A 55,055-nucleotide genomic window follows, 5' to 3' on the forward strand; every position below is an offset into this window, starting at 1 on the left:
GACCAGCTGGGCCGCCGTTCGTTGTCTAGATCACCGGGCGGTGCTTGCATCGAAGTATGTTCACCGAGGCCCAGCTGTACTCGCCGGTCACGAAGGGGGCCGACGGCGATGTGACGGTGCATTTGAGCGACGAGCATCCGGGCGTGCACGATCCGGCGTACCGGACCCGCCGCAATGCCATCGCGGCCATGGCCCTCGAGTACCGCCCGGGCGATCCGGTGCCGCACGTCGAGTACACCGCCGAAGAGCAGGAAGTGTGGCGGATCGCGTCCGCCGAGCTGGCCCGCAAGCGGGCGAAGTACGCGTGCGCGGAGGTCATCGAGGCGGCCGAGCGGCTGGCGCTGCCCTCGGATCACATTCCGCAACTGGACGAGGTGACCGCGAAACTGGTGCCGCTCACCGGATTCCGGTACGCGCCCGCCGCCGGACTGGTGCCGTTGCGGCAGTTCTTCGGGTCCTTCGCGGATCGGACTTTCCACTCCACCCAGTACATTCGCCATCACTCGGCGCCGCTGTACACGCCCGAGCCGGACGCCATCCACGAAATCCTCGGCCACGCCAATCAATTGGCGAGCCCGCGCTTCGCGGCCCTGTACGAGACGGTCGGCGCGGCGGTGGCCCGGCTGGAGACCGAGCGGGCGCTGAAGTTCCTGGCCGACGTGTTCTGGTTCTCGCTCGAGTTCGGGGTGCTGCGCGAACACGGCGAAGTGCGTTGCTACGGTGCGGGATTGCTGTCCTCGTACGGGGAGATCGAGGAGTTCCGCGACGCCGATCTGCGGCCGCTGGACATCCACGCCATGGGCACCATCGTCTACGACATCACGCACTATCAGCCGGTGCTGTACTGCGCCGAGTCGGTCACCGAGATCGAGGACGTGGTGGGCGGGTTCTTCGAGACGATGACCGACGACACGGTGGCGCGGCTGGTGGGCGTGAAACCGGTCTAGAGCGAGGACATCCCCGCCTCCAGGAAGTCGATGACCCTGACGATCCGCTCCGGTGAGAACGGATCACGGTCGATGAAGGCCATCATGGAGCCGGTCAGCGCGCCCGCGAAGGCCAGCACCTCGAAATCGTCGGCCGGGCGTCCGGTCCAGCGCGCCGCGATGTCGGCGACCATCCACATATTGCGCTGCACTTCCTGGGCGACCGCGCCACGCAGCTCGGGCACCGAATACAGCAGCTGGACGCGTTCCTTCTCGAACGCGAATTCCTCGGCGCTCAGCGAGTCGAAGGCTTCGATGGTGGCCTTCTTGAACGCGGCCAGCAGCGACAGGTCCCGGGGCTGTCGCTCGATGGCCGCGATCATCAGCGGGTCCAGATCGTCGGCCAGCGCCACCTGCTCCTTGGATGGGAAGTACCGGAAGAAGGTGCTCGGCGAGATGTCGGCGGCGGCCGCGATCTGCTCGACCGTGGTCTCGGTGTAGCCCTGCTCCCGGAAGAGCCGGAACGCCTCGGTGCGGATGGTCCGACGGGTGCGTTCCTTCTTCCGTTCACGCAGGCCACCCCCGGCCGCGGCTTTCGCCGGGGCCGGGGGCCTCGCGGAGGCAGTCTCAGCCGACATGGACCGATTGTCCCGCATCGAGTTCGTCGAGCACGACCGGATCCTTCCGGCGGATCACCAGAGCGGCCAGCACCGCGGCCGCCGCGCAGATGGCGGTGCACACCCACAGCATCGCGCTCATGCCGTCGACGAAGGCGCTCTGCACGTGGGCCAGCAGCGCCGGGTCGCCGAGTTTGCGGGCCACGCCGACTCCGGCGTTGACGCCGTCGGAGATCGGGGCGCGGTCGAATTCCCCCAGGCCCGAACGGTATTGGGTGGAGAGCACGGTGCCCAGGATGGCGACGCCGACAGTACCGCCCGCCTGCCGGAGGGCTTGCAGCAGGGCCGAGCCGGAGCCGGCCCGCTCGGGGGTGAGGTCGTCGGTGGCCGCGCCCATCGCGGCGGGCATCACGAAGCCCATGCCGATGCCCAGCAGCACCAGGCCGATGGCCGCGAATCCGTATCCGGTGTGCACGGTGATCATCGCCGCCAGTCCGAGACCCGCTGCGAGCAGGACGAATCCGGCCACCAGCACCGCTCGCACCCCGGCCTTGGGCAGCAGCCGGTCCACCAGCCGGGACCCGACCGCCAGGCCGCCGATGAGCGGCAGCAGGCGCACTCCGCTGCCCAGGGTGTTCGCGCCCAGCACCGCCTGGAAGTACTGCGGCATGGTGAAGAACAGGCCGAACATCGCGAAGTTGACCAGGATCATGAATACGGTGCCCCAGCGGAATCCGGGTTCCCGGAAGAGGTCGAGGTCGACCAGCGGGTGCGGGGTGCGACGCTGCCACAGCACGAAGGCCGCGCCGACCGCCAGGCCCGCGGCGATCGCGGTCCAGGCCACCGGATCGCCCCAGCCTTCCTGCCCGCAGCGAATGAAACCGTAAGTGACGCCGAGCATTCCGGCCGCGGACAGCAGCGCGCCGGGCAGGTCGATGCGGAAGGAGCGCTCGCTGCTGGATTCGGGCACCAGCAGGGCCACGGCGATGGCGCCGATGATCACCATGGGCACGTTGAGCAGGAAGGCCGAGCCCCACCAGTAGTGCTGCAGCAGCCAGCCGCCCACAATCGGGCCCAGCGGCAGGCCGATGGCGGTGGAGGTGATCCAGATGGTGATGGCCCGCTGCCGCTCCCCCGGTTCGGGGAACAGGGTGGGAAGTACGGCCATGGACAGCGGCATGGTGACGGCCGCGGCCAGCCCGAGCACCACGCGCCCGGCGATGAGCTGCCCGGAGCTGGTGGCGAAGGCGCAGGCGACGGCGGCCACGCCGAACACCAGCAGTGCGCCGAGCAGGAACTTCTTGCGGCCGTACCGGTCGCCGAGGGCGCCGGCCGGGAGCATGAACGCGGCCAGGGCCAGGGTGTACGCGCTGCTGAACCACTGCAGCGCGGAGGTGTCGGCGTGCAGGTCGGTGGCCAGGGTGGGCAGGGCGACGGTGAGGACGGTGACATCGAGCCCGATGGTCAGCATGGCGATGGCCAGGGCGCCCAGCGCCAGCCAGCGGCGCACTCCCTCAGCTTTCATGACAGTTCCAATCATTTGAGTGTTTCTCGATAATGAGAGAGTCTCTCATTTTGGAGAGACTGTCAATTCTTGTCGTGTCATGGGCTCCGAGAGGCCGCAATGGGGTGTGTCACCATTCCGCCCTTTGGTACTGATGTCTCAAATGCTCGTCGCGACAAGGCATCTCACTGCTGTTACCGTCATGCGGTCCGTTTTCGAGATCGACGACCCCACAAAGGGCCTGGACACGTGAGGCACGAAATGACCGACCAAGCAACCGAATCCGTCGAGACCCCCCTGCACCTGCAGGGCCGCGACGCCGTAATCGCCGCCGCCGCACCGGAAGACTGGCGTGAGGGCGCGCCCGACTACCACCTCAGCAAGGAAGTCATCCCGGTCGAGCGCACCACCCAGCACGCGCCGGATTCGTTGGAGCACATCGTCGAAGAGCTCGTGAAGGTCTTCGAGATGGAGGTCTCGCACAAGAAGGACCCCGCCAAGTGGGTCTCCCTGGTGGCCGAGCACTACCGCGGCCGCGTCAACGGCGGCCAGTGGCAGGACGCCGAGGAGTTCGCGCGCATCGGGTCCTACAACATCCTGATCGGCGAGAACCCCTTCTACGACGTCGCCGGTGAGGACTTCGAGTCCTCGCACAAGATCTTCCACACCGCCTTCCCCGGCGGCTTCTTCTGGGAGGTCCTCGAGGTGCTGTCCGGCCCGCCGACCGTCACCTTCAAGTGGCGTCACTGGGGTCGCTACGAGGGCGAGTACAAGGGCCACCAGCCCACCGGCGAGCTCATCGAGATGACCGGCGTGACCATCGCCAAGGTCTCCGAGGACCTGCGCATCGTCGAACTCGAGCACTTCTACGACAACAACAAGCTGCTCGGCCCACTCGCCCACGGCTGCCCTGTCAACCACTCCGCCAACTAGGCGATAAAGTCGGGCGCGATGAGTAACCGCAGGTATTCGCGCCTTCTCGCCGCCGCGACGCTCGCGACGGGCCTCACCGCGTTCTCGGGCACCACCTTCGGGCCGGCGCTACCGGGAACCGCGGGAGCCGAGCCGACCACCACCACGACGCCGTTCACCACCCCCAATACCGACGACTGCCCGAACAAGACCACGCCGCCGTCCCCCATCGACTCCTCCGAGGTGCCCGAACCCGGGCAGAAGGCGCCGGCGGCCCTGCCGATCCCGGATCCGCCCATCGGGGGCAAGCGGCTGGGCGGGTGCGGGGTGATCCTGCCCGCGGGGGCCGCGCCGCTGCCGGAAGGGATTTCGGCGACGGCGTGGGAGGTGGCGGACCTGGACTCCGGCGCGGTCCTCGCGGCCAAGGATCCACACGGCCGGTATCGCCCCGCCTCCACCATCAAGGTGTTGCTGGCGGCGGTGGCGATCCCGGCCCTGGGACTGGACACCGTCGTGACCGGGACCCAGGACGACGCGAACGCCGACGGCACCCGGGTCGGCATCGGCCCGGGCGGCAAGTACACCAACAAGCAGCTGTTCCAGGCACTCATCATGGCGTCGGGAAACGATGCGGCGCATGCCATCTCGACCCAGCTGGGCGGGGACGACGCCACCGTCGCGAAGATGAACGCGATGGCGAAACAGTTGCAGGCGTTCGACACTCGCGCCGCCACCCCGTCCGGACTGGACGGGCCGGGCATGAGCACCTCGGCCCACGACCTGGCCATGCTGTTCCGGCATTCCATGACGCTGCCGCTGTTCGCGGAACTGATCCACACCGAGCAGGTGGACTTCCCCGGCTTCCCCGCCGACCCGAAGATCCCCGGCGACAAGGATCATCCCGGCTTCCCCATCGCCAACGACAACCATCTGCTCTTCGAGTACGACGGCGCGATCGGCGGCAAGACCGGCTACACCGACGACGCCCGGCAGACCTTCGTGGCGGCCGCCGAACGCAATGGCCGCCGCTATGTGGTGAGCCTGCTCAAGGCGGACGTGCGGCCGTTCCGGCCGTGGGAACAGGCGGCCAAACTGCTCGACTGGGCCCACACGCTCCCGGCCGGGGCGAGTATCGGCACCATGCCCGACGGGTCCGCCGCGGCGAATCCCTCGGTGGCACTGGCCAGTCCGCCCGCGCCGCAGTCGGAGGCCGCCCCGGAGTCGGACACCGGTGCGGGTGACCATCAGAATCTGCGGACCGTACTCATCGTCGGCGGCGTCTTCCTGGTCGTGGCGCTGCTGCTGGCGGCGCGGAGGCTGAGCCGCCGCCGCTGATCGCGGCCGTTGGTCCGTCATTGGTACCCCGTTGGTGGGTCCTCGCACAGTGGTCACACGCCGGAATCCCGGTCACGACTCTGGAGGGGACCCCACCATGAAAACCACCCGCAGCTCCCGCCTGCGCCGCCTGGCCCCGCTGGCCGCCGCGGTGCTCGCCCTCGGCGTCTTCGGCGCCACCACCTCCGCCGGGCCCGCGTCCGCGGCCGCCCAGAAGTGGTACTCCTGGGACCACGACCTGCACAGCGGCGACTGCACCCTGTTCGGCGGCGCCAAGTGGACCATCGACTCCGACGGGCACGCCTGGTTCGACGGCACCGTCACCTCGTCGAGCAACAATGACGCCTGGCTGATGTGGGCGGAACTGCGCGACAGCAGGGGCGCGGTGCTGACCGCGCTGCGCAATGTGCACTTCTACGATGCGCAGGACCAGGCGAAGTTCGCCCAGAACCTGCCCGACAAGCACAAGCAGTATCGCTGGTTCGCGGAGGGCTCGTTCGACAAGAACTTCTACCCGCTCGTCGCCAAGATGAACCTGCGCAGCCACTGCTAGTCAGCGACGGCGCAGCATCGAAAGCAGCACTCCCGCAAACGCTCCCGCCCCGAACCACGCCGCACCCGCTCCCGCCGGAAACCCCGCCGCCGTCACCCGCGGCCGGATGACCGCCGGGGCGGGCGCCGGAATATCCTCGGCCACTTCGTTGTCCGAGGCGGTGGCGGCCCAGGCGGTGGCGAACAGGATGATCCGGGCGGTGAAGTAGCTGAACACCATGAGCCCGATGATCGGACCGAACACCACACCCGCCGGGCCGTTCACCACCGATCGCAGGATGATCGTGGCCAGCTGCTTGAACGCCTCGAACACCACCGCGGCCATCAGGGCCGCGCGGGCCGCGCTGCGGAAGGTGACCGGGTGCAGCGGCAGCCGCGCGATCATCCACGCGAAGACCGCCCAGTTGGCGAGGACCGCGAGCAGCAGCGACACCAGTGTGAGCAGCGCTGTCATCCATGCCGTCTGATGGATGTGCATCCGATCCAGCAGGCTCCTGATCAGCCCGCTCGACGCCAGCACCGACAGGCCCAGCGAGACGAGGATGGCCAGGAACAACCCGATCAGCGCCAGCAGGTCGGACGCCTTGGATACGAACCAGTTTCGCTTCTTGCTGGGCTGGTCCCACTGCTCGGTGAGCGCGGCCCGCAGGTTGGCGATCCAGCCGAGACCGGCGTACGCGCCGGCCAGCAGACCGATGGTGCCCACGCTCGCCCGCGAATTCACGGCCTGGTGGATCAGATCGTTGATCGAGCTGCCCGCCTCGCCCGGAATGTTCTCGACGATCTTGTGCTGGATATCGGTGAGCCACTGCGGATTCCGTGACAGCACGAAGCCCGCCACCGCGAATCCCACCATCAGCAGCGGGAACAGCGACAGCACCGTGAAATAGGTGATGCCCGCGGCGTAGTAGTCGCCGCGCTGCCGCTGATACCGGCCGCCGGCCCGGACCATATGGTCGAGCCAGGGCCGTCGCCGGATCTGCGTCCTGATCCACGTCTCGACGTCGTCGACGAGATTCCCGAACACCGCCACCTCCGCACACCTGGGCGCGCGGCGGCCGGGTCAGCGGGCGAGGAACCCCACCCGGTCGTACACCTGCGCGAGAGTCCGCCCGGCGACCTCCCGTGCCCGCTCGGCTCCGGCGGCGAGGACACGATCGAGTTCACCCTGGTCAGACATGTATTCTTGCACCTTCGCGCGCAGCGGTGTCACGAACTCGATGAGCGCGTCGGCGGTATCCGATTTCAGGTCACCGTAGCCCTTGCCGGCGTAGTCCTGTTCGAGCGTGACGATCGGAGTGTCGGTGAGCGAGCTGAGGATGACCAGCAGATTGCTCACGCCCGCCTTGGTCTCCGGGTCGTAGCGGATCTCGCGCTCGGTGTCGGTGACCGCGGAGCGGATCTTCTTGGCCGAGACCTTCGGGTCGTCGAGCAGGCTCAGCAGGCCCGAGTCCGAGGCCGCCGACTTGCTCATCTTCGAGGTCGGGTCCTGCAGGTCGTAGATCTTGGCGGTGCCGGTCACGATGTGCGGCTCGGGCACCACGAAGGTCTTCTTGTAGCGAGTGTTGAAGCGGTGCGCCAGGTTTCGGGTCAGCTCCAAATGCTGGCGCTGATCCTCGCCGACCGGCACCAGCTGGGCCCGGTAGAGCAGGATGTCGGCGGCCATCAGCACCGGGTAGGTGAACAGGCCGACCGTGGCGTTGTCGGCTCCCTGCTTGACCGACTTGTCCTTGAACTGGGTCATCCGGCTCGCCTCACCGAAGCCGGTGATGCAGTTCAGCACCCAGGTCAGCTCGGCGTGCTCGGGCACCTGTGACTGCACGAACAGCGTCGACTTCTTGGGGTCGACGCCCAGCGCCAGCAGCTGCGCCGCCGACACCTTGGTCCGGCGGCGCAACTCCTTGGGATCCTGCGGCACGGTGATCGCGTGCAGGTCCGGGATGAAGTAGAAGGCGTCGTAATCGTCCTGCAGCCGCACCCAATACTGCAGCGCGCCAAGATAGTTGCCGAGGTGGAAGGAATCGCTGGTGGGCTGGATTCCGGACAGTACCCGCTGCTTACGCTCAGCGGTCGCTTCAGGACTCGACATGCACCCGAGCTTAATTTGCCCCTCCGCCGCGCTCCGGGGCGGGTTCGCGGCCCCTGGTCCCGATTCTTCCCTCCTCCGCTTCGCTCCCCCGCTCCAAGGCGGAGGTCTCTCGAGCCGCAGTCCAGAATCGGGACGGCCGCGAACCTCGGGGTCTTCTCCTACGGGCCGGTCACGCACCGATTCTGTCCGAGTACGACCGCGGATCCACCCCCGGCATGCTGGCCCGGCCCGAGCCGATCAGGCGCTGTTCGCGTCGGGTGACCAGCTTGTACAGGGGGTAGCTGGGGCCGGTCATGGGGGCGTTGAGGGGGTTGCCGAGCAGGGGTGGGGTGATGTGGGCGGTGCGGACGGCTCGGGCCAGGGCGCGGAAGGCGACTTCTTCGCGGAGGCCCCAGGGGAGGTCGTACATGTCGCGGATGCGGGCGGGGAGGCTGCCCTGGACGAGGAGGGAGAAGCCCGAGAGGGCCTGTTGGGCGGGCATCGGGAGGGGGTGGGGGACGCGCTGGCCCATCAGGTAGGAGCCGACCAGCTTGGCCTCGTCGGTGAGGTGGGGTTCGGCGGAGGCCAGGTAGCCGTCGAAGTAGTCGCGGAATTCGCGGTAGGTGTAGGGGGCGGCGATGCGCGGCATGCCGAACAGTTCGCCCCAGCGGACGTAGTCCTGGTAGAGGCTCTCGCGCTCGGTCGGGGTGAGGCGGCGGACCAGCAGATCGTGCATGGCCTCGGCGGAGTCGAAGGTGAAGGCCATGGTCATGAACATCAGGTGCGGGTCGTTGGCGGAGTAGCGGGTGCCCGCCGGGTTGGCCGTGCCCGCGGACTCGGGCAGCGCGCCCTCGACCGGGGCGTGGCGCTTGCGGGTGAACTCCCGTGCGCGGTCGGCTTCTTCGCGGGTGCCCAGGGAGACGGCCTCGAACAGGCGGCCGGTGAGGGCCAGGCGAGTGTACGGGGTGGTCCGGTGCTGGGTGTTCTCGGCGGTCCCGACGTAGAGCAGCGGATGCACCGCGCCGATGACCAGCGCCCGCTGGCCGTAGGTGACTCCGACCGCGCGTTTGCGCATGACCCGCCGGATCATCGAGTCGTCGGAGAAGTAGCCACTCTGTGCAGGCATCGTCGCCTCCCGGTCCGGTGTGATGGCCGCCACCACATCTGGAAACAGAGTCCCCCAGATGACAGATTCTGGCAAGGCCTTCTGCCAGAATCGCTCCCGTGCCAGAATCGGTTCGTGACCGGGCAACGGACCTACGGCGGCGTCTCCGCCGACGAGCGGCGCACCCAGCGCCGCGCCGCCCTGATCGGCGCGGCCCTCGACATCCTCGGCACCCAGGGCCTCGACAAACTCACCGTCTCCGCGCTGTGCACCGGCGCGGGCCTCAACGAGCGCTACTACTACGAGAACTTCGACGGCCGCGACGCCGTGCTGTCGGCCCTGTTCGACACCATCGCCGAGGAACTGGCCGCCGCCCTGATCGCGGGCCTGCACGCCGCCCCCGACGACACCCGCGCCAAGGCGCACGCCGCCATCACCGCCGGCATCGGCGTCCTCACCGACGACCCCCGCAAGGCCCGGGTGGCCTTGGCCGTCAGCACCGCCACCCCCGAATTGCGCACCCGCACAACCCACACCATCAAGGCGTTCGCGAATCTGGTGGCCGCCGAGGGCATCGACTTCTACGGCATCGCCGAGGCCGAGCCCGACGCCCTGATCGGCTTCCGCGCCAACTACCTGGTCGGCGGCCTGGTCCACACCCTCTCCGCCTGGCTCCAGGGCGATCTCCCCATGACCCGCGAAGACCTGGTCGACGCCACCACCGACATCTTCGTCCTGCTCGGCGAGGACCTGGCCCGCGGACTGCGGCGCTGATCAGCGCGCGATGGCGGTGACCGTCGCGGAATCGGCGGCGGATTCCACGTAGCAGTGGGTATCGCCGACGGCGAAGTGGACCTCCTGGCCCGGCTTGTCCGGAATCGACTGCATCCAGCGGATTTTGCTGGTGCGGGCGTCGATGGCGCGCAGAGAGCGGGCGGCCAGCAGGTAGAAGGAGCCCGCGGAACCGTAACCGGCGGCGTCGACGGCGTCGCCCTTGTCGGAGACGGTGAGGCTCCACAGCGGGGAGGTGTCGCCGCCGGGGCTCATGGCGTGCAGTTTCGAACCGTCGCAGAGGAAGTAGGCGTCGCCGGAGCCGAAGACCGCGCCGGCCGCGTAGGGCAGGGCGGGTGTGGTCCACAGCGCCGCACCGGTTCTCGGGTCGAGGCCGGACACGGTGTGCGCGCCGTCGCTGGCCAGTACCGCGCCCTTGACCAGGCCGGAAGCGATGGTGCTCGCCGAGACCGCACTGTCGCCCGCCCGCGACCAGGCCGTCTCGCCGGTCTCGCGGTCGAGCGCGACGATATCGCCGCCGCTGCCCGGCTTCCGGTTGTACAGCAGCGAACCGCTCTCGGGCACCGTCAGCCCGTCACTCTCGCAGGACACCCGCCAGCGGACCGTCTTGCTCGCCATGTCCACGGCCCACGCTTCGCGCCCCTTGCCGCCGTGTTCGGTCGCGATCAGGTACAGCACCTGGTCCCGAACCCCGTACGCTCCGGCGACCGTCACGCCCTCGGGCGCGTCGAAGGCCCATTTCCGTTGCCCGGACGCCAGATCCACGGCCACCACCCGGTCCCCGGCCGCGTCGGGTTCGGCTCCGGGCACCACCAGCGCCCCGTTCCACAGGCAGGACCGCTGCCCGATACCGGGCGTCGTGATCGGCAGCCGCCACAACTCCCGCCCGGCCTTGGCGTCGATCCCCGTCAGCGTCGAGTCGGATTCGGCCACGACCGTCCCGGCCCCGTACCGCACCCCTTTGACCGCGCTGTCGACCTTGTATTCCCAGGCCACGCTGCCCGACGCCGCGGTCGCGCGCTCCCGCCGCGGCGTCCCGCACGCGGCCAGCACCCCCGCGGTCGCCAGAATCACCCCGCCCCGCAACACATTCCGACGCTCGATCACACCTGTTCCCTACTCGCTCGACACACTGTCAGCGACTATAGGTCCAACCGGCCCCGCCCGAATACGAAACCGCCCGGCCTTGTCGAAGCGAACGGGCCGGGCGGTCGGGATTCACGAAGCGGCGGGTTCCGGATCCAGGGACAGGGGGATCACCGGGAGGCCGGGCGGGGTGGCGTCCTGGAGGACGACGCGGAACGGGATGCCGCGGCCGGCCCAGATGGCGGCGCAGTCGGTCATGGCCTCGGCGAACCAGTCGCGTTCGTCCGGCTGCCGGTCGAGCATGAGGGCCGCATTGCGGATGACCACCACGTATCCCGGTGCGGCGCCGACGAAATCGTCGAGGTCGCGCAGGCATTCGTCGAAGGCGTCCTTGTTCTCCCCGAAGTAGTACGGGAACTGGAAGGCCGCGGCGAACTCGTCGAAGACCTCGGCGACCGTGCGCATCTTGCGGCCGCGCAGTTCCCGGCACAGGTAGCCGTCCGGCATCCGGTAGCGGACGCCCGAGAACTCGGCCGCGCCGACGGGCAGCACGCCCAGGACGGGAACGTGGGCGGCCGAGCGCGCGGCGCTATCGGAGATCTCGGTGGCGGTGGGGGCGGAGAGGAACTGCGATAACGGCGTGGGCTCGGACATTCAGCGCATCCTCGTGAAGGTCTTGTAGTGGTCCCCCGTGTAATAGGCCGAACCGTCGCTGCCGGTGATGATGCGTTCGGCATCGCGGGTCTGGCCGCGCTGCTTGGGATTCACATCCCATTCCTGATAGGTGATGGCCTTCCCGGCGGCGTCCTTGCGGGCCAGGCTGCCGTCCCGGTTCTGCCAGGTGTCACCGCCTTTGGTGCCGGGCGAATCGGCCGAGTCGGGCCAGCGTCCGGCATCGATCTCCACCAGGGTCGCGTAGGCCCGGTCGGGCACGCCCGCGACCTTGGACGGCGACGCGGCCTGGTCGGCCGGAGCCGGGGTCGCGCCGCCCGGCTTGGCGGTGGTCCGGACCGTTGAGGTGGCGACGGGCTTGGCGCTGCTCGTGTCCCCCGGATGATCGTTGTTGGCGCGATTGGCGAGGAAGGCCACCAGCAAGAGCAGGATCGCGACGCCCAGCGTCAGCCAGGCGCTCGACTTCTTCGACAGCTTCTTCATCGGTACTGCACCGTCACCGGCGCGTGGTCGGACCGGACATTCCGGTAATCGACAGTCGGTCGAATTGACTCTGTCTTACAATCCGATTGGCCCCGTAAGCAGGGAGGAACTCCGGTGAAGGAACCAACACCCCGAGCGCTGCTGGTCGCGCGGCTAAGCGTCATGACAGACGAATCTACGTCACCAGAGCGACAGCTCGAGCACGGCCGAGCCGTGGTTCAGGCCCGACGCTGGACCGAAGCAGGGGTAGCGACGGACCTGGACGTGTCCGCCACCAAGTACTCACCATTCGACCGGCCAGAGCTTGGCAACTGGTTGAAGAACCGATCACACGAGTTCGATGCGATCGTTGTGTGGAGACTCGACCGGCTGGTGCGGTCCTCGAACGATCTCGCGAACCTGATCGACTGGTGCGAGCACCAGCAGCCCCCGAAGACCTTGATCTCTGCCACTGAGGGTTTCGACCTTGCGACTCCGTTCGGCAAGGCCATGGCAACGATCATTGCCGCGCTCGGCGAGCTGGAGGCCGGCACGCTATCTACCCGCGTCAAAGACTCACATACCGCACTACGGAAGATGGACCGGTGGCCTGGAGGCCAGCCCCCGTATGGATACCGGATCGTTGACCATCCCAGAGGCGGCAAGACTTTGGAGATTGACCCTGTGACCTCCGAGGCGGTGAAGATCATGGGAAACATGACTATCGCAGGAAAGTCACAGTGGGAGATAGCCGCACGACTTACCGCTGACGGGTTCCCGACACCTGCCCGGTACTACTTCAAGCCCGGCACCAGCAGGAAGACCGAGGTGTCCGACACCTGGAACCAATCCAGTGTCGGTAAGATTCTGAAATCTCCTGCTACACAAGGGTTCAAGCTCGTTGGCCGCTCTGTCAAAGAGCGCAGGCTTGCCCGTGGCGCAGACGGAAGTCCTATCCGGTACACGCCTAAGGGCATCTTCACCGATGAGGAGTGGGCACAGATCCAAGACGGGTTGAAGACCCGCTCACGCACCCGTGAGCGGTCGCACGGTGCGGCACCGTTACTGGGAATCGTGTTCTGCGGCAACTGTGAAGACCGGTTGTATCGAGTTGCCACCGTGAACCAGAACAGCAAGACCTACTCGTACTACAGGTGCGTGCCGAAGACCGGCAAGCCCAGGTGCATCGGGTATACGTTCCTGGAGTCGGCTACCCATGAGCTCTTGGATGAACTCGTGTGCTCCGAGCTCGCAGACTTGCCGGTGACCGAACGGAAGTTCGTCCCCGGCGAAGACTATGCGGACGAACTCGATGCAGTTGCCCGGGCCATGACCTCGGTCCGGGACGAGTTCGACATAGGGCTCTACGACTACGACGGGGGCCAAGGGGATTACCAGGATCGACTGAGCTCCCTGGTGGACAAGCGCAAGCGGCTTCAGTCTCTGCCCCGTCGTGAAGCCCGGTATGTGCACGAACCTACCGGTGAAACCTACGCCGACGCGTACCTGCGTATGAACCGTGGCGAGGGCAGAGCCTTGCTCTTGAAGGCTGGCATCCGGTTGTACATGCACTCACTGCAGCCGGTGAACGCCAGGCTGTTTGTCCCTGCTGAGATACTCGAGGCACTAAACGTCAGCTGACGGGAAGTTGAGCGTGTAAAGAATCCTCACCCTCCATGTCCGCAAAACCCCTAGCGAGCGTCCAGGGCCTTACGGATCAGTACCCGCGCAGCGTCGCCAGTGGCAGACTGGTCGGCGAGAGTCTCGAACGTACGGGCGTACAGCGCAATCTCCCTAGGCTGGGTGATGGTCAACTCGGCCGGAACGATCCCGAGTAACACCCGGGCAACCCCACGGCTAACAGCCGATCGAGCTGCCCGTTCATTACCTCGCGAGTACCGACTGTCGCTCGGAGCGCCTACTCCCCGATCAGGATATGGAACCGCCGGTTACCTCGATACAGAAACTGTTGCCGCTCAATACGTTTGGAAACGGCAGAGTCAACATCATCCGAGCGCTCAGCGAGACTCCACAGCCTTACTGATCAAGGTACGAGCGGCTTCACCGGTTACGGACTGGTTCGCCAGGACATCAAAGGTTCGGTGATAGACCTTGATCTCTCGAGGCTGGGTGATGCTCAGTTCTGCCGTGATTCCCTCAACCAAGACCTTTGTTGAATCGAACATCACGAACCCAGTGATTGCCGTTTCGAACGGCGCGGTACGCGGAACGATGCCCAAGGTCACCCGGGGCATCCCCTGGACAGCCAGAAGCCGGTCCATCTGCCCCGCCATGGTCTGATCGTCGCCAACAGTGGTGTACAACGCTTGTTCGGCAATCACGAAGTGGAACAGGTGATCTCGCTGATACAGCACCTGTTGGCGCTCCATCCGCTTCGATACACCCTGATCCAGATCGTCGGGAATCTGCTGGAACTCGATCACTTTCCGCAGGATTCCAGCGGCATAGTCCGCAGTCTGGAGTAACCCCGGAATCAGCACCGGCTCATACCAGCGGAGTATCCGAGCCTCTGACTCCCACGTGATCGAAGCTTGCTGCCGCCGCCGGGTTCCAGTGCTCAACACCTTCCGCCACTCCAGATAGGCGGTATCGATGTTCTGCCGGGTGGCTATCAGGTCGGCTAACTGGTCTTCAGCGCCGCAGTCTCTGCAGTACGCTTCGAGGTCTTCACGAGACGGCTTGATCTTGCCGTACTCGATCTTGGACACCTTGCTAGCGTCCCAACGGTTCCGGCGCGCAAGCTCAGCGCCGCTCAGCCCAGCATGAAAACGAATCTCCCGGAGCCGTGCCCCGAGAGATTCGCGCTGTTGATGAAGAGATTCCGTCACCGACTGATGTACTCCGCGTACGGGACGCCGAGCGACCAGAACCGTTGCTTGAGTTGATTGCAGTACGCTGCAATGTGTGGGTCGGTGGTGACCGCGCCCGACCAGCCTCCGGGTTCCCCGAACGCCGAGAAGATCACTAGCTCATCGTCGAAAAGCCAGAAGTCATCCGGTGGTACTTCCCCGGCGAGATGCCGGGGCAGGTACCGGATGTCCTCCCCCGCTTGGGTATTCAGCTCTGCAACCTTCAGAGCGAACCGGGTGTAGTCGGCGTGAGGCTCAGTGACAATCCGAACCCGGGTGACCGCTACGCCGCGGCCGGCGGTTTCCTGTACAAGCTGTGCCCAGGACTGGAACCAGGCGTAATCGTCTTGCTCGCCCACAAGGAACCGCCTCAGCGGTTCGTGCTCGTACGGTTCGGCGTACGAGTCGAGTACCTCGAGGTGGAACGCTTCCCGCTTGCAGGTCCGAAGCAAATCCGGGAAACCCTCATCGGGGACTAGCCGCACCGTAGAACGTCCTCTCTCGCTTCGGCACCAGGATCACGGTCTCGTCCTCGGCAATCGTCAACTGGCTCAACGTCTCGTCATCGGTAACCGGTCGGCCGGTGAGCTTGAACGTCCCCCGGCCGGTGTCGGTCAGTGTGGCACCGATGAAGGTGTCCGGCTCCAAGAAGCCGAGCAACAGGTGAGGCAGCTCGACAGTATCGGCCCGGTCGGTCTTCCACGCCTGGACTACGTACCGGTCCTGGTCGTCTGCCAGCAAGGTAGGGCATCCGTTGTTGGTGCTTCCGCCTTTGCCCAGAAAACGTAACGACATCGGTCGTTCCTCCCTGTGAACCGTGCTCGTTGTTGCACGCGGTAAATCGATTGTGGCTCAACCCTGCTAGCTGTGGCCTGGATAAATCTGAAATGTGCACGATTGAGCAAGATCGTGGACCTGCGGATATGCCGCTTCGTAGCGTCGGTCTATGGCGTTCGGGGACCAGTTCAGTTGACCCGGTCCCGGGTGCCTCAGTAGCGACCCAGGGAGGCAGCCGTGACTGAGCAAGACGAACCAGACCCCGGAAGACGCACACGGCTGATCCAGTTCCCCGGCGGTGTGCTCGAACTCCAGTCGTACGGAGACGAAGCAGACGACTACTGCGGGTTCTATCTCGAGATCAACGGGCACAAAGCCCTAGACGGGCATCAAGACCAAGGGACTGTAATGCGTTGGAAACCAACATGTTTGGGATACCTGCGAACCGACGTGTCCGGCGTCGCTCAGCTGTGGGACCAGAGCCAAATCCGGAAGCTCGCAACACGCCTCGGCTACGACTTCGCGGACATGGTTGTGTTTGACCCCAAGTTCGGACGACCGCCCTTGGCCCGGCTCCGGGCACAAGCAACCCGGTTGGACGCCGAAGCAGTTATCGTGCCCAGCCCGGAGCACTTCGAGGGTGGCGAAGTACCAGGGACGCTGGTTCAGCAACTCGACGTGATCACCGTGAACCCGGAAGAGACCTACGCCCGGCGAGTGATGCCGCCGCTGCGTGACCTGCCACCCGCACGTGCGGACGGTGCCTAGGCGGTGGGCACGGCAGGCAGGTGGATGTTCCGGTTTGGGTACGTCGGCGAAACGGTCGCTTCGATAGTCGGTGCCTTCATGCTCGGTGCGCTGACGCTTGCGGCTGGCTGGCGCGGTTTCGGGCACACGTACCTGGACTGCGGGAAGAGCTTCGAGACATCGCTAACGCCTAAGACCACTCTGATGCTCAGGAACCCCAGGGAGGAGGTGAACCGGTAGACAGCTGAACGCACCTCGCGGAAGACCCGGCCCCTAACGCAACCGTGCTGAGGTCTTCAACCTCCAGGGGGAGCCCCTGAACACCGGAGATATTCAGGGGTTCTTCGCGTTTGGCTCCGCAGCCACGCACTTGGAGCGCTAGCCTGTCAACAGCCCCATCTGCGGAGACTTGCAACCTGGCAAGGCTCGTCCAAGTCGGTCGGCATGCCGACTCGGTGAGCCTTGCCATGAGCAAGGAGAGTCGAACCCGATGCATCCTGTGGGGATTCTTGTCGCGGTAGCAATGGCTTCTGTCCCAAACGCAATGGCCAAGGTGATCATCGCTGTGTACGCCTTGAAGGGCGTACCGCCGGAACAGAGGCCCGCCGTCATCCGTGCACTGACGCCGCTTCTCGCTCCACGGCGACGCTGCGGCCAGCCGTGAGACTGAATCCGAGTCGGGGCACCCGGGAACACCTGGTACCCCGGTTCGCTACACAGCTCCGGTGAGCACCATCTCTTGCTCGGCATGGCTCCTGGTCAAACTGTGATCAAACTCCACCGTCACCGGCGCGTGGTCGGACCAGCGTTCGGCGTAGGTAGCTGCACGCTCCACACGTGCAGACAACGCCTGTGACCTGCTACTCTTCTTCTGTAAAACCCAATCGATCCGCCACCCGGCGTCGTTGTCGAACGCGCGGCCGCGGTAGGAGTGCCAGCTGTACGGTCCCGGCACGCCCGGGTGCAGGTCGCGCACCACGTCGGCGTATCCGGCGGCCAGCATGGACGACACCCACGCGCGTTCCTGCGGCAGGAAGCCCGCGTTCTTGACGTTGCCCTTCCAATTCTTGATATCGAGTTCGGTGTGCGCCACGTTCCAGTCGCCCATGATCACGAACTCGCCGGGGTGGGCCAGCATGCGCGTGCCGATGGCGTCGAGGAAGCGGTACTTCTCGTCCTGCATCGGGGTGTCGGCCTCGCCGGTGTGGACGTAGACGCTGGCGATGGTGAGGTCCCCGAAATCGGCCTCGACATAGCGACCCAGGGTGGCGAATTCCTCGACGGGCGACCAGGTTCCGTCGGTGAGCAGGCCGACCCCGATCCGCACCGCGTCCGGCTGATGCCGGGACAGGATGGCCACGCCCGCCCGGCCCTTCAGACCGGGCTCGGCATGGCTGAGGAACCATCCGGCGTCCAGCGCGGGCGCTAGTGCGCTACGCGTTTGCTCATCGGTTGCCCGGGTCTCCTGCAGACAGACGATATCGGCCTCGGTAGCGGCCAGCCACTCGAGCAGTCCCTTGCCCGAGGCGGCACGCACTCCGTTCACGTTGCACGTACTGATGATTTTCGCCACTTCACGACCGTACAATGCGCCTTACCGACTCTCTTCACGGACATCGAGGTCCAGGAAGGGGTGACGACGATGACGTCAGGCACCGCCAAGCCCTCCACCCCGCGCGCGCCCGTTCGGGCCCTTCACACCGGCTCCGGTGAACCACTGCTCCTCCTGCACGGATTCATGATGTCCCCGCATTGCTGGGAGCAGGTCGCGCAACGTATGGCCGGCCATTGCGAAGTGTTCGCTCCCGCCTTCACCGGACATTGGGGCGGACCCGAACTCGACGGCTGGTTCATCGATATCAGCGCCCTTGCCGACAATATCGAGGACCAGCTCGACGAGATGGGCTGGCGCACCTGCCATATCGCGGGCAATTCGCTCGGCGGCTGGGTCGGCTTCGAACTCGCCCGCCGCGGCCGGGCCCGCACCCTCACGGCGATCGCGCCCGCAGGCGGCTGGCAATCCTCGTCGCTGCTGCAACTGCGGGTGGGGCTGAAATTCGCGTCGATGGTGCCGTTCGTCGAGATCGGCAAGCGTCTGCCCGACGCGATCACCTACAGCGGCCTCATCCGGCAGGCGGTGGCCATGCTGCTCACCAAGAACACCGAGGCGGCCTCGCGGGCCGGGCTCGAGGCGGTCATCACCTCGGCCCTCAACTGCCGGGCCATGCTGCCGATGCTGGTGAGCGGCTTGCGTTTCCCCGCCCTCGAGCAGTTGTCCGCGCTGAGCACGCCGGTGCGGCTGCTGCTGTGCGAGAAGGACCGGATCATCCCGAATCGCGTGTACGCGAAGCGTTTTCTCGAGGAACTCCCCGAATCCACGGACCGCATCCTGGTCCACAATGTCGGGCATGTCCCGATGCTGGAGGCCCCGGACCGGATCGCGACACTCATCGCGGAACACGTGTACGCCAGCCGCACCCGCCTGCGCGCGGTCTGAGACCGGGGAACCCCGCGCCGGAAATCGTTCTCTTACATAGGATTGCTACCACAACGGCGTCCCTCGGAACGGGGTAAGAGGATGATGGAACAACCGCAGATCGATCAGTCCAAGCCCAGCATCGCCCGGGTGTACGACTACCTGCTGGGCGGCAAGGACAATTACGCCGCCGATCGAGAGATCGGGGACTTCTTCATCAAGGATCTGCCGGGGTCGGTGGATATCGCGTACGCCAATCGCCATTGCCTGGTGCGCGCGATCGGCGAGATCTCCCGCGCGGGCATCACCCAGTTCATCGACATCGGCAGCGGGCTGCCCACCGCGGACAATGTGCACCAGGTGGCGCAGCGGCACCAGACCGATCCGCACGTGGTCTACGTCGACAACGACCCGATCGTGCTGGCGCACGGCCGCGCGCTGCTGGAGACCGACGAGTACACCACCGTGCTGCACGCGGACCTGCGCGACTCCGAGGAGATCCGCCACTACTCGGAAGTGGAGCGGCTCATCGACTTCGACCGTCCGGTGGCGGTGATCTTCAGCGCGATCCTGCACCACCTCAACAATGACGAGAAGCCGGACCAGATCGTCCGCTACTGGGCGGACCAGATCCCGTCCGGCAGCATGCTCTACATCTCCCACTTCCGTTCCGGCTTCAACGAGGAGACCCACCTCGCCGAGCAGAAGCTGCAGGCCAGTTTCGGCCGCGGCCGCTGGCGTTCCGACGAGGAGATCCTCGCCCTCTTCGGCAATCTCGAGATCCTCGAACCCGGCCTGGTCCCCTGCCCCCTGTGGCGCCCCGAACCCACCGCCGAGGGCGTCTCCCGCATCGGCGGTGACCACCACGACCTGAGCGTCTGGGAGCAACTGATCTCCGCCGCCCTGGCCCGCAAGCCCTGACCCCGCCCGGATCCTTCCTGGAAACCCGATCTGAAAGGAGTTCTAGCCGAAAGGGTCCCATTCTGGACGATTGACCAGTAGAGTCTGGGCGGCCAGCCCAGCGGCGACATGCCGCGCCCACACCAGTTCTGGGAGATTCCGTCGCGATGAGAGCTACGCGCGTCCTGTGTTCGATCCTGTCGGCCGTGGCCATCGTGGCGGGTGGGTCCGCCGTGGCCGGATCGGCGCCGGACACCGGCAGCGCCGGGACGGGGTCCGCCGGGTCGGGTAGTTCCAGCGGATCGGCGTCGGGGAGCGCCAGCGGGTCGGGGACCGGTAGTTCCGGCGCACCGACCACCGTCAATCCGTTCGGACCCGACTTCATGTGGGGCGTCGCCATTTCCGGCTTCCAGTCCGAGGGGCACGCCCCCGACAGCAACTGGAGCCGGTACGCGAACTCCGGGAAGGCGCACGACCCCTACCTGAACTCGGTCAACTTCTACGACCGGTACGCCGAGGACATCGACCTCGCCGCGGGCATGGGTCTGAAGGTCTACCGGCTCAGCATCGAATGGGCGCGGGTGCAGCCCAAGGCCGGGGTGTGGGACGACCGGGACTTCCAGTTCTACGACTCGGTCGTGCAGAAGATCCGGTCGGCGGGCATGCGGCCCATGCTGACCCTCGACCACTGGGTGATTCCCGGCTGGGCCGCGGACCGCGGTGGGTGGAAGAAGCAGGACATGGTCACCGACTGGCTGGCGAACATGCGCCGCGTGGTCGACCGGTACTCGAGCTACGACCCGATGTGGGTCACCATCAACGAGCCGATGGGCTACGTCGCGCAATCCATCAAGATCGGTGACATCGGGGTGCTCGACGCGCCGGCAATGTTCGACCGGATGGTGCAGGCGCACAACAGCATCTACGACTACATCCACACCCGCCAGCCCGGCGCGAAGGTGACCAGCAATATCGCGCAGTACCCGATCGTGCAGGACCTGACCGACCTGCTGTTCGCCGACCGCATCAAGGGCAAGATGGACTTCATCGGCGTCGACTTCTATTACGGCGCTTCGCTGACCCACCTGCCCAGCCCCGCGCTGCTCGGCGACGAATTGTGGAAGAACGCCATCGAACCCGAGGGCATCTACTACAACCTGCGCAACTACACAGAGAAGTTCCCCGGCCTGCCGATCTACGTGGTGGAGAACGGCCTGCCCACCGAGAACGCCGCCCCGCGCGCCGACGGCTACGACCGCGCCGACCACCTGCGCGACACCGTCTACTGGCTGCAGCGCGCCAAGGCCGACGGCATGAACGTCATCGGCTACAACTACTGGAGCCTCACCGACAACTACGAATGGGGCAGCTTCTCACCGCGTTTCGGCCTCTACACCGTCGACGCCAAGAACGACCCCACCCTGACCCGCCGCCCCACCGACGCCGTGGCCGCGTTCAAGGACATCACCGCGCGCGGCGGCGTCACCCCCGACTACCGCCCCACCCGCAAGCCGTCCTTCTGCTCGGTCGCCATCCCGATCGGCGACTGCCTGCGGCCCGTCTCCGTGCCGTAAACCCTTGTCACACAGAGCGGTCCGTCCGGCGCCTGCCGGGCGGACCGCTCTCGTCCTCGGATCACCGGCCGAGCAGGCCCTTCGCGACGTGGGTCACCTGGATCTCGTTGGAGCCGGCGTAGATCATCAGCGACTTGGCGTCGCGGGCCAGTTGTTCGACATGGTATTCGGCCATGTAGCCGTTGCCGCCGAACAGCTGGACCGCGTCCATGGCCACGTCGGTGGCGACCTCCGCGCAGTACAGCTTCATGGCCGACGCCTCGGCCAGGCTCGGAGGCTTGCCGGCGCGGTTGCGTTCCAGCGCCATGAAGACCATGTTCTGCACATTGATCCGCGCCACCTCCATCTTGGCCAGCTTGAGCTGCACCAGCTGGAAACGGCCGATCTCCTGACCCCACAGCTTGCGGGTCTTCGCGTAATCCACACAGAGCCGGTGGCATTCGTTGACGATGCCCAGCGCCATGAACGCCACGCCGATCCGCTCGGCGGTGAAACTGGACCGCGCGCTCTCGCGGCCGTCGCCGCCCTTGTGCTCCTCGGTCTCGCCGAGCAGCCGATCCCGGCCCAATCGGACATTGTCGAAGAACAATTCGCCGGTGGGTGAGGCGTGCAGGCCCATCTTCTTGAACGGCTTGCCCTGGGTGAAGCCCTCCATGCCCTTGTCCAGCACGAAGGTCAGCACCTTGCGGTCCCGCTTGTCACGAGGGGTTACAGTCGCGCCGTCGCCCTCGTCGAGCTTGGCGTAGACGACCACGGTGTCGGCGTAGGGACCGTTGGTGATGAAGGTCTTCTGGCCGTTGAGGATGTAGTCCTCACCGTCGCGGCGGACGTAGGTCTTCATGCCGCCGAACGCGTCGGACCCGGAGTCCGGCTCCGTGATCGCCCACGCCGCAACCTTTTTCATGGTCACCAGATCGGGCAGCCAGCGTTCCTTCTGCGCGAGGGTGCCGCGCGCGAGGATGGTGGTCGCGCCCAGGCCGATGCTCACGCCCATGGCGCTCACCAGCCCCATGCACACCCCGGACAGCTCGCTGACCAGCACCGCCATCATCGATTCCTGCCCGGAGAAGGGGCTGCCGTCGCCGGAGCGTTCCTTCTGCTCCGGCAGCGGCTCTCCGGCCGCCAGGGCTTCCTCCCGCTTGCGCTGCCGGGCCAGCAGTGTGGTGATCGCCTCCTCGCCGAGGACGTCGATCCCGAACTCGCCGAACAGCTTCCGGATGATCGGGTACGGCAGCATCTCGCCGCTGTCGAGGGCGTCGAGGTGCGGCCGCACCTCCTTGGCGATGAAGCCGCGCACCGCGTCGCGGATCAGCTCATCGGTCTCGGACCATTCGAACATCGTTGTCCGCCTTCCTGATTACGGCAGTCGCCCGGCGATATCGTCGATGGCCCACGGGCCCTCGGTCTCGATGGTCTTCACGTCGTGCCAGCCCGCCAGCTCCGAGATGGCGCCGCCCTGCACCGCGAACACCTTGCCGGTGATCGGGCACTTCTCGGTGGCCAGATACGCCACCAGCGGGGAGATATTGGCCGGGCTGAAGGCGTCGAACTCGCCCTCTTCCAGGCTCGCCTGCTGCGCGGCCATCAGGTCGCCCATGCCGGGGGTGGCCAGGGTGAGCCGGGTCCGGGCGATCGGCGCGATGGCGTTCACGCGCACGCCGTAGCGGGCCAGCTCATCGGCCGCCACCAGGGTGAGCGCCGCGATCCCCGCCTTGGCCGCGCCGTAATTCGCCTGCCCCGCATTGGGAACGGTGGTACCCGACGCCGACGCGGTATTGATGACCGCGGCCGCGGGCTGATTACCCGCCTTGGACTGTTCCTTCCAGTACCCGGCCGCGTGCCGCAGCACTGCTGCGTGCCCCTTGAGGTGCACGGCCAGCACCGAATCCCACTGCGACTCCTCCATCCCCGCGATGAAGGCGTCGCGCAGGATGCCCGCGTTGTTCACCACGACATCGAGCCGCCCGAACTCCGACACCGCCTGATCCACCAGGTTCTTCGCGCCCTGCCAGTCGGCCACGCTGTCGGTGTTGGCGATCGCGCGCCCCCCTGCGGCGATGATCTCCTCGGCCACCTGCTGCGCCGGGCCGGCATCGGAGCCCTCACCGGCATTGCTGCCGCCGAGGTCGTTCACCACGACCGCCGCGCCCTCCCGGGCGAACAACAGCGCGTGTTCACGGCCGATACCGCGCCCCGCACCGGTGATGATGGCAACCCGTCCCTCGAGTGCACCCATGGATGTCTCCTCAGTTCTCGATCAGTCGGCGATCTCGGCGAGTCCGTCGCTCAGGACGGTGTCGTCGCCGCGCACGGCGCGAAAGGCGTAAGTGGTGATGCCGTCGGCGGAACCGACCTTCCAGATCTGCGTCTCCAGGTCGTCGTTCGGGAAGACCATCTTGGAGAACCGCACCGCGTACCGGCGCAGCCTCGCCACATCCGAACCCGCCACCTGCGACAGCACCCCCCACGACGACATCGCCATGGTGCACAGACCGTGCGCGATGATGCCGGGCAGACCGGCGTCCTTGGCCACCTGGTCATCCAGGTGCAGCGGCACCGGATCGCCCGAAGCCGGTGCGTAGCGGTAGGTCTGGTCCGCGTCCACGTGCGCGGCGACCGTCGCCAGCGGCGGCTGCTCCGCCAACGCGGCATCGAAGCGGTGCGCCGGAGCGGCCGCGCCGACCTGCCTGCCCGCGTCGACATTCCGGAAGAACGCGGTCAGATACTGCTCGTTGACCAGTTCCCCGGCATCGGAACGGGTTTCGATGTGGATGGTGATGGTGGACCCGTTGTCCTTGCCCTCGAAACCGATGGCGCGGGCCCGGGCGACCAGCCGATCGCCGGGCCGGATCGGGCGATGGAAGTGGAAGTCCTGCTCCCCGTGCACCACCCGCCCGAAGATGTTCATCGGGGCCACGTCGATGACCGGGGCCATCATGGCGTCGAATACCGGGACGATGGCGAAGACCGGCGGGGCCACATCGCCTTTCCGGTGCGCGGCGATGGGATCGTTGGTGGCGGCCGCGTATTCGGCGACCCGCTCCCGGGTGACTTCGAAGGACTCCTCGTCCGACCAGGTGTTCAGGCCGGACTCGTCGAATTCGACTGTCGTCGAAGCCATCTCGCCTCGTCCTCTCACCGGCTTGCCGCCGTGGCCAGCGCATCGAGGGCGGTCAGCGTCTTGTCCAGCTGGTTCAGGCCGTCCTTCTCGACCGCCTTGCCCAGCGCGCCCTTGATCAGCGCGCCCTCGAAGTCGCCGGCGACGGAGAACTTGCTGCCGCTGCCCTCGGGGGTGATGTCGAAGGAGAACTGCACCTTCACCCCGGCCATGCCGGTTCCGCTGAGCACCAGCTTGTTCGGGGTCTCGACGCTCTCGACCACCCACTCGATCTTGTTGGCCATGCCGAGCATGAGGATCTTGGCGGTCAGCTTCGCGCCGGGCGCCAGCACGGCGGGCGGCTCCTCCATCCAGCGCTCGTGGATGGAGAACCACTTGTCCCAGGTCTGCGGGTCGGAGACCACCGCCCACAGGGCATCCGGGGTCGCGCTGAGGTTCTTGCCGGCTTCGATGTGTCCCATTGGATTACCTCTTGTAGTTCCCGTGGAAGAAAGGGGTAGCTATCAGCGCTCGGCGCGCTGGTAGGCGGTGACGACGGCCGCGCCGCCGAGCCCGATGTTGTGCTGCAGGGCGGCGGTCACGTTGTCGACCTGACGTTTGTCGGCGGTGCCGCGCAGCTGCCAGGTGAGCTCGCTGCACTGCGCCAGACCGGTCGCGCCCAGCGGGTGCCCCTTGGAGATCAGGCCGCCGGACGGGTTCACCACCCACTTGCCGCCGTAGGTGGTCGCGCCGGAGTCGATGAGGTGCCCGGCCTCGCCCTCCTTGGCCAGCCCCAGCGCCTCGTAGAGCAGCAGCTCATTGGCGGAGAAGCAGTCGTGCAGCTCGATGACCTGGAAGTCCTCGGGACCGAGACCGGCTTGCGCGTAGACCTTCTCGGCCGCCTGAACGTTCATGTCGTAGCCGATGAGGTTCTTGGCGCTGCCGTCGAAGGTGGAGCCGAAGTCGGTGGTCATGGCCTGGCCGACGATCTCCACCGCCTGCCGCGACAGGTCGTGGCGGTCCACGAAGTCCTCGCCGGCGAGGATCACCGCGCCGGAACCGTCGGAGGTCGGCGAGCACTGCAGCTTGGTGAGCGGGTCGTAGATCATCCGCGAACCCAGGATGTCGTCGAGCGAATACTCGTCCTGGAACTGCGAATACGGGTTGTTCACCGAGTGCTTGTGGTTCTTGTAGCCGATCTTGGCGAAGTGCTCGGCGGTGGTGCCGTACTTGGCCATGTGCTCGCGTCCGGCCGCGCCGAACATCCACGGGGCCACCGGGAACAGCACCTCGGAGATCTCCGCCAGCGCCATGATGTGGCGTGCCATGGGCTGTTCGCGGTCGTCCCACACCGAACCCAGCGAGCCCGGCTGCATCTTCTCGAAGCCCAAGGCCAGGGTGCACTCGGCCAGGCCGCCCCGAATCGCCTGCGCCGCAAGGTAGAGCGCGGTCGAGCCGGTGGAGCAGTTGTTGTTGACGTTCACGACCGGGATTCCGGTCATGCCCAGCTCGTAGACGGCGCGCTGGCCGGAGGTGGACTCACCGAAGACGTAACCGACGTAGGCCTGTTCGACCTCCCGGTAGTCGATTCCCGCGTCCGCGAGCGCCTTGGTGCCGGACTCCCGGGCCATGTCCGGGTAGTCCCAGGCGCTGTCGTCCTCGTTCTTGCGCCGCCCCGGCTTTTCGAACTTCGTCATGCCGACGCCGACGACGTAGACCTTGTTCGTCATCGAACTCCTCACCTAGGGGGAATGAAAACAAACATACAAAGCTGTATGTAAAGCCGCAAGAGGGTACGGCGAATCCACCGGGGCACGGCAAGATCAGAAGGTCAGATCGATGCGGCCGCACATACAGCGGCGTCGGTAAGGGTGGCGGTTATCGGTCGCCGAGATGGAAGTCCGGCATGACCGCCGCGGCCGCCAGCCGCAGCTGCGCCGAGGCCCGCAGCCAGCGCCGGTGCGCCCGCTCCGGATCCGGGGAGATGAAGTTGGTGACCAGGATTCCGCGCAGCGTGTCCATGGCCGTGTAGGCGAAGTCGCGGACGTTCTTGCGGTCCAACTCGTTCGGCACCAGCTGGGCCACCGCCATCAGCACCGCGTTGTTCACGAACGGCTCGACCTTCTCCATCTCCACCGCGAGCACCCGATCGGTGCGGCTGGCCACCCACAATTCGATGGCCGCGATGAACAGCGGACCCTGATGCAGCTCCCACATGGCCTCGAGGGTCGCGGCGATCGGATCGTCCGTGCTGCGGACCCGCCCGATCTCCTTCATGGCCGCCTCGGTGCGCCGCTGCGCGAGATGGCTGATCGCGGCGACGACGAGCTCGCTCTTGGAACCGAAGTGATGCACCTGCGCGCCCCGGGTGACCCCCGCACGCTCGGCCACCCTCGGCGTGGTGGTTCCGGCGTAGCCGTACTCGACCAGGCACTCGATGGTGGCGTCCAGCAATCGCGTCCGGGTCTCGGTGCTGCGTTGTTCCTGGGTGCGGCGCGGCGGCTTCGAGACGGCGGAGCTGGTCATGCCGGAATCTTACACTTACATACACCCGTGTATGTTCGCGCTAGGTTCGCCGGCCGACGGACGGCGTGGGCGCGGTGATGTCACCCACTTCGGTTCCGCGCGACAGCCCGATCTGGTTACCCTGAGCGATGCGGCGGTGGGGCTCGCCGCTCCGGACACCGGAACAACCGCGGCGACATCGCCGCCAACAGTCCCTACCCCACGAAGACACCGAACGTGTGCGCGCTGGAGTAGGAGACCCGTGTGACCCGAGAGCTGGACGCGACCGCCCAGGCGGCCGAACCCATCGACCCCGACATCGATCTGCATCAGCCCGACCAGCGGCGGGAACTGCTGCACTCCCAGGGCGCGATCCTGACCGTCATCTCGATCGGCGGCGCCATCGGCGCACTCGCCCGCTACGGCCTCGCCCAGGTGTGGCCGACTCCCGCGCACGGATTCCCGTGGGCCACCTTCGCCACGAATGTGCTGGGCTGCTTCCTGATCGGCGTGCTCATGGTGATCGTCACCGAACTGCGCACCGCCCACCCACTCGTGCGGCCGTTCCTCGGGGTCGGCATCCTCGGCGGGTTCACCACGTTCTCCACCTACGCCAACGAGACCCGCGCGCTGCTCGAACCCGGCACTGTCGCAACGGCATTCAGCTATCTGGCCGCCACGCTGGTCGGCGCGCTCCTGGCCACCCTGCTCGCGGTGCGGCTCACCCGCGCGGCGGGCGGCTACCGGAAGGCGGCGGCATGACCGGACTGCTGGTGATCCTCGGCGCGATGGTCGGCGCACCCGTGCGGTACCTCACCGACCGCGCCATCCAGACCCGCCACGACAGCGTGTTCCCGTGGGGCACCCTCACCGTCAATCTGGCGGGCTGCCTGATCCTGGGCGCGCTCACCGGCGCGGCCGCCTCCTCCCCCACCTTCGCCCTGCTCGGCACGGGCTTCTGCGGCGCGCTCACCACCTACAGCACCTTCGGCTACGAGACCGTCCGCCTCGCCGAGGAACGGTCGTACCTGTACGCCGCCCTCAATGTGACGGTCAGCCTCGTCGCCGGTCTGGGCGCGGCGCTGCTGGGTTTCACCACGGCACACGCCCTGGTCTGACCCGGCCGCTACCGGGTCGTCCCAGATCCGCCGGGCGATCAGGTGTGCGAGTTGTACATGCAGGCGGCACAGGTCCAGCCCGCTTCGGTCACCACACAGTCGGTGAGGCGGATGTAGGAATTGCCGATCCGATCCCGGCACGCCGAGGCGCAGCCGTTGAGGTCCTGGCCGCAACTGATGGCGTCGGCGGAGGCGATGGCGGGCACAGCGAGAGCGGGCACGATCAGCCCGGCTAGCAAACTCGCGGCGAGGACGGCGGTTCTGACTGCGCGCATGACGGGAAGTCCCTTCTCGGAAGAACGATGTCAGCTCGGCGAAACGCATGCTCCCGCTCCCTACTGGACACTCGAGCGGGTTGCCAGCACTGTTTCAGCAAACAACATTCGCGCCGGTCACCGCAAGACCGGCGCGCCCCCGATCGGGGCGGTGCGTCCAGCCCGCAGGCCGCACCACACCGCCCGGACAGCGGACGAATCAGGTCGACGCCGACTGCGCCGCCGGAATGACACCGAGCTGCTGCAGCATGCCGAGCATGTCCGAGCTCGTCCAGCCTTCGCTGATCTTGCCGTCGTCCCGGAAGCGGGCGACCGTCATTCCCTGGATGACGACCGGTTTTCCGGTCGCGGGCATCCCCATCAGTGGCCCGTCATTGGTCCCCGTGGCCGTCCACCGAGTGAGGACGAACTCGCCTTCCGCAATCTGTTCGTTGACCAGCATTCTCGTATCGGAGAACGCGGCGACGTACATCTCCGCCTGCCGCCGCAGGGCGGCCGGGCCGTGTACCTCCGCGTACGGATTCTGTGGATCGTGATCGATGGCGTCAGCCGCGATCACTTCATCGAAGACATCGAAATCCCTGGTGTTCCAGGCATCGAACATGCGCTTGGCCGTGGCTTTGTTCTGCTCTGACATGTCGTTCCCGTCCTTTCGCGCAGGAAACGGACTTCCACTGGTAATTCGGCGCCATATTCATGATCCACCCGCAGCGCCAGTGGGCGAAGAGGCCGAACCGGAAATACCCGGCTACCGGCGCTCCGGCCGTCACGCGACGGAAACGGTCCCCACGAAGACCAGCACACCCAGCACCGCCAACCCCGCGACCACCACCGCCGGGGCGGCACAGCCTGTACCCGCCGCGATCAACAGGCCGCCCGGCCACGCACCCCGCCGCATTCGCGATATCGAGGGCCGCGTGATTCAGTGCAGCGGCGAGGGTTTGGTCAAGGTGTCAGGTTCCGCGCTCTTGAAGCGGGTGTTGCAGGTTCGAATCCTGCCGAGGGCACAACTTGACCTGCACATTTGCACACCTGGTGCGCTTCAACACCAGATGACGGACATTCGCGGGTCTGCAGCAACGCCCAGCCATCACCCGACGTCAGCCCGGGCCGAGTCCCGGCTGATACACGTGCGCACCGCACCGGCCGCAGATGTGGATGAGATGACCGCGGTGCCGTGGCGCTGCTCGGATTGCGGGCACCGGCGCTCTGAATCGCGGAGGCCCTGCTGGCGGTCATCTTGCCTCCGCTGGCGTGGCTGCCGCTGTTGCCACTGGATTCGACATCGCTGTACCTGCTTCGAATTCCGTGAGTCAGTGGCTGTGTGCAAGGCTGCTGCGCGATACAGACGATCAAGATTCGAGGGGTTCGGAATGAGCACGAAGGCCAGCGGAACGTTCGACCTCACATCATTCGAACCGGAGGTGCTCGACGAAGGCCTGGGCGCCGCGCTTGGCCGCGTGCGGATCACCAAGACCTTTCAGGGCTGCCTGGTTGGCACCAGCACCGTGCACATGCTGTCGGTGGCCGACAGCGAGGGCAGTCCCGCCGCCTATGTCGCCGTGGAGCGATTCACAGGTGAACTCCACGGCCGCAAGGGCTCCTTCGTCCTCCAGCACAGCGCGCCCGGTAGCCGTGGTGAGCAGCAGATCGCGATCCGCGTGGTCCAGGGAACAGGTTCCGGTGACCTCGCGGGGATCACGGGTGCCTTCGAGATTCAGTCCGAGGAGGGCAGCCATTCCTACGTTTTGGAGTACACGCTGGGCTGACACATGCCCGCCTCGCCGTCTGGCAAATCAGGGGGTGTCCTTGACATACTGGTCAACGACACCCCCTGACTGGGCGAGCTACGGCTGTCAATGCTTGAAGGATCCCGACTTGTCGGTGTAGCCGATGTTGTGGAAGTTTTCGCGCCGGTCAGGTGACTTGGCCATGCTCATCGGCATTATGGTGCGTTCGGTCGGCCTCGGATCGGCACGGCCAGTCGATCTTCCGATGCCGCGCTCGCTGGTTCGGTCAGCGCGGTATGCGGCAGAAGAGGGCGTTCCGCCGATGCCACCACAGAATGTTGTTCTCTACGATTCGGCTGTGCGAAACCTGTTCGACCCCAGCGTGCTCAGATGGCCCCAGTTGCGCGATTCACTGCACGTCTACATCCTGCCCGGTTCAGAGTTCGTCAACATAGTGCAGCCTGCGGTCGACGTGGTCGCAAGGTTCGACTTCTGCGTACCGGTCGCTCCACAGTGGATGCATGCCACAGTCACCCGGATTCCGTGGTGGCGTACTGAAGTCGACGATCGAACACTCGCGGAGTTCGGTCATGCTCTCGACGTGATTGCGGCAGGAACCGCCGCCTTTTCCATGCAGATGACCGGTCCGTTTCCTGATGAGACCGGTGTCGCCATGGAGGCAGCTTCGAGTGCGCTGTGGCGGCGACTGCTCGACGGCACACGCGCCGCAGCCGAGCAGATCTTCGGAACCGGTCGGCCGCTCCCTGCCCCGCCGACGAAGCCCCATGTGTCGCTTGGTTACGGCGTCGCCGATGCCGATTCGGAACACCTCCTGGGTGCACTGAAGCCCGTCGAAGTATCGGGTGAGCTCGCCGTCAAGGAATTGTGCTTCGTTGCTGTACATCAAGATCCGAGTGCGGGGACATTCGTCTGGGACGTGATCTCATTGCACCAGCTCGCCTCTGAGGCTTGAGGCTCGAGATCGCGCAGTTGATCTCTAGGCCGCCCGCTCATCGGCGGTAGCGGATGTCTCTGTGCCGCTGTCGGTCTCGCCGTCGGCCGCACCGCTTTCGGTAGCCTTCAGTGGGATTGGGCGGAACGTACAGCGGCAGGTCAAGCGTTGTCGCCCGGTGCGCGGCGTCCGAGGAGGAAGTATGCGACGGGGAGGGCGCCTATCGAGTTCACCAGCACGATCGAGGTTGCCCATACGCGTTTGGAGCCGCGGATCTGCTCGGGCGGCCGTTGGAGCAGATCCAGCAGGGCCGCAACCTTCGCGATAGCGTCGATCACGCCCGCGCCCACGATCAGCCCGCGAGTGCGCGCGTTCAGATCATGCCACTGCTTTCGGATCATCTCCGATTCTCCTTCTTCGGCTCAGGTGTCGATTTGCATGCATAGGGTCGCCGGTCAGCGTGCCGTTCGGAGTGTCTTCAGGGCCGAGCTGGGTTCGGCGTACATCACCCCGTGCCACCAAGAGTCCAAGGGGCTGGGGTCGGGCCAGACTACCGAGTTCCGTACGCCGCCGATGGCGGGCTGGGCGGTGGTGTCGCTCATGCGATTCTCCTGATGTGCACGAACATTCCGGAAGGGGCAGCGACTACGCTGGCGCTGCCTGATCCAAGATCGCCCGCCACGCTGGCTCACCACAGGGGCCGAAGGTCAGCTGTGGGGACCCCGAAGGGCACATCACCGTTGCCACAACCAAGCCGTCGGTCCTGGAAGCTGCGCACAACCGTTGGTGGCCAAGGTAAATCGGGAGGAGCCTTTCGGCCCTGCCGTGGCGTCGACGCGCACTGCAGCCTGGTAGCCGTGATCATGGTTCTCGATACCACGCAGTCGCGGCACACGATGGATCCCGGAATGTACGAGCGGACGGTGACGCGGCTATCCGCGGAGTTCGGCGGCGAGGTATCGCGGCGGCAGGTGGAGTCGGTACTGCGAAGGTGCCTGACCGATCTGGCGGGCAGTCCGGTCGGTGCGATGCCGGAGCTGAGCGAACGCCTGGCCAGGCAGCGATTGACGGATGAGCTCGACGTCGGCGTGCTGCTGCCGGTCGTGTGGACCTACACGGGCGCTTCGTTACCGGCCTCGAACCGCGTGGCATGAGCAAAGCCGCTGTGCTGGTCCAAGTTTCGACGGTCCCCAACTGGTTTCTCGGTGATGCGCGCCCCGCCGAGCAGCCGCACATCCAGGATGGTGACATCGGGTCGCAACGCCGGCACCTCGGCCGGAGCGGTGACGACATCACCAGCTCCACGAGGTTGAGGCGGTATGCCCATGCCCCCTACATCGGGCCCTGCCGCTGTCGCGGTGTAATCGGCAGTAGCGGACGTTCCGCTGGCCTCGGATCGGCACGGCCCGTTGATCTTCCGATGCCTCGCGCTGGCCGCTTCGGTCAGCGCGGTAACCCACCGACTACTGGCTGTCGACCCTGCCCACCGGCACCCCCCGTGACCGAACTGGTCCGCCTGGCCAAACTTCGCCGGCGCATCGAACACGACTACCGCCAACTCGAAGTCGCCCTCGGCCTCGACCACTTCGAGGGACGATCCTGGCTCGGATGGCACCACCACGCCACCCTCGTCACCGCCGCCCACCTGTTCCTCACCACACGGCTCACCGACCCAAAAGCAGACGGGCAGGACTGAGGCTCTACGCCATCGTCCGCGAAATCCGACGCGCACTGGCGTATTCGATCGGCACCTGCTCGCTATGCCACCACACCTTCCCAACCTAACAAAGTCCTACCAGCTGACCTTCGCCGTCGTCACCAGGCTCGCTCCCTGCGCCAACATTATCGAGACTGACTACTCGCCCTTACCCGCTCTGCCCACCCGCGCGCTGGAGTTGCGGGGGATAGGCTGACCGGCATGCCCGAGCAGGACAGCCAGGATCACCGGCAGGAATTGGACACCTGGCATCGGCTGCGCGCGAACCTCGTTCTGGGACAACGCTTGACCGGGATCGTTGTCTTGATTCCACGTCCAGGCACGATCGGCATCGTCGTCGACCTCGGCCTGCCCGTCGAAGGGTTCGTCGATGTCCTGTTACTTCCCGACGACGTCGGCAAATGGCCGACAGGTCATGCTGCTGGGCGAGCGGCACTGGGTGCACAAGAGGTTTCACGATCAGATCGCGGCCGCCGACCGCGAGGCGGGATTCACCACCTAGGCGCATCACAGCGAAACGCGTGGGCCAGACCAATCACACTGCCGCCCAACATAATGGGAGGCGACAACCATTGCTTCATCCCCATCCACCGCCACGGGGCCGGTTCGGTCCCATCACACCGGCCCCGGCAGCGCCTACTGCTGCGCCGAACCTGTTGCGAGTCCGCCGAACTGGCCAGCCGGGGCTGCGAAGTGGCGGTAATCGTGAGTTTCACGGGAGTCGCAGGGTCTGCCCGATGGTCATTGGTGGTGGCGTCTGCCGAGCCAGCACCGCCAGCAGACCGGTCGATAGTCGACTCAGCTCGGTCATGTTCGGATAATCCGACACTTCCGTTGCGAACGGAGAGCCTCAATTTCCCGAACATAGAGGTTTGGCGGCGTCCAAACCAGCCCGACGTCAGTCGAATTCCAACTCGAGAACGGCGGCTCAACACGAGCCGTGGTTGCGAGCGAGGAAGACTGTAACCGAGAACAGCAGGACACCGAAGAAGGCCAGGGTAGCGCCTACCACTGCGGGCGCGGTATAGCCGAGGCCGGCGACAATGACCAGGCCGCCGAGCCAAGCTCCGACGGCGTTGGCGATGTTCAATGCGGCGTGATTCAGTGCGGCGGCGAGGGTTTGCGCGTCGTGGGCGACATCCATTAGACGGGTCTGCAGGGCCGGGGCCAGCGCCGCGCCCGACGCGCCGACCAGGAACGCCCCGACCGCCGCCGTGTACGGATTGTGCGCCGCCGCAACATAACCCGCCAGAATCACCACCATCGCCAGCAGCGAGACGAACACCGCGCGATCCACGCCGCGGTCGGCCAGCACGCCGCCCGCGATATTGCCCGCGACCATGCCCAGCCCGAACAATGCCAGCACCAGCGGCACCAGGCCGATCCGCACGCCGGCCACATCGGTGAGGGTGGTGGTGATGTAGGTGTAGACCGCGAACATGCCGCCGAAGCCGATCGCGCCGACCAGCAGGGTCAACAACACCTGCGGACGCCGCAACGCGGTCAGTTCGGTCCGGGGATCGGTCATGCGAATGCCGTGCAGCTCGGGCACGAGCCGGGAGAGCGCGGCCACCGTCGCCACACCGATCACGGCGACCACCGCGAAAGCGGCCCGCCAGCCGAGATTCTGGCCCAGCCAGGTCGCTGCGGGAACGCCGACGACATTGGCGGCGCTCAATCCCAGCATAACCGCGGCCACCGCCTTCGCCCGCTGCCCCACCGGGGCCAAGGACGCCGCCGCCAGCGACGCCACCCCGAAATACGCGCCGTGCGGCAAACCCGAAACGAACCGCGCGAGAGTCAAGGTCGCGAATGTCGGCGCGACCACACTGGCGGCGTTGCCCAGCGTGAACGCCACCATCAACGCCATCAACAGGCGCTTGCGCGGCACCCGCGCGCACAGCGCCGCGATCACCGGGGCGCCCACCACCACGCCCAGCGCGTACGCCGAAACCATGTGTCCCGCAGTCGGTTCCGACACCTTCATGGCGTCCGCGATATCGGGCAGCAGACCCATCGTCACGAACTCGGTTGTGCCGATACCGAATCCGCCCGCGGCGAGCGCCAGCATGGCCGCCACCGGCCACCGTCGGGTCTCGCCGGAGGCGACGGCCCCACCCCCGGCGGGAGCGGTCCCGGCGGGAGCCGCGTCGGGCACGTCGGTCACGGATACAGAGTTCGCCATGGAATTGCGCAACGCCGTCCGCGGCGTCCCGCTTCCCCCTTCGCCCGTGAGTCCGCTCACCCCGCCGGCACCTCCCCGGAAACAGTTCGGGCACCCGCCCACCCACCGGTTCCGGTGGGGGCAGGTGCCCGTTGGGCGCGGTGGATGTTCTGGCCGGGACTGTGGTCCCGGCCGCCATCGTCACCGCTTCGCGCTGTTCACGTTCGCGCGGCTCTCCTCGGACGTCGGAACGCCCACCCGGAGTAGGGGTTTCAGCGCAACTCGCGAGCCAGGTTGGCGTCCAGCACGCCGAGGAACTCCTCGGTGGTCAGGTAGCCCTGGTCGCCGCCGACCAGCAGCGCGAGGTCCTTGGTCATCTGACCGGACTCGACCGTCTTGATGACGACGTCCTCGAGGGTCTGCGCGAAGCCGATCACCTCGGGGGTGTTGTCCAGCTTGCCGCGGTGGGCCAGGCCACGCGTCCACGCGAAGATCGAGGCGATCGGGTTGGTGGAGGTGGGCTTGCCCTGCTGGTGCTGACGGTAGTGACGGGTCACGGTGCCGTGCGCCGCCTCCGCCTCACAGGTGCGGCCGTCCGGGGTCAGCAGCACGGAGGTCATCAGACCCAGCGAGCCGAAGCCCTGCGCCACGGTGTCGGACTGCACGTCGCCGTCGTAGTTCTTGCAGGCCCAGACGTAGCCGCCCTCCCACTTGAGCGCGGAGGCGACCATGTCGTCGATCAGGCGGTGCTCGTAGGTCAGACCGGCCGCGTCGAACTCGTCCTTGAACTCGGTCTGGTACACCTCCTCGAAGGTGTCCTTGAACATGCCGTCGTAGGCCTTGAGGATGGTGTTCTTGGTCGACATGTACACCGGGTAGTTCTGCTGCAGGCCGTAGTTCAGCGAGGCCCGCGCGAAGTCCCGGATGGACTCCTGGAAGTTGTACATGCCCATGACCACGCCGCCGTCTTCCGGCATGCGCACGACCTCGTGCTGGATCGGCTCGGAGCCGTCCTCGGGCGTGAAGGTCAGGGTGACGGTGCCCGCCTGGTGCACCTTGAAATCGGTGGCGCGGTACTGGTCACCGAAGGCGTGACGGCCGATGATGATCGGCTTGGTCCAACCCGGAACCAGACGCGGGACGTTCGAGATGATGATCGGGGCGCGGAAGATCGTGCCACCCAGGATGTTGCGGATGGTGCCGTTCGGCGACCGCCACATCTTCTTGAGGCCGAATTCCTCGACTCGGGCCTCATCGGGGGTGATCGTCGCGCACTTGACGCCGACGCCGTGCTTCTTGATGGCGTTCGCGGCGTCGATCGTGATCTGATCATCGGTCTTGTCGCGGGCTTCGATGCCGAGGTCGTAGTACTCGAGGTTCACGTCGAGATACGGATTGACCAGCTTGTCCTTGATGAACTGCCAGATGATCCGGGTCATCTCGTCGCCATCGAGTTCGACGACGGTCCCTTCAACCTTGATCTTGGACATGGATCTTCGTGTCCTCCTAGGAAGGTGGTGCTCCCATTGCACGGCCGGTGAGCACCGCTTGTAGCGGACCCCAGCTGTTCAACAGACAACGTATACGCATGACTCCCGGCACCGGACCTGTGGTACCAGGTCCATGTCCGATGTGGTGTCAAGCAAGACAAGCGTACTGCTGCTATGGACCTCACCGCGCGGGCAGCCCCCGCTGTGCGGGAACCTGCCCTCGGTTACTCGCAAGTAGGGTGCAAGTGATCGGGCCCACAATCTCCAGTATGCCGACCACCCCCGAGCCCGACCTGCTGGGCATGCGCCTCGCCCACCGCGCCATGATCGCCGACACCGCGCGCTTCACCGACCTGACCCGCGACATCGCCGCCGGACGCGCCGACTGCCCACCCCGACGAGCCGCGGCCATCGCCGAATACCTGCTGCTGCTCTGCGACAGCATCCACCATCACCACACCATCGAGGACGAGGTGCTGTGGCCGCTGCTGCGCGACACCGGCGCGGTGGACGTGCGCGAACTCGAGGACGACCACGCCCAGCTCGATCCCATCCTGGACAACGTGCGCGCCGGCGCGCGCGAACTCGCCCGCGCAGGATCCGCGGCGGCGCTCAGCGACCACCTCGGCCGCTTGAACGAGTTGCTGAGCGAGCACATCGCCGACGAGGAGGACACCGTCTTCCCGGTGATCACGGCCCACCTCGACGCCCGGCAGTGGAGCGCCGTCGAAGCCGCCGCCCGCAAGGGCGCGACCATGAGCTTCGAACTGCCCCGCATGTTCGGCATGTGCACGCCCGAGGAATGGGAGCGCGCCAACGCCGAGGGCGGGCTCGTGCTCGGCCTCATGCTGCGCTGGTTCGGGCGGGGGCATCGGCGACGGGAAGCGCTCATCGCCGGGAACTGACCCGGCGGGACCGACCGAGCGCCCTCCCGATCAGTTCGCGCCCGTCGGCGGGAGGGTGGCGAGCTGGGCGGCGAGATGGGCGGCGACCTCGGTCGCGCGGGCTCGATGCGCGGCGGCGGCCTCCGGGTCGCCCAGCGCGTCGGCCAGCTCGGCCAGCACCGTGTCGATCGGACCGTAGACGACCGAACCGGTGTCGAGGCCCGCGACGGCGCCCGAGCGCGGGAGCATCTCTCGGTAGCACTCGGCGGCGGCCTCGAGCTCGCCGAGCCGCAACGCGACCCGGGAACGGAAGACCGCCATGACCGACCAGTAGTGATCCCGGCGGATCGGCGCGGCCGCAGCGAAAACCGCACGCGCCGCATCGATATCACCGCTGTCGAGCAGCGCCAGCGCGTACGGATGCGCGAGCGCCTCGGGCGAGATCGCGTACACCTGCGCCATCGGCTCCACCAGTCCGGACAGGTCGCCGCGCGCCCAGCCCAGCATCATGCCCCCGGCGATGAGCAGCTCCGCGCCATTCGCCGCACCCGCCGCGACCATTCGCGCGCTGGCCTCCGCGTACGCGCGCTCGGCGGCGTCGAGGTCGCCGCGCAGCACCGTGAGCACCACATCGAACAGGGTGAGCACGATCAGCATCTGATACAGCTGACCACCCGTCGCGCACTCCAGCCCGCGCTCGGCCTCCCGGCGCGCCCGCACCAGATCATTGTCCGCACCGGCGATCAGGCAGCCCAGGAAATGCGCCACCGCCTGGAACTCGACCAGACCCGCCGCCGTGGACACCGCCAGCAGCTCGTCAGCCAACCCCGCCCGTTCGGCCCACAGGTCCGGGCCGAGCGCAACATACGCGCGGACATTCAAGGCCGCGCACAGCAATTCGTGATCCCCCAGTTTCCGCGCCGTCGCCACCGCCTCCGCGGACGCCGCGAACACCAGCGCGTCGTCATCACCCTCGACCTCCACGACCAAGGCCACCAGCAGCCGCACCCGCACGGCCGCGGGCAGCGGTCGATCCAGCGCCGCCCGCAACGCACCGATCACCCGATCGTCCGGCAGCCGCTTGTCCCGGGTACCCCAGATCAGCGGCGCCCGCCAGGAACACAGGGCCAGGGCGATGGGATCGATTGCGGCGCCGAAGCTCTGGTCACCCATGGCGAGGTGCTCGGCCAGGTCGAGGGCCGTGGCGCGCTCGGCGCGGGCGGCGGCGTCGTTGCCGCGGTAGGCGAGGGCGTTGACCAGGGCACAGCGGACTTCCAGAATGGCCGCGCCCACCACGGGATCGGGGCCGTCCTCGCGATGGCCCGCCAGCGTGTGCAAATCCAGCGCGGCCCGCCATAGCGGTTCCGCCTCGGCGAACGCGCGGCGGGCACCGTCCTGCCGGGCGGCGGCCAGGACGTACCCCAGCGCCTCCCCGGCGGTGCCCGCGTGTGCGCCGGTCATGGCGTGATGGGCGAGCAGGGCCGGATCCACCGGATTCATCTGCTCGGCCACGCGCAGCGCCGACCAGTGCATGCGGCCGCGGCGCAGCGCGGGAATGCCCGCGTAGACCGCGTCCCGGGTCAGCGCGTGCCCGAAGCGGATCCGGCCCCCGGGCTCCAAGCGCAGCAGCCCGGCCACCACCACGGTGTCCACCAGATCGACCAGGGCACCTTCGGTTTCGCCCGTCAGCTCCAGCAGCGCGTCGAAATCCGACTCGCCGCCCCACACCGCGAGCAGCCGCAGCATGCGCGCCGCCTCCGCGGGCAAGCGCGCGATCCGGCGGTGCAGCACATCGCTGACACCCGCCGGAACCGCCAGCAGATCCCCCTCGGCGGCAGCGAGTTTCGCCAGCTCGGCCACGAACAGCGGATTGCCGCCGGTGCGGTCACGCACCAATTCGGCGGTGGCATCGTCGATTCCGCGCAGACCGGCCGCCCCCGCCACGGTCCGCACGGCCTCGAGGTCCAGCCCGGTCAGCTCCAGCCGTCCCGCGGTCACCGCCGCCAGCGCCGCCGACGTGGCCCGAACCTCGTCCCCCACTTCCGATCCGCGCATGGTCACCACGAACAGCACCGGAGCCTGCGCCGACCACGCCACCACCTGCCGCAGGATCTGCAGCGTCGCGCTGTCCGCCCGATGCGCGTCCTCCAGCACCACCAGCACCGGCCCGGCCGCACTCGCCGTATCGACCGATCTCGGTGTATCCGGGGCGACCGGGCCGGGGCTCATCCGCCCACCCGGGGTGTCGATGGGCTGTCCGGTCCATTCCGCGAAGCGATCGACCACGGCCAGTGACAGCCGGAACGGTGTCGCGGCCGCACCGAGATCGGCTGCCTTGCCGCCGGATTCACCGGTCAATTCCATCCAGGCCCAGGCCGCCGGAGCGCCGTCGACCTCGGGGCACCGTCCGACCGCGGTCCGCCAGCCGGCGGCGGCCAGCTCGTCGGCGACCGACCGCACCAGCGTCGTCTTACCGGCTCCCGCCTCACCTTCCAGCCACACCAATCGGCCGCGGCCGTCTGCGGCTTCGCGGGCGGCGGACAGCAGCGCCGCGCGTTGGCCCGCGTAGCCGACCGGGGCGGACATCGGCGGCACGGGGTCCGGCCGATCGGGCACTACCGATGCGACCGTCGCCGCGAGATCGGTGGAATGTGAACGGGTCGAGCCTGATTCCGCGGCGACCGGCTCGGCGGGTGCGGGCAGGGTGAGAGCCGGGTCGTGCGCGAGGATGGCGGCTTCCAGCTCGCGAACGGGTGGGCTGGGGTCGATGCCGAATTCGGTGTTGAGGGTGGCGCGGAGGTCACGCAGGGCGGCGAGGGCCTCGAGCTGGCGTCCCTGGCGGTAGTGCGCGAGGGCCAGCAGCCGGACGGCGGCCTCCCGCTCGGGGTGTTCGTCGACCAGGCGGCGCAGGGCCGCGACGGCCTCCTCCGGGCGGCCCAGGGCGAGGGCGGCGTCGGCCCGCTGTTCCACAGCGGTCCAGCGCATATCGGTGAGGCGGGCGATATCGGCGGCACTCCACGCCGCGTCGGCGTAGGCGGCATACGCGGAGCCCCGCCACAGCGCCAGCGCGGAATCGAGGAGGCGGTGGCGCGCGGCCGGATCGGATTCGGTGGCGGCAATGGACACCAGGTGATCGAAATGCCAGACGTCCACGGCCGAAACCGGCAGGCGCAGCGCGTATCCGGGGGTCTGCGACACGAGCACTCCCGCGGGCGCGCGCGGCGGCCGATCCGGCTCCAAGGCCCGCCGCAGATACGAGATGTGCGCCTGTAGCGCCCCCGAGGCCTTCGGCGGCGGCTCCCCCTGCCACAGATCCTCGATGAGCCGATCCGCCGAAACCACCTCGCCCCCGGCCGAAACCAGGCGCGCCAGCACCGCCCCCTGCCTCGGCCCGCGCAAAGAAGCGGGCCGGCCGTCCACCGTCACCCGTAGTGCGCCCAGCACTTCCACGAAAACCACGGGTGATACATCGCCTGCGACAGCCGGACCGTAACCGCTGCGGCGAGCCTCACGCTCGGAGCGCGCGCACTCCGGCCAGCGCGAGCACCAGTCCGACCCCGATCGTCCCCGGGATGATCCACCAGCCCTCCGCCCCCGGAAGCCCTTCGGCCCCGGCCATCGCGAGCACCGCGACGATCAGCACCACCGCGCCCACCCGGCCGAGCAGCGGGCGCGGGGCGGCCAGCGCGCACCCGGCCAGCAGTAGGAAACCCACCAGGAAGGCGGCGGCGAGCGGTCCGTTGACCGGGAGCGCGGCCTCCTCGATGGCGGTTTGCTCGTGGTGCGACAGCCGCGAGGCGACATAGACCTCGTGATACGCGCCGATCGGGATCGCGACCGTGAGCCCGACGAACAGCAGGACACGGGCGGCCGCGGAAACCTTTGCGGGCCAGCCCTTCCCATCACGCCAGGCGGTGAGCAGCACCGGCAGGCCGACCGCCATCAGCACCGCGCCCGTGCCGAAGGTCAGGTGGGCGGCGGCCCAGGTGGCGGACTGTTCGGCCGCCTCGGAATGCTCGAGCGGGTGCAGGGCATTGCCCACGGCGAACAGCACGCCCCCGGCGATCAGCGCGCCCGCGCGCGGCCGGAGGTCGGGATCAGTCGCGGTGGGCACTTTCGTCATCGTCATGGTCGTACTGTCGGCCGGGGCAATGCACCGCGACTTGCCGCCGACTTGCGGCCGAAACGACGCGTGCCCGCCGCGAGATTCGCGGCGGGCACGGTGCGGAATCACCCGCGGTGGTTCACACGCCCACGTGCACGGCGTGCTCGTCACCCTCGAGCAGGTTCTGCGGCTTGTCCCGGACCATGAACGCCGCGATCGGAACGCACAGCGCGAAGAAGACCGCGCCGATCAGGAACGCCACGTTGTAGGAGTGGATCGAGGCCCGCTCCATCACATGGTCGACGGTCACGTTGTTGCGCACGTACCGCTCGGCCACCTGCACCGAGATGGTGGTCAGCAGCGCGGTGCCGATGGAACCACCCACCTGCTGGGCGGCGTTCAGCAGCGCGCTGGCCACGCCCGAATCCTCGGCGTCTACCTGGTGCAGCGCGGTGGTCTGCATGGACACGAACAGCGCACCCATGCCCAGCGCGATCAGGATCATGGCGGGCAGCAGGGCGGTCGCGTAGCTGTCGCCGTACTCCAGCCGCGACAGCCACACCAGGCCCGCCGCGCCCAGCACCGAACCCGCCAGCATGAGCGGCCGCGGGCCGATCTTCGGCAGCACCGCCGAGGCGATACCCGCCGACACCACGATGCCGGCCGGGAACGGCAGGAACGCCACACCCGTCTTCAGCGCCGAGTAGTGCTCCACGATCTGCAGGTAGAAGCTCAGGTTCAGGAACATGGCGAACATGGCGATCGGCACCAGCAGCGCGATCAGATACGACCCGCCGCGGTTGATCTCACCCGGAATACGCAGCGGCAGCAGCGGATTCGCGGTCCGGGCCTCGATGGCCACGAACGCCGCCAGCAGCGCCACACCCACCACGAACAGGGCCAGCGTGGTGGAGGCGGTCCAGCCGTCGGAGGCCGCGCGGCTGAAGCCGTACACGATCGAGATCAGGCCGAGGGTGACGGTGACCGCGCCGGGCAGGTCGTAGCCGCCGGTGCGGGGTGCGGGCACATCCTTGACCACGAAGGCGAACGCGCCGACCAGGGCCAGCAGCGCGACCGGGGTGTTCACCAGCAGCGACCAGCGCCAGTTCGCGTATTCGACGAGCGCGCCACCGGCGATCAGGCCGAGCGCGGCGCCCGCCGCCGACACACCGGCGAACACGCCGAAGGCCCGGGCCCGTTCCTTGGCCTCGGTGAAGGTCACCGACACCAGCGACAGCGCCGCCGGGGCCAGCAGCGCGCCGAACGCGCCCTGCAGCGCGCGGCCCGCGAAGAGTTCGGCCTGGTTCTGTGCGAGACCGGCCAGCGCGGAGGCCGCGGCGAAGCCGATCAGGCCGACCATGAGGATCCGGCGGCGGCCCAGGTAGTCGGCGAGGCGGCCGCCGAGCAGCAGCAGACCGCCGAAGATCAGGGTGTACGCGGTGAAGATCCACTGCTTGTCACCGTCGCTGATGTGCAGATCCTGCTGGGCGAACGGCATGGCGATGGTGACGATCGTGGCGTCCAGGACCACCATCAGCTGCGCCATGGCGATCACGCCGAGCGCCCACCAACGCCTGGAATCTTGTGCGGGACTTGCTTTTTCGTCTGTACCGAGAGCGTCCGTCGCTACGGTCATGAGCCTCTCCTCTGGAGTTCGAAGGCAGCTTCACCATAGTGACCCCCACCGACAATTGACGTCAAGGGAAAAATGTCGCATCGCGACAGTTGTCATACTGGGACAGGAAAACGCATGCAGGACCTACGATGGAGGGATGTCGGAGTTGTCAAGTCACATCGGTGTGACCTCGCGTCACCGCCCCGGCCTGCGTGAGCGCAAGAAGCAGCAGACCAGGACCCGGATCATCGACGTCGCCCTGCGGTTGTGCGACGAACAGGGCTTCGACGCCACCACCGTCGAGCAGATCGCCGACGCCGCCGACGTCTCCCCGCGCACCGTGAACCGGTACTTCGACAGCAAGGAGGCGATCGTCATCGCCCCCATCGAGGGCTGGGGACAGGCCCTCGCCGATCAGCTGCGCGCCCAGCCCGTCACCGGCGACGAGATGGAAGCGCTGCTCGGCGCGTTCCTCGCGGTCGTGGAACAGATCATCGACTCCGACGCGCCCGTTCCGTTCCGCTGGTTCCAGCAGATGCAGCGCATCACACGCGACAGCGTCGCCGTGCGCGCGCTCAGCATGGAATCGGCCGACACCAAGACCCGGGCCATGTCCGAGGTGCTGGCCGAACGCCTGGGACTGCCCGAGGACCACCTGACCGTGCGGCTCATCGCCACCACCTGGCACGGCATCGTGCGGGTCGGCATGGAATGCGAGTTCGAGGACAGCGACGAGTTCCCGGACTGCACCACCGTCACCACCGCCCGCATGCTCGCCGACAGCGTCCAGGCGGCATTCGACGAATTCCGGCGGGTCTGTTGCGGTGCGACAACGCTATCCCCCCCGTAGACGGGGGAAATGCCACCGAGAATGCGATAAACCCCACTGCGTAGATCGGGCCGGACGGCCGCTAGAATCCCGCATTAGGTCAAGAGCATCAGCGTTAAGGCCCCGGCTTGCTGATCGGCAACCCTCCAGCTGCGGTGGGGTGCTCCGGGTGCAGACCGGGCGTTCGAGGGCCGAACGCAAGCGCAACTAGGAGGTCTACCGAAATGTGTTGTTGTCGAAGCCCATTCGCTTCTCGATAACGTCAAACTTCCGCCATTCGGCGACCTTGTTTTTGGAGCAGAACACATGAGTGACTCGACCGCGCCCGCGGCCGTCCCCGCTGACGGCACCCTGGATCCGGCCAACTGGTCCTTCGAGACCAAGCAGATTCACGCCGGCCAGGCTCCCGATTCCGCCACCGGAGCCCGCGCCCTGCCCATCTACCAGACCACGTCCTACGCGTTCCGCGACACCGACCACGCCGCCGCGCTGTTCGGACTCGCCGAGCCGGGCAATATCTACACCCGCATCATGAACCCCACCCAGGACGCGGTGGAACAGCGCATCGCCGCCCTCGAGGGCGGTGTGGCCGCGCTGCTGCTGGCCTCCGGGCAGGCCGCGGAGACCTACGCGATCCTGAATCTCGCCGAGGCCGGGGACCACATCGTGGCCAGCCCGCACCTGTACGGCGGCACCTACAACCTGCTGCACTACTCGCTGCCCAAGCTGGGCATCCAGGTCAGCTTCGTCGAGGACCCGGACGATCTCGAGCAGTGGCGCGCGGCGGTGCGGCCCAACACCAAGGCGTTCTACGGCGAGACCGTCGCCAACCCGAGCAGCTCGGTCCTCGACATTCCGGGCATCGCCGAGGTCGCGCACGCCGCCGGGGTGCCGCTCATCGTGGACAACACCGTCGCCACCCCGTACCTGATCCAGCCGCTGGCGCTGGGCGCGGACATCGTGGTGCACTCGGCCACCAAGTACCTGGGCGGACACGGCTCCGCGGTCGCGGGCGTGATCGTCGACGGCGGCTCCTTCGACTGGACGGTGAAGAACGAGGCGGGCGAGTCCCGCTTCCCCGGCTTCACCACCCCCGACCCGAGCTACCACGGCGCGATCTTCGCCGACCTCGGCGCTCCGGCCTACGCACTCAAGGCCCGCGTGCAGCTGCTGCGCGACCTGGGCGCGGCGGTGTCGCCGTTCAACGCGTTCCTCATCGCGCAGGGTCTCGAGACGCTGAGCCTGCGCATCGAGCGGCACGTGGCCAACGCGCAGGCGGTGGCCGAGTTCCTCGCCGGGCAGCCCGGCGTCGAGAAGGTCTACTACGCCGGACTTCCCACTTCGCCGTGGTTCGAGCGGGGCAAACAGCTGGCACCGAAGGGCGTGGGCGCCATCGTGTCCTTCGAGTTGGCCGGCGGGGTCGACGCGGGCAAGAAGTTCGTGGAGGCGCTGGTGCTCCATAGCCATGTCGCTAACATCGGGGATGTGCGCTCGCTCGTCATCCACCCGGCATCCACCACGCATTCCCAGCTGACCCCGGCCGAGCAGCTGGCCTCCGGCGTCACACCTGGTCTGGTGCGGTTGGCCGTGGGCATCGAGGGCATCGGCGACATCCTGGCGGATCTGCGCGCCGGACTGACGGCGGCGGCAAGTTGACCGTGAACATCGAATCGCGAACGTCCCGGCACGCGGCCGAGCTGTTGCTGCCACCGCCCGACGGGACGCTCGGGAGCATCGCCATCGGCGATGTGGAACTCGAGAACGGGGCCGTGATCCCCGACGCCACGCTGGCCGTCCAGCGGTGGGGCGAACTATCGGCGAACGCGGACAACGTGGTGCTCGTGGAGCACGCGCTGACCGGCGACTCGCACGTGGTGGGCCCCGCCGACGTGCACCACAACCAGGTCGGCTGGTGGGACGGCATCGTCGGTCCCGGCGCGCCCGTGGACACCCGCGAATGGTGTGTCATCGCCACCAACGTGCTCGGCGGCTGCAAGGGCAGCACCGGCCCGGCCTCGCTGGCCCCGGACGGGAAGCCGTGGGGCACCCGGTTTCCCGCGCTGTCCATCCGCGACCAGGTGACCGCCGAGGCCAAGCTGTTCGACCTGCTCGGCATCGACCGCCTGGCCGCCGTGATCGGCGGCTCCATGGGCGGCATGCGGGTGCTGGAGTGGATGATCGGCCGGCCCGAACGGGTCGGCGCGGCCCTGGTGCTGGCGGTCGGCGCGCGCGCCACCGCCGACCAGATCGGCACCCAGACCACCCAGATCGCCGCCATCAAGGCCGATCCGGACTGGCAGGGCGGCGACTACCACGGCACCGGGCGCGCGCCCATGACCGGCATGGGCATCGCCCGCCGCATCGCGCACCTGACCTACCGCACCGAGGGCGAGCTCGACCACCGCTTCGAGAACCACGGCCAGGGCGACGAGGATCCGCGCGCGGGCGGCCGCTACGCGGTGCAGAGCTACCTGGAGTACCAGGCGGACAAGCTGATCGCGCGTTTCGATCCGGCCACCTATGTGCTGCTCACCGAGGCCATGAACCGCTACGACGTGGGTCGCGGCCGCGGCGGCGTCGCGGCGGCGCTGGCCTCGACGCCGGTGCCGTGCGTGGTCGGCGGGGTGGACTCGGACCGTCTCTACCCGCTGCGCACCCAGCAGGAGCTGGCCGATCTGCTGCCCGGTTCCAAGGGGCTCGAGGTCATCCACTCCAAGGACGGGCACGACGGGTTCCTGACCGAGACCGAGGCGGTCGGCAAACTCATGTTGGAGACCATGGAACTGGCCCGCGCCCAGCGCGTGTCGGGTCACTGAGCCGGCGCTGCCCGAACGGCGGCGCCACCGCTGCCATCGCGCCGGTGTCGCCGCTGCCCGAATGCCGTATGTCCGCTGCCCGGCCGCTGCCACAGCCGACGGCACGTTACGCGACGTATCGCGCCTGTTTCCGGTGAATTGTCCTGACGCGCTGTCGGTTTCGCGCGCATGACGCCGCGGTAACCGGTGTTCCGGAATACGTGTGCAGCGGGCATATCAGCCGTAATGTATTCGGCATGACCGCCGCATTCGATGACATGGATCTCCGCGATCTCGTCGATCTGCTCTCCGAGGACGAGCAGCGTGAACTCCGCCCGGCCATACTCCGTGTCCTGCACAGACTCCCGGACCAGGAAGTGCTGCGGCGCGAACTCGGCCGCCGCATAACCTCGGTCTAGCTACCCCCCAGCGCCGCCGGTTCGCCCCGGCGGCAGAACAACTCGCTCATTTTTCCAGCGCCGCGACTCCGGTCGCGGCCCCGGCCCCGCGCCCCGCGAGGCCCCACGGCTCCGCTACGTGACGCCGAGACTGCTGATGGTCGCCGCCAGCACGATGATCGCGACACCCAGCACGGTCAGCCAGACCACATCGAAACCCTTGCTGCGCACCGCGAGCAGACCCACCCGATCGGTGGGCAGCATCAGCCGCAGCGCCGCCGCGAGCAGCGTCGCGCCGCCGAAGAAGAACGTTCCGCGCCGCCAGCGATCCCAGGCCAGGAAGACCACGGCCACCACCAGCACCGCGCCCACCAGCAGCATGGGCAGATTCTCGCGGGCGAACTCCCCCGCACGACTGCTGCGACTCTGGGGTGCGGCATGGGCTGGACTCACCGCACGAGCTTAACCGCCGCTCTGCAATGCTGGATCCCGTGTTCCATCTCGTGTTCTTCGAACCCCGCATCCCGCCCAATACCGGCAACGCCATCCGACTGGCCGCCGGCACCGGCTGCGCACTGCACCTGATCGAACCGCTCGGCTTCGACCTATCCGAGCCGAAGCTACGCCGGGCCGGGTTGGACTACCACGACCTGGCCGTCGTCACCGTGCACGAGAGTCTCGCAGCCGCCTGGGAGGCCATCGCCCCCGAACGGGTCTTCGCCTTCACCGCCGCCGCGACCACCCGCAACTCCGATATCACCTACCGCGACGGCGATGTCCTGCTCTTCGGCCCCGAACCCACCGGCCTCCCCGAGGAGGTGCTCGCCGATCCGCGCGTCACCGACCAGCTCCGCATCCCCATGCTCCCCGGCCGCCGCTCCATGAACCTCTCCAACGCCGCCGCGGTCGCGGTGTACGAGGCCTGGCGGCAGATGGGATTCCCGGGCGCGGTCTGACTAGTCGTCGACCTCGAAGCGTTTGAAGCGGGAAGTCGCGCCACCGGTGAGGCGGACCGCGGACTTGGGGACGCCGAAGTGGGCGGCCAGCAGTTCGATGGCGGCCTTGTTCGCCTTGCCCTCCACCGCGGGGGCGCGGACGTACAGCTGCAGCGCGCCGTCGTCGAGGATCTCGACGAGCGGCCCCTTCTTGCTGCCGGGTTTGATGGTCGCCCGGACCACTGTCACACCGCTCTCCTTCCCTGCTCCCGGAGCGATTCTCCCGTAGTGTCGCGGAAGCCGTGGTGGCGGGAGGCGAACGCGGCCGACCAGCTGTCGAATCCGGGCGCGGTTCAGCGGAAGTCGCGGGAGCGGCCCTCGATGCGCAGGTCCATGCGTTGCAGATGGTCGGCGACGATGGTGACCGCGCCCTCGGCGTTCTGCACCCGTCCGCGGATGAGCAGGGCGGGGGCGGTGGTGGCCAGGCGGCGGTAGCGGGCCCACAGGCCGACCGAGCAGACCACGTTCACCATGCCGGTCTCGTCCTCCAGATTGAGGAAGGTGACGCCGCCCGCGGTGGCCGGGCGCTGCCGGTGGGTGACCGCGCCGCCGACCAGCACCCGGGTTCCGTCGCGGATGTCGAGGAGCCGGTCGGCGGGGACGACGCCGAGCGCGTCGAGCCGTTCGCGCAGGAATTCGGTCGGGTAGCTGCCGGGTGAGACGCCGGTGGCCCACACGTCGGCGGCGGCCAGTTCCAGCGCGCTCATACCGGGCAGGGCGGGGGCCGCGGTGGCCGCTCCGGTGCCGGGCAGCCGGTCGGATCGTTCCCCCGCGGCCGCGCCCGCCGCCCACAGCGCCTCGCGGCGGGTGCCGCCGAGGCTGTCCAGCGCGCCCGCGGTGGCCAGTGACTCGGCTTGCGGCACGGTCAGTTCCACGCGTCCGGTGAGATCCAGGAACGAGGTGTAGGGCCCGAGCTCGCGGGCGGCCACGATCTGCTCGGCCAACTCGGTCCCGATGTGCCGGACCGCGGCCAGCCCCAGCCGGATCGCCATCCCCTTCGCCTCCAGGGTCGCCTCGGCCAGGCTGTGGTTGATGTCGGGCCCGTGCACCGTCACCCCGTGCCGCCGCGCGTCGGCGACCAGCGACTGCGGCGAATAGAACCCCATCGGCTGGGCGCGCAGCAGCCCGGCGCAGAAGGCCGCCGGGTGATGCAGTTTGAACCACGCCGAATAGAACACCAGCGAGGCGAAACTCTGCGAATGGCTTTCCGGGAAACCGAAATTCGCGAAAGCGTACACCTTCTCGTAAATGCGGTCGGCCACTTCCCCGGTGATCCCGTGCAGGTCGCGCATGCCCTGATAGAAGCGGGCCCGCAGCCGCTCCATCTTCTGCGTGGAGCGTTTGGATCCCATGGCGCGGCGCAGTTCATCGGCTTCGGCGGGCGTGAATCCGGCGACGTCCACGGCCATCTGCATGAGCTGTTCCTGGAACAGCGGCACGCCGAGGGTGCGTGCCAGCGCGTTCTTCAGTGACGGATGGTCGTAATCGGGTCTCTCCCGCCCGTTGCGCCGGCGGATGTAGGGGTGCACCGATCCGCCCTGGATCGGTCCGGGCCGGATCAGCGCCACCTCCACCACCAGGTCGTAGAAGTTGCGCGGCCGCAATCTCGGCAGGGTCGCCATCTGGGCGCGCGACTCCACCTGGAACACGCCGACCGAGTCGGCGCGGCACAGCATGTCGTAGACGGCGTCCTCGCCCAGGTCCAGCCGGTGCAGTTCGACGGTCTGGCCCTTGTGCTCGGCCACCAGGTCGATCATGTAGTGCAGCGCCGACAGCATGCCCAGTCCGAGCAGATCGAACTTGACCAGCCCGGCGGACGCGCAGTCGTCCTTGTCCCATTGCAGGACACTGCGATTCGCCATGCGCGCCCATTCGGTCGGGCACACGTCGGCGATGGGCCGGTCGCAGATCACCATGCCGCCGGAGTGGATGCCCAGATGCCGGGGCAGCCCCTCCAGTTCCCCGGCCAGCGCGAGCACGTCGTCCGGGATGTCGGTGTGCTGTTCCCCCGCGACCCCGGTCCACCGGCTCACCTGTTTGCTCCAGGCGTCCTGCTGCCCGGTCGAGAAGCCCAGTGCGCGTGCGGCATCGCGCACCGCGGAGCGCCCGCGATAGGTGATCACATTGGCCACCTGCGCCGCGTACTCGCGCCCGTATTTCGCGTAGACGTGTTGAATGGCCTCCTCGCGCCGATCCGATTCGATGTCGACGTCGATATCGGGCGGCCCGTCCCGCTCCGGCGACAGGAACCGTTCGAACAGCAGCTGGTTGGCGACCGGATCCACATTGGTGATGCCGATGGCGTAGCAGACCGCCGAATTCGCCGCCGACCCCCTTCCCTGACACAGGATGTCGTTGTCGCGGCAGAAGCTGACGATGTCGTGCACGACCAGGAAGTAACCCGGGAAGTTCAGGGTGGCGATGACGTTCAGCTCGTGTTCCAGCTGCCGGTAGGCGGCCGCGTTCCCGGCGGGTAGACCGTAGCGGCGGGCCGCGCCCGCGAAGGTGAGCTCCCGCAGCCACGAGTTCTCGTCGTGCCCGTCGGGCACGTCGAAGGGCGGCAGTTGCGGCGCGATCAGCCTCAGGTCGAACGCGCAGTCCCGGCCCAGCGCAACGGCATTGGGCACGGCCTGCGGGCAGGCCGCGAACAGGCGCGCCATCTCGTCGCCGGAGCGCAGGTGCGCGCCGCCGGTGGGAGCCAGCCAGCCCGCCATGTCGTCGAGGCTGGAGCGGGCCCGCACCGCGGCCAGCGCCATGGCCCGGCGGCGGTGCGGCGGGGCCGCGAAATGCGCTCCGGTGGTGGCGATCACGGGCAGCCCGGCCCGGTCGGCGAGGGCAAGCAGCCGGGCATTGCGCTCGTCGTCCTCGGGGATACCGTGGTGGGTGAGTTCCACGCTCACGTGGTCGCGGCCGAAACGGTCGACCAGATCGCGCAGTGCCGCCTCGGCCACCGCGTCGCCCTGCTGCAGGGCCTGTCGCACAGTGCCTTTCCGGCAGCCGGTGAGGATGTGCCAGTGCCCGCCCGCGGCCTCGGTGAGCCGGTCCAGGTCGTAGCGCAGGATGCCCTTCTCCCCCGCCGCCATGTGCGCGGCGGTCATCTCCCGCGACAGCCGCCGGTAGCCCTCCTGCCCGCGCGCCAGCACCAGCAGGTGCGGTCCGGCGGGGTCGGGGGTGCCGGTGCGGGGTTCGGAATTCAGTGCGTCCGCGTCGTTTTCGCGGCCGCGCCGCCGGGAGCCCGGGCCACGTCCGCGCGGCGCGAGATGCGCTCCGGCGCGGGCGGCGGTGCCGATGGACAGCTCGGCGCCGAAGATGGTCGGCATCCGCCATTCCCGGGCCGCCTCGGCGAACCGGACCACCCCGTAGAACCCGTCGTGGTCGGTGAGCGCGAGGGCTTCCAGCCCGAGCCGCACCGCCTCCTCCACCAGTTCCTCGGGGTGGCTGGCCCCGTCGAGGAAGCTGTAGGCGGAGTGGGTGTGCAGTTCGGCGTAGGGCACCGTGGACCGGGCGGCCCGCTCGATGTCCCCGGCCTCGTACTTCTCGCGTTTCCGCGACCAGGCCGGGCTGTCGCCGCCATCGCCCTCGACCTGTTTGCGCGCGGGATCGGGTCGCCCGGACAGCACCCGTTCCATTTCCGCCCACGTCGGCGGACCGTTGCCCCATCCCATCGGCCCACCTCCTCCACAATCCGACCGGTCTCGAGTATCGAACATACATTCGAAACCGATCGGTCTCTACGGCGGCACGCCAGATGGCCGTGGCGCGGCAACTTACTTTGGAGTAAGTTCGAGGCAATTCCACCTGCAAGGGAGCAGAAATGATGGCATCGCGAAGCGATTCGAGGAGGGGTGGCGGCGGGGCGGCGGGCGGGCCCGACACCTCAGCCGACAACGGCACCGGCTACCTGGCCCGCCGGCGCACCCGCCGCGATCTGACCGGCAAGCACGTCGTGATCACCGGCGCGTCCTCCGGCATCGGCCGGGCGGCCGCGCTCGCCGCCGCGCAGAAGGGCGCGCTCGTCATCCTGCTGGCCCGCCGCGCCGAAGAACTGTCCACCGTGGTGGACGAGATCACCGCCGCGGGCGGCGCCGCCTTCGCCTACCCGTGCGATGTCACCGACCAGGACTCCGTCGACCGGACCATCGAGACCGTGCTCGCCGCCCACGGCCACGTCGACATGCTGGTCAACAACGCGGGCCGCTCCATCCGCCGAGCCGTGCACCGCTCCACCGACCGCATGCACGACTTCGAACGCACCATGGCCGTCAACTACTTCGGCGCGGTCCGCATGACCTTGGGCCTGCTGCCCGGCATGCGCGAACGCAAGGACGGCCACATCGTCAATATCTCCAGCGCCGGCGTGCAGGTCGCCACCCCGCGTTTCGCCGCCTATCTGGCCAGCAAGGCCGCCCTCGACAAGTTCGCCGAGGTGACCGCCGCCGAGATGCGCTCCAGCAACATCACTTTCACCACCATTCACATGCCGCTGGTCCGCACCCCCATGATCACCCCCAGCGGCGACCAGGGCACCGGCACCCAGTCCCCGGAATGGGCCGCCGCCCTCATCGTCCGGGCCCTCACCGAACGGCCCCGCCGCATCGACGTCCCGCTCGGCACCCTCGCCGAATACGGCAATCTGGTGGCCCCCGGCATCAAGGAACGGGTCCTGCACCGGTACTACCGCGCCATCCCGGACTCCCCCGCCGCCAAGGGCGAGACCGTGTCCGAGCCGGAGACCACCGACGTGGAAATCAGCGTCCCGCAACGCCATCGCCGCGCCGTGCCCCCGGCCGTCCGCGCCACCGGCACCGCCCTGCGCCGCGCCGCCCGCCTGGTCCCGGGCACACACTGGTAATCGATCACGAGGCCTGGGCGGGAACCATTGCCGCTCAGGCGAGTTGCCGGAGACTGTCCAGCACCACCGCGATGGCGGGTTTGGGCGCCGCGCCACAACTGGCCTGCCGCGGCGAGTAGGCGGTGGTGCGGGCGGTGACCAGCCAACGACGGCCGTCCCGATGCGTCACCACGGCCGCACCCGCGAACGTGGCCGGATCGGTCGGGTTTCCGGCATCGGCCGAGGCGGCCTCGACGATGAGGTCGTCGATACCGGCCGTCGGGTCGACATCGCCGGACACGACGGTCCGGCCGGTGCTGTCGTCGGTCGAGGTGACCCGGGTGAACGTAGCGTCGGCGATGCGCTGGCGGACCGCTATTTCCGCCACCTGCTCGACCGGGCCGTAGCAGCTGCGGCCGCGCAGGCCGGTGAGCGAGACCTCGCCCTTGTCGGCGGCGGCGAGCATGGCGTGCGCCGAATCCTCGTCCAGGCGGCCGTACGTGAGACCCGTGGGCAGCACGATGACCGCCGGGGCGAAGCGGTGGCCGCCGGTGTGGGAGCACTCCCACACCCGCTCGGGGTGGGCGGCGGACAGGCTCGCGGCGATGGGGCGGCCCAGCAGCGCGCAACACTGGTCGCGCTTGCCGTGCGCGCAGACCAGCACCAGCGGATCCGTCACGGCCGCACCGATTCCCGGCGCGGGCCCGTCGACCAGATGCAGATCGATGTCCAGCAGTTCCCGCAGGTCGGTGATCTCGAACCGCTCGCACCACGACCCCTCGGGCCGCGAACTGGCGAGCAGAACCGTTCGGACGCCGGTGAATTCCCGCCGCCCCGCCCGCCGGATCAGGGTGGGCCGCACGTGCGCCGCCTTGGTGCGGGCGGCCAGTTCGGGGGTGATGTCGGGTCCGAGCACCTGGTCGCCGATCACGTCGCGTCCCCAGGCCCCGGGCTGTTCGACGCACAGCCAGCCGGGGATGCGGGTCGCGCTCCCGGGCAGGGGAACCTCCAGCGCCGCAGCCGAACACGACAATCCTTCGAACCCCGTCACAGCCGTCCCTCGGTCACAGTGGTTTTCCGTCGATCAGTTTCGCGATCACCTGTTCCAGCCGCCGCTGCCGGGCCTCCGGCCGCACCGCGCTGCCCAGGTGGTAGCCGACCGCGATCCGCGATTGCACGGGCAGGGTCTCGAAGAACACGGCGGCCTCCGGGTGCCGGGCCAGCGCGTCCAGGAAGTCCGGCGGCAGGTCGTGTCCGACGGCGTTGTCCCAGCGCCCGTCCGCCTTGGCCCGGTCGATCTCGGCCTGCCCGGCCGGATGCACGATCCCGGCCTCGATCAGTTCGCCCGCCAGCCCCACCTCGCGCTGCGTCCACTGGCTGCGCGGGCGGCGCGGGGTGAATCCCATGACGAGGAAATCGTCGTCGAGTTTCCTGGCCTGTCCGTCGATCCAGCCGAAGCACAGGGCCTGTCGCAGCGCGCCGTCATGGTCGAGTGAGGCGTAGGTGGAGCCCTTCTTCGCGAACTTCAGCCAAATGCCGTCCACCGCCGCGTGATTGGCCGACAGCCAGTCCCGGAACGCGGATTCGTCGGGAAACCACAGCGTGGGTCGCTCGGATGCGGACACCGTTCAACTCTAGATACCGGCAGCTCAGTGCCCCAGGAAGGGGAGCACTTCGGCCTCGAAGGCGGGGTAGCGGTCGCGGTGGATGCTGTGCCCGCACTCGAAGGCGCGGACGGTGCAGTCGGCGAGGCCGGCGCGCAGCTGCTCGAGCTTGTCGGGGTCGACCATGCCGCCGGGGCCGCCGCGCAGGAACAGGGTGGGCGCGGTGATGTCGGACAGCCCGTCCCACCATTCCGGGTAGGGCTTGCGGAACTGTTCGAGCGCGTCGCCGGTCATGGATCGGTCGAAGGCCAGCACCGCGCGCGGGTGCCGCAGCAGGCTGGTGGTGGCGTGCCACAGTTCGGGGATCGACGGCAGCCTGCGGGTGAAGCTCACCTGTTCGTCGCCGGAGCGCAGCGGCAGCGGCTGTTCCTCGATCACCAAGCGCCGGACCAGTTCCGGACGTTGCATGGCCACCCAGGAGATGGCGTAGCCGCCGAGGGAATGCCCGACCAGGTCGACGGTGTCGAGCCCGATCCGGTCGCACAGCGCGAGGATGTCGGCGCCGAATTCCTCGAA

Annotated in this window: 57 protein-coding genes, 1 pseudogene and 1 riboswitch (1 of these 59 running past the window's edge); of the genes and pseudogenes, 24 read left to right on the forward strand and 34 right to left on the reverse strand. The window is 67.8% G+C overall.

What is annotated here, in order from left to right:
* Positions 1–56: 56 nt before the first annotated feature.
* Positions 57–947, forward strand: a complete 891-nt coding sequence (locus ACFV4K_RS03890; RefSeq protein ID WP_379271869.1) for a phenylalanine 4-monooxygenase — start codon at positions 57–59, stop codon at positions 945–947.
* Here ACFV4K_RS03890 and ACFV4K_RS03895 read toward each other — a convergent pair.
* Positions 944–1,564: a TetR family transcriptional regulator gene (locus ACFV4K_RS03895; protein ID WP_379271870.1), complete on the reverse strand. Its 621-nt coding sequence runs from the start codon at positions 1,562–1,564 to the stop codon at positions 944–946. The genes ACFV4K_RS03890 and ACFV4K_RS03895 overlap by 4 nt on opposite strands.
* Positions 1,554–3,068, reverse strand: coding sequence for an MFS transporter (locus ACFV4K_RS03900; protein ID WP_379271871.1), 1,515 nt, complete (start codon positions 3,066–3,068; stop codon positions 1,554–1,556). Before ACFV4K_RS03900 ends, ACFV4K_RS03895 begins: the two co-directional genes overlap by 11 nt.
* Positions 3,069–3,308: 240 nt before the next feature.
* Between ACFV4K_RS03900 and ACFV4K_RS03905 the strand changes: the two genes are divergently transcribed.
* The 3 genes from ACFV4K_RS03905 to ACFV4K_RS03915 all read left to right on the forward strand — a co-directional run bounded on the left by ACFV4K_RS03905 (position 3,309) and on the right by ACFV4K_RS03915 (position 5,847).
* A complete protein-coding gene (locus ACFV4K_RS03905) occupies positions 3,309–3,980 on the forward strand; it encodes an ester cyclase (protein WP_379271872.1) in 672 nt (223 codons plus the stop codon).
* Positions 3,981–3,998: 18 nt separating this feature from the next.
* Positions 3,999–5,294: a D-alanyl-D-alanine carboxypeptidase family protein gene (locus ACFV4K_RS03910; protein ID WP_379271873.1), complete on the forward strand. Its 1,296-nt coding sequence runs from the start codon at positions 3,999–4,001 to the stop codon at positions 5,292–5,294.
* Positions 5,295–5,391: 97 nt separating this feature from the next.
* On the forward strand, positions 5,392–5,847 hold the full coding sequence (locus ACFV4K_RS03915; protein WP_379271874.1) for a DUF6294 family protein: 456 nt from the start codon (positions 5,392–5,394) through the stop codon (positions 5,845–5,847).
* On the opposite strand, the gene yhjD is transcribed toward ACFV4K_RS03915, so the two are convergent.
* From yhjD to ACFV4K_RS03930, 3 genes are all read right to left on the reverse strand, one after another.
* Positions 5,848–6,879: an inner membrane protein YhjD gene (gene yhjD, locus ACFV4K_RS03920; protein ID WP_379271875.1), complete on the reverse strand. Its 1,032-nt coding sequence runs from the start codon at positions 6,877–6,879 to the stop codon at positions 5,848–5,850.
* A gap of 30 nt (positions 6,880–6,909) precedes the next feature.
* Entirely contained in the window at positions 6,910–7,935 is a 1,026-nt protein-coding gene (trpS, locus tag ACFV4K_RS03925; protein ID WP_379271876.1) for a tryptophan--tRNA ligase, read from the reverse strand.
* Between the two features lie 169 nt (positions 7,936–8,104).
* On the reverse strand, positions 8,105–9,040 hold the full coding sequence (locus ACFV4K_RS03930; protein ID WP_379271877.1) for an oxygenase MpaB family protein: 936 nt from the start codon (positions 9,038–9,040) through the stop codon (positions 8,105–8,107).
* Between the two features lie 114 nt (positions 9,041–9,154).
* Between ACFV4K_RS03930 and ACFV4K_RS03935 the strand changes: the two genes are divergently transcribed.
* Entirely contained in the window at positions 9,155–9,793 is a 639-nt protein-coding gene (locus ACFV4K_RS03935; RefSeq protein ID WP_379271878.1) for a TetR/AcrR family transcriptional regulator, read from the forward strand.
* Here the strand turns inward: ACFV4K_RS03935 and ACFV4K_RS03940 are convergent, their stop codons facing one another.
* The 3 genes from ACFV4K_RS03940 to ACFV4K_RS03950 form a co-directional block, all read right to left on the reverse strand.
* Entirely contained in the window at positions 9,794–10,918 is a 1,125-nt protein-coding gene (locus ACFV4K_RS03940) for a PQQ-binding-like beta-propeller repeat protein (protein ID WP_379271879.1), read from the reverse strand.
* Between the two features lie 111 nt (positions 10,919–11,029).
* Positions 11,030–11,551: a barstar family protein gene (locus ACFV4K_RS03945; protein ID WP_379271880.1), complete on the reverse strand. Its 522-nt coding sequence runs from the start codon at positions 11,549–11,551 to the stop codon at positions 11,030–11,032.
* Positions 11,552–12,052 carry a ribonuclease domain-containing protein gene (locus tag ACFV4K_RS03950; protein WP_379271881.1) on the reverse strand — a complete coding sequence of 167 codons (501 nt, stop codon included), beginning with the start codon at positions 12,050–12,052 and terminating at the stop codon, positions 11,552–11,554. It abuts the gene before it with no gap.
* Positions 12,053–12,166: 114 nt separating this feature from the next.
* On the opposite strand from ACFV4K_RS03950, the gene ACFV4K_RS03955 reads away from it, so the two are divergent.
* On the forward strand, positions 12,167–13,672 hold the full coding sequence (locus ACFV4K_RS03955; RefSeq protein ID WP_379271882.1) for a recombinase family protein: 1,506 nt from the start codon (positions 12,167–12,169) through the stop codon (positions 13,670–13,672).
* Positions 13,673–14,049: 377 nt separating this feature from the next.
* On the opposite strand, the gene ACFV4K_RS03960 is transcribed toward ACFV4K_RS03955, so the two are convergent.
* Genes ACFV4K_RS03960 through ACFV4K_RS03970 form a run of 3 tightly spaced genes read right to left on the reverse strand, consistent with a single transcriptional unit; the run spans position 14,050 to position 15,696 of the window.
* Positions 14,050–14,880 carry a helix-turn-helix domain-containing protein gene (locus tag ACFV4K_RS03960; protein WP_379271883.1) on the reverse strand — a complete coding sequence of 277 codons (831 nt, stop codon included), beginning with the start codon at positions 14,878–14,880 and terminating at the stop codon, positions 14,050–14,052.
* Complete coding sequence (locus tag ACFV4K_RS03965) at positions 14,877–15,386, reverse strand: DUF6879 family protein (protein WP_379271884.1); 510 nt, start codon at positions 15,384–15,386, stop codon at positions 14,877–14,879. Before ACFV4K_RS03965 ends, ACFV4K_RS03960 begins: the two co-directional genes overlap by 4 nt.
* Entirely contained in the window at positions 15,367–15,696 is a 330-nt protein-coding gene (locus tag ACFV4K_RS03970; protein ID WP_379271885.1) for a hypothetical protein, read from the reverse strand. Before ACFV4K_RS03970 ends, ACFV4K_RS03965 begins: the two co-directional genes overlap by 20 nt.
* Positions 15,697–15,915: 219 nt before the next feature.
* On the opposite strand from ACFV4K_RS03970, the gene ACFV4K_RS03975 reads away from it, so the two are divergent.
* Positions 15,916–16,446: a hypothetical protein gene (locus ACFV4K_RS03975; RefSeq protein ID WP_379271886.1), complete on the forward strand. Its 531-nt coding sequence runs from the start codon at positions 15,916–15,918 to the stop codon at positions 16,444–16,446.
* 691 nt (positions 16,447–17,137) lie between these two features.
* Here the strand turns inward: ACFV4K_RS03975 and ACFV4K_RS03980 are convergent.
* Complete coding sequence (locus tag ACFV4K_RS03980; protein ID WP_379271887.1) at positions 17,138–17,998, reverse strand: exodeoxyribonuclease III; 861 nt, start codon at positions 17,996–17,998, stop codon at positions 17,138–17,140.
* A 69-nt stretch (positions 17,999–18,067) separates the two neighbouring features.
* Between ACFV4K_RS03980 and ACFV4K_RS03985 the strand changes: the two genes are divergently transcribed.
* The 3 genes from ACFV4K_RS03985 (at position 18,068) to ACFV4K_RS03995 (ending at position 21,375) form a co-directional block, all read left to right on the forward strand.
* Positions 18,068–18,922, forward strand: coding sequence for an alpha/beta fold hydrolase (locus tag ACFV4K_RS03985; protein WP_379271889.1), 855 nt, complete (start codon positions 18,068–18,070; stop codon positions 18,920–18,922).
* A gap of 81 nt (positions 18,923–19,003) precedes the next feature.
* Positions 19,004–19,822: an SAM-dependent methyltransferase gene (locus ACFV4K_RS03990; protein ID WP_379271891.1), complete on the forward strand. Its 819-nt coding sequence runs from the start codon at positions 19,004–19,006 to the stop codon at positions 19,820–19,822.
* A 146-nt stretch (positions 19,823–19,968) separates the two neighbouring features.
* The gene (locus ACFV4K_RS03995; RefSeq protein WP_379271893.1) at positions 19,969–21,375 is read left to right on the forward strand and encodes a family 1 glycosylhydrolase; all 1,407 of its coding nucleotides are present in this window, start codon (positions 19,969–19,971) and stop codon (positions 21,373–21,375) included.
* Positions 21,376–21,436: 61 nt separating this feature from the next.
* On the opposite strand, the gene ACFV4K_RS04000 is transcribed toward ACFV4K_RS03995, so the two are convergent.
* The 6 genes from ACFV4K_RS04000 to ACFV4K_RS04025 form a co-directional block, all read right to left on the reverse strand.
* Positions 21,437–22,714 carry an acyl-CoA dehydrogenase family protein gene (locus ACFV4K_RS04000; protein ID WP_379271895.1) on the reverse strand — a complete coding sequence of 426 codons (1,278 nt, stop codon included), beginning with the start codon at positions 22,712–22,714 and terminating at the stop codon, positions 21,437–21,439.
* 18 nt (positions 22,715–22,732) lie between these two features.
* Positions 22,733–23,611 carry an SDR family oxidoreductase gene (locus ACFV4K_RS04005; protein WP_379271896.1) on the reverse strand — a complete coding sequence of 293 codons (879 nt, stop codon included), beginning with the start codon at positions 23,609–23,611 and terminating at the stop codon, positions 22,733–22,735.
* A gap of 21 nt (positions 23,612–23,632) precedes the next feature.
* The gene (locus ACFV4K_RS04010) at positions 23,633–24,496 is read right to left on the reverse strand and encodes a MaoC/PaaZ C-terminal domain-containing protein (protein ID WP_379271898.1); all 864 of its coding nucleotides are present in this window, start codon (positions 24,494–24,496) and stop codon (positions 23,633–23,635) included.
* A gap of 14 nt (positions 24,497–24,510) precedes the next feature.
* On the reverse strand, positions 24,511–24,954 hold the full coding sequence (locus ACFV4K_RS04015) for an SRPBCC family protein (protein ID WP_379271900.1): 444 nt from the start codon (positions 24,952–24,954) through the stop codon (positions 24,511–24,513).
* A 42-nt stretch (positions 24,955–24,996) separates the two neighbouring features.
* Complete coding sequence (locus tag ACFV4K_RS04020) at positions 24,997–26,202, reverse strand: lipid-transfer protein (RefSeq protein ID WP_379271902.1); 1,206 nt, start codon at positions 26,200–26,202, stop codon at positions 24,997–24,999.
* Between the two features lie 148 nt (positions 26,203–26,350).
* A complete protein-coding gene (locus ACFV4K_RS04025; protein ID WP_379271903.1) occupies positions 26,351–26,998 on the reverse strand; it encodes a TetR/AcrR family transcriptional regulator in 648 nt (215 codons plus the stop codon).
* Positions 26,999–27,241: 243 nt separating this feature from the next.
* Between ACFV4K_RS04025 and crcB (ACFV4K_RS04030) the strand changes: the two genes are divergently transcribed.
* Together crcB (ACFV4K_RS04030) and crcB (ACFV4K_RS04035) are read left to right on the forward strand one after the other, a co-directional pair.
* On the forward strand, positions 27,242–27,739 hold the full coding sequence (gene crcB, locus ACFV4K_RS04030) for a fluoride efflux transporter CrcB (RefSeq protein WP_379271905.1): 498 nt from the start codon (positions 27,242–27,244) through the stop codon (positions 27,737–27,739).
* The gene (gene crcB, locus ACFV4K_RS04035) at positions 27,736–28,095 is read left to right on the forward strand and encodes a fluoride efflux transporter CrcB (protein ID WP_379271906.1); all 360 of its coding nucleotides are present in this window, start codon (positions 27,736–27,738) and stop codon (positions 28,093–28,095) included. The genes crcB (ACFV4K_RS04030) and crcB (ACFV4K_RS04035) overlap by 4 nt, the downstream gene beginning before the upstream one ends.
* A gap of 38 nt (positions 28,096–28,133) precedes the next feature.
* Here crcB (ACFV4K_RS04035) and ACFV4K_RS04040 read toward each other — a convergent pair whose 3' ends face one another.
* From ACFV4K_RS04040 to ACFV4K_RS04050, 3 genes are all read right to left on the reverse strand, one after another.
* Positions 28,134–28,370 (reverse strand): hypothetical protein, encoded by a 237-nt coding sequence (locus ACFV4K_RS04040; RefSeq protein WP_379271908.1) that lies wholly within the window; start codon positions 28,368–28,370, stop codon positions 28,134–28,136.
* 199 nt (positions 28,371–28,569) lie between these two features.
* The gene (locus tag ACFV4K_RS04045) at positions 28,570–29,007 is read right to left on the reverse strand and encodes an ester cyclase (RefSeq protein ID WP_379271909.1); all 438 of its coding nucleotides are present in this window, start codon (positions 29,005–29,007) and stop codon (positions 28,570–28,572) included.
* A 129-nt stretch (positions 29,008–29,136) separates the two neighbouring features.
* Positions 29,137–29,268, reverse strand: a complete 132-nt coding sequence (locus ACFV4K_RS04050) for a hypothetical protein (RefSeq protein ID WP_379271911.1) — start codon at positions 29,266–29,268, stop codon at positions 29,137–29,139.
* A gap of 475 nt (positions 29,269–29,743) precedes the next feature.
* Between ACFV4K_RS04050 and ACFV4K_RS04055 the strand changes: the two genes are divergently transcribed.
* Together ACFV4K_RS04055 and ACFV4K_RS04060 are read left to right on the forward strand one after the other, a co-directional pair.
* Positions 29,744–30,139: a DUF3224 domain-containing protein gene (locus tag ACFV4K_RS04055; protein ID WP_379271912.1), complete on the forward strand. Its 396-nt coding sequence runs from the start codon at positions 29,744–29,746 to the stop codon at positions 30,137–30,139.
* Between the two features lie 163 nt (positions 30,140–30,302).
* The gene (locus ACFV4K_RS04060) at positions 30,303–31,073 is read left to right on the forward strand and encodes a hypothetical protein (RefSeq protein WP_379271914.1); all 771 of its coding nucleotides are present in this window, start codon (positions 30,303–30,305) and stop codon (positions 31,071–31,073) included.
* Positions 31,074–31,213: 140 nt separating this feature from the next.
* On the opposite strand, the gene ACFV4K_RS04065 is transcribed toward ACFV4K_RS04060, so the two are convergent.
* Positions 31,214–31,453 carry a hypothetical protein gene (locus tag ACFV4K_RS04065; protein ID WP_379271915.1) on the reverse strand — a complete coding sequence of 80 codons (240 nt, stop codon included), beginning with the start codon at positions 31,451–31,453 and terminating at the stop codon, positions 31,214–31,216.
* Between the two features lie 54 nt (positions 31,454–31,507).
* A complete protein-coding gene (locus ACFV4K_RS04070; protein ID WP_379271917.1) occupies positions 31,508–31,654 on the reverse strand; it encodes a hypothetical protein in 147 nt (48 codons plus the stop codon).
* 306 nt (positions 31,655–31,960) lie between these two features.
* On the opposite strand from ACFV4K_RS04070, the gene ACFV4K_RS04075 reads away from it, so the two are divergent.
* From ACFV4K_RS04075 to ACFV4K_RS04085, 3 genes and pseudogenes are all read left to right on the forward strand, one after another.
* Positions 31,961–32,206 (forward strand): three-helix bundle dimerization domain-containing protein, encoded by a 246-nt coding sequence (locus ACFV4K_RS04075; protein WP_379271919.1) that lies wholly within the window; start codon positions 31,961–31,963, stop codon positions 32,204–32,206.
* Between the two features lie 301 nt (positions 32,207–32,507).
* Positions 32,508–32,748: pseudogene (locus ACFV4K_RS04080) on the forward strand (IS701 family transposase); the annotation flags it as partial.
* 391 nt (positions 32,749–33,139) lie between these two features.
* Positions 33,140–33,271, forward strand: a complete 132-nt coding sequence (locus ACFV4K_RS04085) for a hypothetical protein (RefSeq protein ID WP_379271921.1) — start codon at positions 33,140–33,142, stop codon at positions 33,269–33,271.
* A gap of 426 nt (positions 33,272–33,697) precedes the next feature.
* Here ACFV4K_RS04085 and ACFV4K_RS04090 read toward each other — a convergent pair whose 3' ends face one another.
* Positions 33,698–34,840 (reverse strand): MFS transporter, encoded by a 1,143-nt coding sequence (locus tag ACFV4K_RS04090; RefSeq protein ID WP_379271965.1) that lies wholly within the window; start codon positions 34,838–34,840, stop codon positions 33,698–33,700.
* A gap of 365 nt (positions 34,841–35,205) precedes the next feature.
* Complete coding sequence (locus tag ACFV4K_RS04095) at positions 35,206–36,423, reverse strand: NADP-dependent isocitrate dehydrogenase (protein WP_379271923.1); 1,218 nt, start codon at positions 36,421–36,423, stop codon at positions 35,206–35,208.
* A 269-nt stretch (positions 36,424–36,692) separates the two neighbouring features.
* On the opposite strand from ACFV4K_RS04095, the gene ACFV4K_RS04100 reads away from it, so the two are divergent.
* Entirely contained in the window at positions 36,693–37,328 is a 636-nt protein-coding gene (locus ACFV4K_RS04100) for a hemerythrin domain-containing protein (RefSeq protein WP_379271925.1), read from the forward strand.
* Between the two features lie 30 nt (positions 37,329–37,358).
* Here ACFV4K_RS04100 and ACFV4K_RS04105 read toward each other — a convergent pair whose 3' ends face one another.
* The 3 genes from ACFV4K_RS04105 to ACFV4K_RS04115 form a co-directional block, all read right to left on the reverse strand.
* Positions 37,359–40,766: a BTAD domain-containing putative transcriptional regulator gene (locus ACFV4K_RS04105; protein WP_379271926.1), complete on the reverse strand. Its 3,408-nt coding sequence runs from the start codon at positions 40,764–40,766 to the stop codon at positions 37,359–37,361.
* Positions 40,767–40,815: 49 nt separating this feature from the next.
* Positions 40,816–41,436, reverse strand: coding sequence for a hypothetical protein (locus ACFV4K_RS04110; RefSeq protein WP_379271928.1), 621 nt, complete (start codon positions 41,434–41,436; stop codon positions 40,816–40,818).
* Positions 41,437–41,551: 115 nt separating this feature from the next.
* On the reverse strand, positions 41,552–43,048 hold the full coding sequence (locus ACFV4K_RS04115; RefSeq protein WP_379271930.1) for an MFS transporter: 1,497 nt from the start codon (positions 43,046–43,048) through the stop codon (positions 41,552–41,554).
* A 136-nt stretch (positions 43,049–43,184) separates the two neighbouring features.
* On the opposite strand from ACFV4K_RS04115, the gene ACFV4K_RS04120 reads away from it, so the two are divergent.
* The 4 genes from ACFV4K_RS04120 to ACFV4K_RS04135 all read left to right on the forward strand — a co-directional run bounded on the left by ACFV4K_RS04120 (position 43,185) and on the right by ACFV4K_RS04135 (position 47,070).
* Complete coding sequence (locus ACFV4K_RS04120; RefSeq protein WP_379271931.1) at positions 43,185–43,877, forward strand: TetR family transcriptional regulator; 693 nt, start codon at positions 43,185–43,187, stop codon at positions 43,875–43,877.
* 77 nt (positions 43,878–43,954) lie between these two features.
* Positions 43,955–44,066: riboswitch (SAM riboswitch) on the forward strand.
* 96 nt (positions 44,067–44,162) lie between these two features.
* Complete coding sequence (locus tag ACFV4K_RS04125) at positions 44,163–45,512, forward strand: bifunctional o-acetylhomoserine/o-acetylserine sulfhydrylase (RefSeq protein ID WP_379271933.1); 1,350 nt, start codon at positions 44,163–44,165, stop codon at positions 45,510–45,512.
* Complete coding sequence (locus ACFV4K_RS04130; protein ID WP_379271934.1) at positions 45,509–46,672, forward strand: homoserine O-acetyltransferase; 1,164 nt, start codon at positions 45,509–45,511, stop codon at positions 46,670–46,672. Before ACFV4K_RS04125 ends, ACFV4K_RS04130 begins: the two co-directional genes overlap by 4 nt.
* Before the next feature lie 236 nt (positions 46,673–46,908).
* Complete coding sequence (locus tag ACFV4K_RS04135; protein ID WP_167659831.1) at positions 46,909–47,070, forward strand: hypothetical protein; 162 nt, start codon at positions 46,909–46,911, stop codon at positions 47,068–47,070.
* Positions 47,071–47,184: 114 nt separating this feature from the next.
* On the opposite strand, the gene ACFV4K_RS04140 is transcribed toward ACFV4K_RS04135, so the two are convergent.
* Complete coding sequence (locus ACFV4K_RS04140; RefSeq protein WP_379271967.1) at positions 47,185–47,430, reverse strand: DUF3017 domain-containing protein; 246 nt, start codon at positions 47,428–47,430, stop codon at positions 47,185–47,187.
* 98 nt (positions 47,431–47,528) lie between these two features.
* Here ACFV4K_RS04140 and ACFV4K_RS04145 point away from each other — a divergent pair, with 98 nt between their 5' ends.
* Complete coding sequence (locus tag ACFV4K_RS04145) at positions 47,529–48,005, forward strand: tRNA (cytidine(34)-2'-O)-methyltransferase (protein ID WP_379271935.1); 477 nt, start codon at positions 47,529–47,531, stop codon at positions 48,003–48,005.
* Here ACFV4K_RS04145 and ACFV4K_RS04150 read toward each other — a convergent pair whose 3' ends face one another.
* Positions 48,006–48,233, reverse strand: coding sequence for a DUF167 domain-containing protein (locus tag ACFV4K_RS04150; protein WP_357098257.1), 228 nt, complete (start codon positions 48,231–48,233; stop codon positions 48,006–48,008).
* 104 nt (positions 48,234–48,337) lie between these two features.
* Entirely contained in the window at positions 48,338–51,709 is a 3,372-nt protein-coding gene (locus tag ACFV4K_RS04155; protein ID WP_379271936.1) for an error-prone DNA polymerase, read from the reverse strand.
* Positions 51,710–51,858: 149 nt separating this feature from the next.
* Here ACFV4K_RS04155 and ACFV4K_RS04160 point away from each other — a divergent pair, with 149 nt between their 5' ends.
* Positions 51,859–52,896: an SDR family NAD(P)-dependent oxidoreductase gene (locus ACFV4K_RS04160; RefSeq protein WP_379271938.1), complete on the forward strand. Its 1,038-nt coding sequence runs from the start codon at positions 51,859–51,861 to the stop codon at positions 52,894–52,896.
* A gap of 34 nt (positions 52,897–52,930) precedes the next feature.
* On the opposite strand, the gene ACFV4K_RS04165 is transcribed toward ACFV4K_RS04160, so the two are convergent.
* The 3 genes in view from ACFV4K_RS04165 to ACFV4K_RS04175 are tightly spaced (at most 24 nt apart) and all read right to left on the reverse strand, a layout consistent with a single transcriptional unit that may run on beyond the window.
* A complete protein-coding gene (locus ACFV4K_RS04165) occupies positions 52,931–53,926 on the reverse strand; it encodes a sucrase ferredoxin (protein WP_379271940.1) in 996 nt (331 codons plus the stop codon).
* Between the two features lie 13 nt (positions 53,927–53,939).
* Positions 53,940–54,500, reverse strand: coding sequence for a YdeI family protein (locus tag ACFV4K_RS04170; RefSeq protein WP_379271942.1), 561 nt, complete (start codon positions 54,498–54,500; stop codon positions 53,940–53,942).
* Between the two features lie 24 nt (positions 54,501–54,524).
* Positions 54,525–55,055, reverse strand: partial view of an alpha/beta fold hydrolase gene (locus tag ACFV4K_RS04175; RefSeq protein ID WP_379271944.1) — the 3' portion only. Its footprint extends 234 nt past the window's final position; the window shows 531 of its 765 coding nt (coding positions 235–765); the start codon falls outside the window, past its right edge; it ends in the stop codon at positions 54,525–54,527.

It is taken from the genome of Nocardia sp. NPDC059764, assembly GCF_042732555.1.
In the GTDB taxonomy this organism is placed as follows: Bacteria; Actinomycetota; Actinomycetes; order Mycobacteriales; family Mycobacteriaceae; genus Nocardia.

What these genes read in the sequence shown, in the direction of transcription:
- ACFV4K_RS03890 (WP_379271869.1), top strand. Translation starts at nt 57, where the DNA reads ATGTTCACCGAGGCCCAGCTGTACTCGCCGGTCACGAAGGGGGCCGAC.
- ACFV4K_RS03895 (WP_379271870.1), bottom strand. Translation starts at nt 1,564, where the DNA reads ATGTCGGCTGAGACTGCCTCCGCGAGGCCCCCGGCCCCGGCGAAAGCC.
- ACFV4K_RS03900 (WP_379271871.1), bottom strand. Translation starts at nt 3,068, where the DNA reads ATGAAAGCTGAGGGAGTGCGCCGCTGGCTGGCGCTGGGCGCCCTGGCC.
- ACFV4K_RS03905 (WP_379271872.1), top strand. Translation starts at nt 3,309, where the DNA reads ATGACCGACCAAGCAACCGAATCCGTCGAGACCCCCCTGCACCTGCAG.
- ACFV4K_RS03910 (WP_379271873.1), top strand. Translation starts at nt 3,999, where the DNA reads ATGAGTAACCGCAGGTATTCGCGCCTTCTCGCCGCCGCGACGCTCGCG.
- ACFV4K_RS03915 (WP_379271874.1), top strand. Translation starts at nt 5,392, where the DNA reads ATGAAAACCACCCGCAGCTCCCGCCTGCGCCGCCTGGCCCCGCTGGCC.
- trpS (WP_379271876.1), bottom strand. Translation starts at nt 7,935, where the DNA reads ATGTCGAGTCCTGAAGCGACCGCTGAGCGTAAGCAGCGGGTACTGTCC.
- ACFV4K_RS03930 (WP_379271877.1), bottom strand. Translation starts at nt 9,040, where the DNA reads ATGCCTGCACAGAGTGGCTACTTCTCCGACGACTCGATGATCCGGCGG.
- ACFV4K_RS03945 (WP_379271880.1), bottom strand. Translation starts at nt 11,551, where the DNA reads ATGTCCGAGCCCACGCCGTTATCGCAGTTCCTCTCCGCCCCCACCGCC.
- ACFV4K_RS03950 (WP_379271881.1), bottom strand. Translation starts at nt 12,052, where the DNA reads ATGAAGAAGCTGTCGAAGAAGTCGAGCGCCTGGCTGACGCTGGGCGTC.
- ACFV4K_RS03970 (WP_379271885.1), bottom strand. Translation starts at nt 15,696, where the DNA reads ATGTCGTTACGTTTTCTGGGCAAAGGCGGAAGCACCAACAACGGATGC.
- ACFV4K_RS03985 (WP_379271889.1), top strand. Translation starts at nt 18,068, where the DNA reads ATGACGTCAGGCACCGCCAAGCCCTCCACCCCGCGCGCGCCCGTTCGG.
- ACFV4K_RS03990 (WP_379271891.1), top strand. Translation starts at nt 19,004, where the DNA reads ATGATGGAACAACCGCAGATCGATCAGTCCAAGCCCAGCATCGCCCGG.
- ACFV4K_RS03995 (WP_379271893.1), top strand. Translation starts at nt 19,969, where the DNA reads ATGAGAGCTACGCGCGTCCTGTGTTCGATCCTGTCGGCCGTGGCCATC.
- ACFV4K_RS04000 (WP_379271895.1), bottom strand. Translation starts at nt 22,714, where the DNA reads ATGTTCGAATGGTCCGAGACCGATGAGCTGATCCGCGACGCGGTGCGC.
- ACFV4K_RS04005 (WP_379271896.1), bottom strand. Translation starts at nt 23,611, where the DNA reads ATGGGTGCACTCGAGGGACGGGTTGCCATCATCACCGGTGCGGGGCGC.
- ACFV4K_RS04010 (WP_379271898.1), bottom strand. Translation starts at nt 24,496, where the DNA reads ATGGCTTCGACGACAGTCGAATTCGACGAGTCCGGCCTGAACACCTGG.
- ACFV4K_RS04015 (WP_379271900.1), bottom strand. Translation starts at nt 24,954, where the DNA reads ATGGGACACATCGAAGCCGGCAAGAACCTCAGCGCGACCCCGGATGCC.
- ACFV4K_RS04020 (WP_379271902.1), bottom strand. Translation starts at nt 26,202, where the DNA reads ATGACGAACAAGGTCTACGTCGTCGGCGTCGGCATGACGAAGTTCGAA.
- ACFV4K_RS04025 (WP_379271903.1), bottom strand. Translation starts at nt 26,998, where the DNA reads ATGACCAGCTCCGCCGTCTCGAAGCCGCCGCGCCGCACCCAGGAACAA.
- crcB (WP_379271906.1), top strand. Translation starts at nt 27,736, where the DNA reads ATGACCGGACTGCTGGTGATCCTCGGCGCGATGGTCGGCGCACCCGTG.
- ACFV4K_RS04040 (WP_379271908.1), bottom strand. Translation starts at nt 28,370, where the DNA reads ATGCGCGCAGTCAGAACCGCCGTCCTCGCCGCGAGTTTGCTAGCCGGG.
- ACFV4K_RS04045 (WP_379271909.1), bottom strand. Translation starts at nt 29,007, where the DNA reads ATGTCAGAGCAGAACAAAGCCACGGCCAAGCGCATGTTCGATGCCTGG.
- ACFV4K_RS04050 (WP_379271911.1), bottom strand. Translation starts at nt 29,268, where the DNA reads ATGCGGCGGGGTGCGTGGCCGGGCGGCCTGTTGATCGCGGCGGGTACA.
- ACFV4K_RS04055 (WP_379271912.1), top strand. Translation starts at nt 29,744, where the DNA reads ATGAGCACGAAGGCCAGCGGAACGTTCGACCTCACATCATTCGAACCG.
- ACFV4K_RS04060 (WP_379271914.1), top strand. Translation starts at nt 30,303, where the DNA reads ATGCTCATCGGCATTATGGTGCGTTCGGTCGGCCTCGGATCGGCACGG.
- ACFV4K_RS04065 (WP_379271915.1), bottom strand. Translation starts at nt 31,453, where the DNA reads ATGATCCGAAAGCAGTGGCATGATCTGAACGCGCGCACTCGCGGGCTG.
- ACFV4K_RS04070 (WP_379271917.1), bottom strand. Translation starts at nt 31,654, where the DNA reads ATGAGCGACACCACCGCCCAGCCCGCCATCGGCGGCGTACGGAACTCG.
- ACFV4K_RS04075 (WP_379271919.1), top strand. Translation starts at nt 31,961, where the DNA reads ATGTACGAGCGGACGGTGACGCGGCTATCCGCGGAGTTCGGCGGCGAG.
- ACFV4K_RS04085 (WP_379271921.1), top strand. Translation starts at nt 33,140, where the DNA reads ATGTCCTGTTACTTCCCGACGACGTCGGCAAATGGCCGACAGGTCATG.
- ACFV4K_RS04090 (WP_379271965.1), bottom strand. Translation starts at nt 34,840, where the DNA reads ATGCTGGCGCTCGCCGCGGGCGGATTCGGTATCGGCACAACCGAGTTC.
- ACFV4K_RS04095 (WP_379271923.1), bottom strand. Translation starts at nt 36,423, where the DNA reads ATGTCCAAGATCAAGGTTGAAGGGACCGTCGTCGAACTCGATGGCGAC.
- ACFV4K_RS04100 (WP_379271925.1), top strand. Translation starts at nt 36,693, where the DNA reads ATGCCGACCACCCCCGAGCCCGACCTGCTGGGCATGCGCCTCGCCCAC.
- ACFV4K_RS04110 (WP_379271928.1), bottom strand. Translation starts at nt 41,436, where the DNA reads ATGACGATGACGAAAGTGCCCACCGCGACTGATCCCGACCTCCGGCCG.
- ACFV4K_RS04115 (WP_379271930.1), bottom strand. Translation starts at nt 43,048, where the DNA reads ATGACCGTAGCGACGGACGCTCTCGGTACAGACGAAAAAGCAAGTCCC.
- ACFV4K_RS04120 (WP_379271931.1), top strand. Translation starts at nt 43,185, where the DNA reads ATGTCGGAGTTGTCAAGTCACATCGGTGTGACCTCGCGTCACCGCCCC.
- ACFV4K_RS04125 (WP_379271933.1), top strand. Translation starts at nt 44,163, where the DNA reads ATGAGTGACTCGACCGCGCCCGCGGCCGTCCCCGCTGACGGCACCCTG.
- ACFV4K_RS04135 (WP_167659831.1), top strand. Translation starts at nt 46,909, where the DNA reads ATGACCGCCGCATTCGATGACATGGATCTCCGCGATCTCGTCGATCTG.
- ACFV4K_RS04140 (WP_379271967.1), bottom strand. Translation starts at nt 47,430, where the DNA reads ATGCTGCTGGTGGGCGCGGTGCTGGTGGTGGCCGTGGTCTTCCTGGCC.
- ACFV4K_RS04145 (WP_379271935.1), top strand. Translation starts at nt 47,529, where the DNA reads ATGCTGGATCCCGTGTTCCATCTCGTGTTCTTCGAACCCCGCATCCCG.
- ACFV4K_RS04155 (WP_379271936.1), bottom strand. Translation starts at nt 51,709, where the DNA reads ATGGGATGGGGCAACGGTCCGCCGACGTGGGCGGAAATGGAACGGGTG.
- ACFV4K_RS04160 (WP_379271938.1), top strand. Translation starts at nt 51,859, where the DNA reads ATGATGGCATCGCGAAGCGATTCGAGGAGGGGTGGCGGCGGGGCGGCG.